The 42,457-nt window shown below is 64.3% G+C and carries 39 protein-coding genes and 3 pseudogenes; 18 read left to right on the top strand and 24 right to left on the bottom strand.

Annotated elements, in window-relative coordinates; genetic code table 11:
* Positions 1 to 348, top strand: a pseudogene (locus ACLQI9_RS15105) (DUF4407 domain-containing protein); the annotation flags it as partial.
* 312 nt (positions 349 to 660) lie between these two features.
* Positions 661 to 1,215 carry a peptidoglycan endopeptidase gene (locus ACLQI9_RS15100; protein ID WP_442391843.1) on the top strand — a complete coding sequence of 185 codons (555 nt, stop codon included), beginning with the start codon at positions 661 to 663 and terminating at the stop codon, positions 1,213 to 1,215.
* A gap of 25 nt (positions 1,216 to 1,240) precedes the next feature.
* Here the strand turns inward: ACLQI9_RS15100 and ACLQI9_RS15095 are convergent, their stop codons facing one another.
* On the bottom strand, positions 1,241 to 2,488 hold the full coding sequence (locus ACLQI9_RS15095) for a sulfotransferase family protein (RefSeq protein ID WP_442391842.1): 1,248 nt from the start codon (positions 2,486 to 2,488) through the stop codon (positions 1,241 to 1,243).
* Positions 2,489 to 2,516: 28 nt separating this feature from the next.
* Here ACLQI9_RS15095 and ACLQI9_RS15090 point away from each other — a divergent pair, with 28 nt between their 5' ends.
* From ACLQI9_RS15090 to ACLQI9_RS15065, 6 genes are all read left to right on the top strand, one after another.
* Positions 2,517 to 3,092, top strand: a complete 576-nt coding sequence (locus ACLQI9_RS15090) for a TetR/AcrR family transcriptional regulator (RefSeq protein WP_442383058.1) — start codon at positions 2,517 to 2,519, stop codon at positions 3,090 to 3,092.
* Positions 3,089 to 4,213, top strand: coding sequence for a DUF1214 domain-containing protein (locus ACLQI9_RS15085; RefSeq protein ID WP_442383060.1), 1,125 nt, complete (start codon positions 3,089 to 3,091; stop codon positions 4,211 to 4,213). Before ACLQI9_RS15090 ends, ACLQI9_RS15085 begins: the two co-directional genes overlap by 4 nt.
* A 111-nt stretch (positions 4,214 to 4,324) precedes the next feature.
* Entirely contained in the window at positions 4,325 to 5,080 is a 756-nt protein-coding gene (locus ACLQI9_RS15080) for a cutinase family protein (RefSeq protein WP_442383062.1), read from the top strand.
* Positions 5,081 to 5,163: 83 nt separating this feature from the next.
* Positions 5,164 to 6,252 carry an NAD(P)H-dependent amine dehydrogenase family protein gene (locus ACLQI9_RS15075; RefSeq protein ID WP_442383064.1) on the top strand — a complete coding sequence of 363 codons (1,089 nt, stop codon included), beginning with the start codon at positions 5,164 to 5,166 and terminating at the stop codon, positions 6,250 to 6,252.
* A gap of 40 nt (positions 6,253 to 6,292) precedes the next feature.
* On the top strand, positions 6,293 to 6,991 hold the full coding sequence (locus tag ACLQI9_RS15070; protein WP_442391841.1) for an alpha/beta fold hydrolase: 699 nt from the start codon (positions 6,293 to 6,295) through the stop codon (positions 6,989 to 6,991).
* Between the two features lie 206 nt (positions 6,992 to 7,197).
* On the top strand, positions 7,198 to 7,788 hold the full coding sequence (locus ACLQI9_RS15065) for a hypothetical protein (RefSeq protein WP_442383066.1): 591 nt from the start codon (positions 7,198 to 7,200) through the stop codon (positions 7,786 to 7,788).
* A gap of 15 nt (positions 7,789 to 7,803) precedes the next feature.
* Here ACLQI9_RS15065 and ACLQI9_RS15060 read toward each other — a convergent pair whose 3' ends face one another.
* The gene (locus ACLQI9_RS15060; RefSeq protein WP_442383068.1) at positions 7,804 to 9,030 is read right to left on the bottom strand and encodes a cytochrome P450; all 1,227 of its coding nucleotides are present in this window, start codon (positions 9,028 to 9,030) and stop codon (positions 7,804 to 7,806) included.
* Positions 9,031 to 9,260: 230 nt separating this feature from the next.
* Between ACLQI9_RS15060 and ACLQI9_RS15055 the strand changes: the two genes are divergently transcribed.
* A complete protein-coding gene (locus ACLQI9_RS15055) occupies positions 9,261 to 12,515 on the top strand; it encodes a helix-turn-helix transcriptional regulator (RefSeq protein ID WP_442391845.1) in 3,255 nt (1,084 codons plus the stop codon).
* 1 nt (position 12,516) lies between these two features.
* Here ACLQI9_RS15055 and ACLQI9_RS15050 read toward each other — a convergent pair whose 3' ends face one another.
* Entirely contained in the window at positions 12,517 to 13,344 is an 828-nt protein-coding gene (locus ACLQI9_RS15050; RefSeq protein WP_442383070.1) for a sugar phosphate isomerase/epimerase family protein, read from the bottom strand.
* Positions 13,345 to 13,358: 14 nt separating this feature from the next.
* On the bottom strand, positions 13,359 to 14,123 hold the full coding sequence (locus ACLQI9_RS15045) for an SDR family NAD(P)-dependent oxidoreductase (RefSeq protein ID WP_442383072.1): 765 nt from the start codon (positions 14,121 to 14,123) through the stop codon (positions 13,359 to 13,361).
* A 49-nt stretch (positions 14,124 to 14,172) separates the two neighbouring features.
* Between ACLQI9_RS15045 and ACLQI9_RS15040 the strand changes: the two genes are divergently transcribed.
* Positions 14,173 to 15,159, top strand: coding sequence for an LLM class flavin-dependent oxidoreductase (locus ACLQI9_RS15040; RefSeq protein WP_442383074.1), 987 nt, complete (start codon positions 14,173 to 14,175; stop codon positions 15,157 to 15,159).
* Between the two features lie 2 nt (positions 15,160 to 15,161).
* On the opposite strand, the gene ACLQI9_RS15035 is transcribed toward ACLQI9_RS15040, so the two are convergent.
* Genes ACLQI9_RS15035 through ACLQI9_RS15020 form a run of 4 tightly spaced genes read right to left on the bottom strand, consistent with a single transcriptional unit; the run spans position 15,162 to position 19,180 of the window.
* Complete coding sequence (locus ACLQI9_RS15035) at positions 15,162 to 15,500, bottom strand: hypothetical protein (RefSeq protein WP_442383076.1); 339 nt, start codon at positions 15,498 to 15,500, stop codon at positions 15,162 to 15,164.
* Between the two features lies 1 nt (position 15,501).
* Positions 15,502 to 16,770 (bottom strand): amidohydrolase family protein, encoded by a 1,269-nt coding sequence (locus ACLQI9_RS15030; protein ID WP_442391840.1) that lies wholly within the window; start codon positions 16,768 to 16,770, stop codon positions 15,502 to 15,504.
* A 15-nt stretch (positions 16,771 to 16,785) separates the two neighbouring features.
* Positions 16,786 to 17,559 (bottom strand): class II aldolase/adducin family protein, encoded by a 774-nt coding sequence (locus tag ACLQI9_RS15025; RefSeq protein WP_442383080.1) that lies wholly within the window; start codon positions 17,557 to 17,559, stop codon positions 16,786 to 16,788.
* Positions 17,546 to 19,180, bottom strand: coding sequence for a class I adenylate-forming enzyme family protein (locus ACLQI9_RS15020; protein WP_442383082.1), 1,635 nt, complete (start codon positions 19,178 to 19,180; stop codon positions 17,546 to 17,548). Before ACLQI9_RS15020 ends, ACLQI9_RS15025 begins: the two co-directional genes overlap by 14 nt.
* A 183-nt stretch (positions 19,181 to 19,363) precedes the next feature.
* Here ACLQI9_RS15020 and ACLQI9_RS15015 point away from each other — a divergent pair, with 183 nt between their 5' ends.
* Complete coding sequence (locus tag ACLQI9_RS15015) at positions 19,364 to 19,675, top strand: hypothetical protein (RefSeq protein WP_442383084.1); 312 nt, start codon at positions 19,364 to 19,366, stop codon at positions 19,673 to 19,675.
* Positions 19,676 to 19,963: 288 nt separating this feature from the next.
* Positions 19,964 to 20,497, top strand: coding sequence for a PASTA domain-containing protein (locus ACLQI9_RS15010; protein WP_442383086.1), 534 nt, complete (start codon positions 19,964 to 19,966; stop codon positions 20,495 to 20,497).
* A gap of 19 nt (positions 20,498 to 20,516) precedes the next feature.
* On the opposite strand, the gene ACLQI9_RS15005 is transcribed toward ACLQI9_RS15010, so the two are convergent.
* Positions 20,517 to 21,332, bottom strand: a complete 816-nt coding sequence (locus ACLQI9_RS15005) for a GAP family protein (RefSeq protein WP_442383088.1) — start codon at positions 21,330 to 21,332, stop codon at positions 20,517 to 20,519.
* A gap of 151 nt (positions 21,333 to 21,483) precedes the next feature.
* Between ACLQI9_RS15005 and ACLQI9_RS15000 the strand changes: the two genes are divergently transcribed.
* The gene (locus ACLQI9_RS15000; RefSeq protein ID WP_442383090.1) at positions 21,484 to 22,335 is read left to right on the top strand and encodes an SDR family NAD(P)-dependent oxidoreductase; all 852 of its coding nucleotides are present in this window, start codon (positions 21,484 to 21,486) and stop codon (positions 22,333 to 22,335) included.
* Positions 22,336 to 22,357: 22 nt separating this feature from the next.
* Here ACLQI9_RS15000 and ACLQI9_RS14995 read toward each other — a convergent pair whose 3' ends face one another.
* Complete coding sequence (locus ACLQI9_RS14995) at positions 22,358 to 23,335, bottom strand: Gfo/Idh/MocA family protein (protein ID WP_442391839.1); 978 nt, start codon at positions 23,333 to 23,335, stop codon at positions 22,358 to 22,360.
* A 540-nt stretch (positions 23,336 to 23,875) separates the two neighbouring features.
* Here ACLQI9_RS14995 and ACLQI9_RS14990 point away from each other — a divergent pair.
* Positions 23,876 to 24,040 carry a hypothetical protein gene (locus ACLQI9_RS14990; RefSeq protein WP_442383094.1) on the top strand — a complete coding sequence of 55 codons (165 nt, stop codon included), beginning with the start codon at positions 23,876 to 23,878 and terminating at the stop codon, positions 24,038 to 24,040.
* A 26-nt stretch (positions 24,041 to 24,066) separates the two neighbouring features.
* Here ACLQI9_RS14990 and ACLQI9_RS14985 read toward each other — a convergent pair whose 3' ends face one another.
* The 4 genes from ACLQI9_RS14985 to ACLQI9_RS14970 form a co-directional block, all read right to left on the bottom strand.
* On the bottom strand, positions 24,067 to 24,423 hold the full coding sequence (locus ACLQI9_RS14985; RefSeq protein WP_442383096.1) for a DUF732 domain-containing protein: 357 nt from the start codon (positions 24,421 to 24,423) through the stop codon (positions 24,067 to 24,069).
* Positions 24,424 to 24,495: 72 nt separating this feature from the next.
* Positions 24,496 to 25,968: an MFS transporter gene (locus ACLQI9_RS14980; protein WP_442383098.1), complete on the bottom strand. Its 1,473-nt coding sequence runs from the start codon at positions 25,966 to 25,968 to the stop codon at positions 24,496 to 24,498.
* A 344-nt stretch (positions 25,969 to 26,312) separates the two neighbouring features.
* A complete protein-coding gene (locus tag ACLQI9_RS14975) occupies positions 26,313 to 28,340 on the bottom strand; it encodes a glycoside hydrolase family 172 protein (protein WP_442383101.1) in 2,028 nt (675 codons plus the stop codon).
* Positions 28,341 to 28,973: 633 nt separating this feature from the next.
* Complete coding sequence (locus tag ACLQI9_RS14970; protein ID WP_442391838.1) at positions 28,974 to 31,151, bottom strand: glutamine synthetase III family protein; 2,178 nt, start codon at positions 31,149 to 31,151, stop codon at positions 28,974 to 28,976.
* Positions 31,152 to 31,417: 266 nt separating this feature from the next.
* On the opposite strand from ACLQI9_RS14970, the gene ACLQI9_RS14965 reads away from it, so the two are divergent.
* The gene (locus tag ACLQI9_RS14965; RefSeq protein ID WP_442383105.1) at positions 31,418 to 31,708 is read left to right on the top strand and encodes a hypothetical protein; all 291 of its coding nucleotides are present in this window, start codon (positions 31,418 to 31,420) and stop codon (positions 31,706 to 31,708) included.
* 37 nt (positions 31,709 to 31,745) lie between these two features.
* On the opposite strand, the gene ACLQI9_RS14960 is transcribed toward ACLQI9_RS14965, so the two are convergent.
* The 5 genes from ACLQI9_RS14960 to ACLQI9_RS14940 all read right to left on the bottom strand — a co-directional run bounded on the left by ACLQI9_RS14960 (position 31,746) and on the right by ACLQI9_RS14940 (position 36,241).
* Positions 31,746 to 32,612, bottom strand: coding sequence for a hypothetical protein (locus ACLQI9_RS14960; protein ID WP_442383107.1), 867 nt, complete (start codon positions 32,610 to 32,612; stop codon positions 31,746 to 31,748).
* A gap of 10 nt (positions 32,613 to 32,622) precedes the next feature.
* Entirely contained in the window at positions 32,623 to 33,009 is a 387-nt protein-coding gene (locus ACLQI9_RS14955) for a hypothetical protein (protein ID WP_442383109.1), read from the bottom strand.
* A gap of 121 nt (positions 33,010 to 33,130) precedes the next feature.
* Positions 33,131 to 33,913: a 3-hydroxybutyrate dehydrogenase gene (locus ACLQI9_RS14950; RefSeq protein ID WP_442383111.1), complete on the bottom strand. Its 783-nt coding sequence runs from the start codon at positions 33,911 to 33,913 to the stop codon at positions 33,131 to 33,133.
* 6 nt (positions 33,914 to 33,919) lie between these two features.
* A complete protein-coding gene (locus tag ACLQI9_RS14945; RefSeq protein ID WP_442383113.1) occupies positions 33,920 to 35,302 on the bottom strand; it encodes an NAD(P)/FAD-dependent oxidoreductase in 1,383 nt (460 codons plus the stop codon).
* Between the two features lie 78 nt (positions 35,303 to 35,380).
* Positions 35,381 to 36,241 (bottom strand): SDR family oxidoreductase, encoded by an 861-nt coding sequence (locus ACLQI9_RS14940; RefSeq protein WP_442383115.1) that lies wholly within the window; start codon positions 36,239 to 36,241, stop codon positions 35,381 to 35,383.
* A gap of 268 nt (positions 36,242 to 36,509) precedes the next feature.
* Here ACLQI9_RS14940 and ACLQI9_RS14935 point away from each other — a divergent pair, with 268 nt between their 5' ends.
* Positions 36,510 to 36,905, top strand: coding sequence for a hypothetical protein (locus tag ACLQI9_RS14935; RefSeq protein ID WP_442383117.1), 396 nt, complete (start codon positions 36,510 to 36,512; stop codon positions 36,903 to 36,905).
* A gap of 121 nt (positions 36,906 to 37,026) precedes the next feature.
* Here ACLQI9_RS14935 and ACLQI9_RS14930 read toward each other — a convergent pair whose 3' ends face one another.
* On the bottom strand, positions 37,027 to 37,314 hold the full coding sequence (locus ACLQI9_RS14930; protein WP_442391837.1) for a HigA family addiction module antitoxin: 288 nt from the start codon (positions 37,312 to 37,314) through the stop codon (positions 37,027 to 37,029).
* A gap of 369 nt (positions 37,315 to 37,683) precedes the next feature.
* Here ACLQI9_RS14930 and ACLQI9_RS14925 point away from each other — a divergent pair, with 369 nt between their 5' ends.
* The gene (locus ACLQI9_RS14925; protein WP_442391844.1) at positions 37,684 to 38,910 is read left to right on the top strand and encodes an IS110 family transposase; all 1,227 of its coding nucleotides are present in this window, start codon (positions 37,684 to 37,686) and stop codon (positions 38,908 to 38,910) included.
* Positions 38,911 to 38,934: 24 nt separating this feature from the next.
* Here the strand turns inward: ACLQI9_RS14925 and ACLQI9_RS14920 are convergent, their stop codons facing one another.
* Positions 38,935 to 39,216 carry a type II toxin-antitoxin system RelE/ParE family toxin gene (locus tag ACLQI9_RS14920; RefSeq protein ID WP_442382596.1) on the bottom strand — a complete coding sequence of 94 codons (282 nt, stop codon included), beginning with the start codon at positions 39,214 to 39,216 and terminating at the stop codon, positions 38,935 to 38,937.
* 174 nt (positions 39,217 to 39,390) lie between these two features.
* Between ACLQI9_RS14920 and ACLQI9_RS14915 the strand changes: the two genes are divergently transcribed.
* Positions 39,391 to 40,185, top strand: a complete 795-nt coding sequence (locus ACLQI9_RS14915; protein WP_442391836.1) for an alpha/beta hydrolase — start codon at positions 39,391 to 39,393, stop codon at positions 40,183 to 40,185.
* On the opposite strand, the gene ACLQI9_RS14910 is transcribed toward ACLQI9_RS14915, so the two are convergent.
* The 3 genes and pseudogenes from ACLQI9_RS14910 to ACLQI9_RS14900 all read right to left on the bottom strand — a co-directional run.
* Positions 40,182 to 40,325, bottom strand: coding sequence for a hypothetical protein (locus ACLQI9_RS14910; protein ID WP_442382594.1), 144 nt, complete (start codon positions 40,323 to 40,325; stop codon positions 40,182 to 40,184). The two genes, ACLQI9_RS14915 and ACLQI9_RS14910, sit on opposite strands and share 4 nt — an antisense overlap.
* Positions 40,317 to 40,484 (bottom strand): annotated as a pseudogene (locus ACLQI9_RS14905) (type II toxin-antitoxin system PemK/MazF family toxin); the annotation flags it as partial. The gene ACLQI9_RS14910 and the pseudogene ACLQI9_RS14905, both read right to left, overlap by 9 nt.
* Positions 40,485 to 40,705: 221 nt before the next feature.
* Positions 40,706 to 42,457 (bottom strand): annotated as a pseudogene (locus ACLQI9_RS14900) (cyclase); the annotation flags it as partial.

Raw genomic sequence — 42,457 nt, 5'->3', positions numbered from 1 at the left:
GACACCTCGACTCACCCGTTGCGAACCGCGCGTCAGGTATTCGAGGAGGTCGAGGAGATCACCTTCGCGCTCAAGCGCACTCGCAAGATCGTCGTCACTACCGAGGAAAGTGTCGGCCAGGGGTCCGCACCCGCATCGGCTGCTATCGACTCCGCGGACGACCGCGACCTCGCGGCGCACCGTGGTGCGGCACAGCCGCTGTCGTCACATCGGCTATCCGCTGAGCGGGCGGACGACCTCCCGTTAGGGCCGAGTTTGCGTGAGCCACAGCACAGTCTGGCCGAACGCGACGGACCACGTGAGGTCCGTGCGGCTGACGGCCCACGGCAATTGCCCCCTGCGGAGTAGTCGTCGGGTGACACTCTATTGTGATCTTTGGCCCTAATGCGTTGCACAAAGGCATTGCGACGCAATATCGCTCACCACTGAAAATAACTCTTTCGCCGAAACCGCTTCTGTCGTAAAGTTGCAGACCTGAGACGAAACTCGGCGAAAAGTAAAGAACTGCTTAATTTTCCACACGTGTTGAATTGTGGTTCAGAAGCCTTATCTACCAGCACTTTTAGCACTGATTTGTAACGCAAGTCATTCTCAGCATGAAAAGTGATGGCACCCGCAAATTTTGGTGCGTTTCTGATCTTGTTGTTAACGTCCCGGCCCATGTTTGTTTTAGCAACGCTGATGGGCCTGCTTCAGGAGATGTCAGGCACGCCGTATATCCGCGGCGGTGATTCCCCCGCTGGGGTCGACTGTTCGGGTCTGGCTTCCTTGGTATCGAATGTCGCTACCGACAGGCCGGCTTTCGGCAACAGGTTCAACACCGGGAATGAAGAATCGGCCTTGTTGGCACGCGGCTTCCAGTACGGAACCGTCCCGGGCGCTTTGGTGATCGGCTGGAATGGCGGTCACACCGCGGTGACGCTGCCCGATGGAACACCGGTGGCCAGCGGTGAAGGCGGCGGCGTGCGCATTGGTGGCGGCGGGGCATACCAGCCCCAGTTCACCCATCACATGTATCTCCCAGTGGATCCCGGTGCATCAGAAGATGCCCCACCGCCGCCATTCGGCCCGATTCTGGTGAACGCGGTGGCTCCGGCTCCCGAGCCACCTTCGCCACCCGCGCCCGGCCCTGATCCCGTCGAGCCCGTGCAGAACGAACTGCCGCCGCCGCCGGATCCCGCGCCGGCCCCTGATCAGCCGGCCGAGGCTACCTAGGTCACACACCTAGGCCAGCCGTCCGTCACGCCAGAAAGCGATCCGTATAGCGGGTGAATCGGGCGTGCACGTCGTGCTCGTCGAGTCCGAACATCTCGGCCGACGTCGCGATCTGGCCCAACCGGCCACGCTGGTGGCCCTGCAGGTAGTCGGCCATCGCCGTGCGTGCCGCGTTTGTCAGCGGCTCGCCGGCGAGGTCGTACACCCGTTCGGCGATGCCGAGCTCGTCGGCCATGAAGTCATCGAAGCGGACGTCGGTCGAGCTCTCCGGCGGGATGACATCGCGATCGTGGACGAGGGCGTCCAGCATCGTCTGCAAGCGGTCGATCCACGACGCCGCGATCTCCTGCACCGGCACCGGAGCGCAATGCATCCGCGCGGTGTAGGTGAGCATCGCAATCATCGACAGTGCTACCGGCACAGGATCACGGTGGGTGCACACCACGATGGCGCCGGGGAAGGCGGCGTCCAGCACCCGTAACTGTTCGAGGTGCTGAGGCGACTTCAGCAGCCAGCGGCGGCCGCCGCGCAGAAACTGCAGCGCTTTCAACTGGACGGCCAGGTGCTGGTACGACGATGTCTGGTCGTGTCCCAGGTAGTAGTCGCGCCACCGGGGGACATACGCGAGAGTCTCGAACAGCATCGTGGAGAAGTCGTTGGCCAGCAGCTGGATCTCCTCGTGCACGTGCTCGGTGGTCATCTCATGCATGAGCGGAAAGAGCGGCATCGCAGCGTTCATGAACTCGACCGCAGCGTCCATCCGTGCTTTACGCGGATCAGGCTCGACACCCATCTCGGCGGGCAGCGGAAAGGGCTCGACGCTCTCCCAATAAGGGATGGTGCGGAATGTCGTGGCAGCCGCCAGCAGATTGTGCAGATGGGTGGTCCCGGTGCGCGGCAGGCCCGCGATGACGACCGGCGGTAGCAACTCGATGTCGTAGATCTCAGGGTGTCGCGCCAGCAGATCATTGAGCAGTAGCCGGTTCTTGAGCCACTGCACCAGCTGCGCGTGGAAGTTGACGATTCCCGGCCCGTGCAGGCCGCCGATTTCTCGCAGCGCCGTGAGGTAGACGTCGAGGCGCTCTCGATAGTCGTCAGGTCCGAAGTCGGTGAGCCCGGTATCGGCGGCGGCTTTGGCATGCAGCGCGTCGGCCTCCAGCGGGCAGTCTGGCGCCATCGCCGCCATGAGCTCGCGGATCTGCTCGACTTGGGGGCTGAAGTGCGGTTCAGCCAGGTCATCAAGGTGCACGAGGGCTGGAGCGGCGTCGGTCACGGCCACTTATGTTACTCTGAGTTTCGTAATGACGACAGAGCTTGGCCGGCCCCGCGATAAGCGCATCGACAGCGCGGTGCTGCGCACGACGGTCGAGTTGCTCGCCGAGACGGGTTACGCCGACCTCTCGGTCGATGCCATCGCCCGGCGGGCGGGCACCAGCAAACCGGCGATCTACCGGCGGTGGCCCAGCAAGGCGCACCTCGTCCACGAGGCGGTGTTCCCGATCAGCGACGCGACCGCATTGCCCGACACCGGGTCGCTGGCCGGCGACGTGCGCGAGATGGTTCGCCGCACCGCGGAGGTGCTCACCACCCCGGCCGCGCGGGCCGCGCTGCCCGGCCTAGTCGGTGAGATGTCCGCCGATCTGACGCTGCACTCCGCGCTGCTGGAGCGCTTCGGCGACATCCTTTCGCGCGGCCTGTCGGATCGCTTGGCCGACGCCGTCGCGCGCGGCGAGGTACGGCCGGACGTCACCGCGGCCGAAGTCGTCGAAGTCGTCGCCGGCACCACGTTCCTGGCGCTGCTCACCCGCGGTGACGCACTCGACGATTCTTGGGTAGACCGCACAGCCGCATTCATAACGAGAGGAATCAGCAGATGAGTGACAGGGCTTACGAGTCCACCGCCGCATGGCACGAGTTGGTGCAGACCCTGGGTAGCCTCGACCGCTCCTTCCTCGACGGCGACCGCGCCGTCACCGACGACCGGCACATCGCCGACGGCTACCGCATGATGGCGACCACACTGGGCGTAGCCTTCGACACCTATCTGTTCACCGAGCCCAGTCGACCCCAGTTCGTCGACGTCAATACGCCGTTCCGGCGGGATCGACGATGGGGAGGCGACAACACGGACGCTTACTATTCCATCTGCCCGGTCGATCCCAAGCGCCGCTATCGCATCAGCGGCAACCGAGGCGACAGCGTCTACTTCTCGCTGACCGCCTACAACGAACCATCGCCGGGCACCTGGTCGGACCGCATCGTGGCACTCGTGCGCGACGACGACCTTCAGATCGACGCGGCCAACAACTTCTCCTTCGAACTCGGGCCCACACCCGACGCGGCGGTTCTGATGACCCGCGACTATCAGGCCGACCCGCTGACCGGTCGCCCGGTCAGCTGGCGTATCGAGGCGCTCGACGAACCGGAACCGATCCGACACGGGGATGCCGAGACCGCTACCCGGCTGCGGGCCAGCGCCGCCTGGCTGCGCACGATGTTCGCGATCCTCCCGCTCGCCGTCGGGGCGCGGGTCGTCGAGGCGCACGCGCTGGGCCATGAGATCGCGCACGCGGCCAACCAATTCGCCGACCCCTACCAAGTCCCGGACGCCAACTTCGGCTGGTCGGCGCGTGACGCCTGTTACTCCTACGGCAGTTACGTGCTCGACGAGGACGAAGCGCTCGTCATCACCCACCGGCCGCCGCGGTGCAGGTTCTGGAACCTGGTCGTGTGGAACCAATTCATGGCCACCCACGGCGTCACCGATGCGCGCAGCTCGGTCAACGGACACAGCGCGGTGCTCAACGCGGACGGCTCGGTGACGATCGTCATCTCCCGCGGCATGACGGCGCACCCGAATTCCCTGACCACACTTGACTATCCCCGTGGCAACCTCGCCTTCCGGTGGTTTCTTGCCGACGAGGTCCCGGCGCGGCCGGAGGTGCGGCTGGTGAAGCTGCCGGAGGCACCGACGAGCGTTGACGCAACACCACGCTGAATCACTCTGCTTAACCCGGCGTTAACAGGTGCTCGGGAGTGCTTCGGCGACAGGTATGTAAGGTGGAAATTCTTAGTTTATGTAGCCAATCTCGAGGGAACCTTCTGCGTCATGATTGCGCGTCACATCACTTACCTGCTTGGTACCGCGGTAGCCACAACATCGGGACTGGTTGCTGCCGTCCTTCCGGCCGCTGCCGTCCCCTCCGCGTCCGCCCAGCCCTGCCCCGACACCGAGGTGGTCTTCGCCCGCGGTACCGGTGAAGCTCCCGGTGTTGGCCCGACCGGAGAGGCGTTCGTCGACACCTTGCGCGGCCGCCTGGGCGGAAGATCAATGGACGTATATCCGGTCAACTACCCCGCCAGCGACCAGTGGTCGACCGGACTCGACGGAATCAGAGATGCCGTCGCCCACGTTGTTTCCGAGGCCGCAGCCTGCCCCAATACCAAGATGGTGCTCGGCGGTTACTCACAAGGCGCAGCCGTGATGGGCCTCGTCACCTCGCCTGCCGTCCCGGATTCGATACCAACTGACGTTGACCCGGCGACCATCCCTAAACCCCTGCCGCCTGACGTAGCGGACCACGTCGCGGCGGTCGTGTTGTTCGGATCGCCCAATGCGCGGGCTATGGACTTCCTGGGCCAGCCGCAGGTTGTCATCGGCCCGCTGTATCAGGCCAAGACCATCAAGGTGTGTGCCACCGAGGACCCGATTTGCTCGGACGGGATGAACTTCGCCGCGCACGATACATACGCAGATGATGGGGACGTGATTAGCCAGGGGGTCGACTTCGCAGCGAGCCGCCTGCAGGCAACTCCCGGCACTCCAGTGCCGGCTACGTCTCCACGGCACGGCTTCGGAGACTGAAGCCCGCCACCGTGGTCGGATTTCGTGCCCTGGACTAGCGTCTAGAACGTCTGTGCGCTGGCATCCAGGGACGGAGGACACCCATGGCGATCCGCGTCGCCCACGTCGGCACCGGGAATGTCGGCCGTTTGGCGTTGACCGAGCTGGTCAGCAATCCTCAGTTCGAGCTGACCGGGCTGTGCGTCTCGTCGCCGGAGAAGGTCGGCAAGGACGCCGGAACACTCGCCGGGCTGGACGTGTCCACGGGCATCAGGGCAGTCGACGACCTCGACGCGGTGCTCGCCACCGCGCCTGAGTGCGTCGTCTACTGCGCGATGGGTGACACCCGACTGCCTGAGGCGATGGCCGACGTCATGCGCATCCTGGCCGCCGGTATCAACGTCGTCGGGTCGTCGCCGGGGCTGCTGCAATATCCGTGGGGTGTGATGCCCGACAAGTACATTGTCCGCGTCGAAGATGCTGCGCGGCAAGGCAACTCGAGTATCTTTATCAACGGCGTCGACCCGGGATTTATCAACGACCTCATCCCGTTCGCGCTCGCCAGCACCTGCCAGCGCGTCGAGCAGGTGCGATGCATGGAGATCGCCGATTACGCAACGTACGACGGCGCAGAGGTGATGCACTACATGGGGTTCGGCCGGCCCCTGGATGACATACCGATGCTGCTGCAACCGGGCATCCTCAGCATCGCCTGGGGCACGGCGATCCGTCAGTTGGCCGCCGGGCTCGGCATCGAGGTCGACGAGATCACCGAGTCATACCAGCGCGAGCCGGCGCCGGAAGACTTCGACATCGCGGTGGGACGGGTGGCCAAGGGAACCCTGGCCGCGTTGCAGTTCGAGATCCGCGGCATGGTCGACGGCCACCCCGCGATCGCCATCGAGCACATCACCCGGCTGCGCCCGGATCTGCGGCCGGACTGGCCCCAGCCCGCATCCGGCGGCGGATCGTATCGCGTCGAGATCGTCGGGGAGCCTTCCTACGCCGTGGACATCGTCCCGACCAGCCTTAAGGGCGACCACAATCACGCCGCGATCGCCGGCGCCGCAGGCCGGATCGTCAACGCCATCCCGGCGGTGGTCGCGGCGCCGCCGGGAATCAGGACGACGCTCGATTTGCCGCTGATCACCGGGAAGGGGCTCTACGCACGGGAGGAAATCGCAGCGATCTAAATGATCGTCCAGCACACCGTCAACCGAAAGGCTGTCCGGCATGAGCCCTGAGACGTCCTCGCCCACAGTGGTACTCGTCCACGGAGCCTGGGCCGACGGATCCAGCTGGAGTCGAGTCATCACCGGGCTGTATCAGGCCGGGATCGCGGTCATAGCCGCCCCTATCCCGCTCACCTCTCTCGCCGACGACGTCGACGCTCTGGACCGCACCATCGACAGGACCGAGGGTCCGGTCGTCGTGGCCGGACACGCCTACGCCGGCGGTGTCATCGGGGCCACCAAGCATCCACGCGTGCGTGCGCTGGTCTACGTGGCCGCGTTGGCGCCCGACGAGGGCGAAACCGTGGCCGATGTCTTCTACCGCGATCACCCGCACCCCGACGCGCCAGAGCTCAAGCCCGACGATCACGGTTGGATCTGGCTGCCTGTCAACGCCTTTGGGATCGCATTCGCCCAGCAGGGAAATCCCGAAGACCACGCGGTGCTGGCGGCGGTGCAGCGACCCATCGCCGTGCAGTGTATCCAGCAACCTGTGCCGAAACCCGGGTGGAAAGACCGCCCGTCCTGGTACCTCATCGCCGAGCAAGACCGGATGATCAACCCGATCACCCAGAAGTTCATGGCCGAACGCATGCACGCCAATGTTCGTACTCACGATGCCGACCATGCTCCGCTCATCACCCGACCGCACACTGTGGTCGACATCATTTCCGAAGCCGTACGCAATGCAAATGCTTAGCTGAAACTCATTCGTAGGCAGGGTATTTCGAAGATTTGACGATTTGCGCCAAGTGCACGGCGTTACGTGCTGCGGCGGCGGTCAAGCATGCGAACCCGAAACTGCTTTGCGTGTGCTGACATCGCCGAGAAAGGCAACCTCCGAGCAGATAAATCCGCCCTGGGTTAACGTTTTCCGATTAGCTCGGTGAAAGGGAGTACGGCCCGATGAGGATTTCGCACACGATGATCGCCGGAGTAATCGCGGCGTCGATGCTGGCCGGGGTGACGCTGGTCGGCTGTAGTAGCCATTCGACGTCATCGACGCCGACGTCGGGATCAGTCACCACCACCACCACGCACGCCCAGCTGAGCGACTACACCACGCTTTTGATCAAGGCCAGCGATATCAATGCCCCGGAACCTTTCACGGCCGGCCCAGCGGTCAAGAACCCGAACGGCCAACAGGGCGCAACAACCACGTTCAGCGACCAAGACCATTCCCACGCGATAATCGATACTATCCAGGTCCTGCCGGACCCTGCCGCTGCTGCGAACGCGCTGGATTCGGCGAGGGCAATGCAGCATGAAACGCTCCAGGCAAAACCCATTTCGGTTGACGTCGGGGTCGACGGCACGACGATCACCGGAACGTCGCCGGACCGGTCCAAGGGCGTGACGGTGTTGCTGTTCACTCAGGGCAAGGCGTTCGTCAGCCTGGAGTTCGACGGCCCCTCCTACGCGCTGGCACCGCCGGAATTCATCCACGACGTCGGCGACAAGCAAGACGCCGCCATCAAAAAGGGACTTGGTGGTTAGTGCTGTCCGGCGTCTTTAGTGTCCGGCGTCGAATTCGAGGGGCAGCGTGGTCGGGCCGGTGATACCGGTGAGTTGGCTCCAGTGGGCAAGTCCGCCGGAGCGCGGATTGGGCATGCGGCTGGTGATGATGCGCAGAGCTTCGACGAGTTCGAGTTGGGCCAGGTGCGAGCCCAGGCAGTAGTGCGCGCCGCTGCCGAACGACAGGATCGGCGCCGACAGCTCGCGGCTGATGTCTAGGCGGTCAGGGTCGTCGTAGACGGCTGGGTCGCGGTGGGCCGCAGCGATGTTGGCGACCACGAGGGACCCGGCCGGAATGGTCACACCACCTAAGTCGATGTCTTCGGCCGCCACTCGTACGAGAGCGAAAACGATTGGGACGTAGCGCATCAGCTCGTTGACGGCGTTACCGGCCAGCTCCGGGTGCTCGCCCAACAGTGCCCACTGGTCGGGGTGTTTGCACAAGAAGTAAACCGCTGCCGCCAGTTGGTTGCGAGTGGTGTCGGTACCGGCAATAAGGAGAGTGGAGGCGAGCATCAGAAGTTCGCGGTGGCTGAGTCGGTCACCGTCCTCCTCGGCGCGGATCAGGTCCGAGATCAGGTCGTCGGTGAGGTTGTCCCGGCGTTGCGCGAGCATCCCTTCGAGATAGGCGTCGAGCTCTTCCCACGCCGCAGCGATGACGGGCTCGTCGTTAGCGACATTCCAGTCGAATATTTTCTTAATGTCATCAGCCCAAGCGGAGAACAGCTGCCAGTCTTGACGCGGTACACCGAGCAGCGCGCAGATGATCGGGGTGGGGTATCGACGGGCGATCTCCGCGACCACGTCGCAGCGCCCCGCGGCCGCGAGCGGGTCGACGAGTTCAGTCATGACGTCGACGATGAGCGTCCGTAGCCGCTCGGCGCCGCGTGGGGTAAAGGCCTTCGACACAAGTCGGCGCAGCCGGTGGTGCGTCTCGCCTTCGAGCCCCAGGATGCTCTGGTTCACTCTGTCCCACACCGGGCCTGACGTGATGCCCTGTGCGGCCATCACCGGCTTCACCGCAGGGACGAAGCGGGAGTCGCGCAGCACGGCGCGGACCAGTTCGTGGCTCAAGATCTCCGGCCCGTGTGGTCCGATCGCGATCGCCCCCTGCCGGCGTGCCTGCCGGATGACGCGGTGCGCCTCGTCGGGATCGTTCAGGTGGTCGTAGGCAATCGACGGCAGGCCCGCTTCCCAAACGGTCGGGCAGATGCTGGTTGTCATGATGGATCTCCTCGGATCGCGGTTGAGTCGACCGTCGCCCATCGTGAGTCTCGAACCATCCGCCGTAACTCGTAGATTTCGGCGAGCAGGGTCGTAGATTGCGCCGCCGCGGGCCGCGATCTACGCGTTTGTGCTGATGTTTTGCGGTTCGCGGGGGCCGCATGCTGGCTAGCATGAGCGAGATCGATCCACGCGTGGATGCGCCGTTGGTGGACTGGAGCGAGCTGGGCGTGAGCGGGCTATTACCGACGGGCACCGTGACGTTGCTGTTGGCCGACGTCGAGGGCTCCACACGGCTCTGGGAAACCCAGCCCGACGAGATGACGGCCGCGATCGCGCGGCTCAATCAGACGGTGGCGGAGGTCATCGCCGCCCGCGACGGGGTGCGCCCAGTCGAGCAGGGTGAGGGTGACAGCTTCGTGGCGGCGTTCGCCCGCGCTTCGGATGCGGTGGCGGCGGCGCTGGAGTTGCAGCGCGCGCCGCTGGCGCCGATCCGGTTGCGCATCGGGGTGCATACCGGCGAAATCCAGCTGCGCGATGAAGGCAATTACGCCGGCCCGACTATCAACCGCACCGCGCGGCTGCGCGATCTCGGCCACGGCGGCCAAACCCTGCTGTCGGGCACCACTGAGGACTTGGTGGCCGAGCGACTCCCGGCCGACGCGTGGTTGACCGATTTGGGCACTCATCCGCTGCGTGATCTGCCTCGTCCCGAGCGGGTGGTGCAGCTGTGCCATCCCGACCTGGTGAACGAGTTCCCGCCGCTGCGGGTATCGAAAGCCGTTGTTTCCCAGCACTTGCCGGTGCAACTCACCAGCTTCGTGGGTCGTGACGCCGAACTGGCCCAGGTGCGCGGGCTGCTGAGCGAGAATCGGTTGCTGACCCTGACCGGTGCCGGTGGAGCGGGTAAGACCCGCCTGGCAATACAGCTTGCGGCACAGCTGACCGACGAATTCGGCGACGGGGTTTGGTATGTGGATCTGGCACCGATCACCGACCCCGACCTGGTGCCGGTCGCCGCGGCCCGCGCGCTGGGGCTGCCCGACCAGCCCGGCCGCTCCACCATGAACACACTCATCCGGTTTGTCGCCGACCGGCGGATGCTGGTCGTGCTGGATAATTGTGAACATCTGCTCGATGCGTGCGCCGATCTGGTCGTGGCTCTGCTCGGCGCCGCGGCTGGGTTGACGCTGTTGGCGACGAGCCGGGAACCGATCGGGGTGGCCGGTGAGGTGAGCTGGCGGGTGCCGTCGCTGTCGCTGGCCGACGAAGCGATTGAACTGTTTACCGACCGGGCCAGGCGCGTCCGGCCCGATTTCGCCATCAGCGACGACAACGCCGCGACGGTGAGCGAGATTTGCGCGCGCCTGGATGGGTTGCCGCTGGCGATCGAGCTGGCCGCGGCGCGGGTGCGCGCCTTGTCGCTGGTGGAGATCTTGGACAGCCTGCATGACCGGTTCCGGCTGTTGACCGGCGGTGCGCGCACCGCGGTGCGCCGCCAACAGACGCTGCGCGCCTCAGTCGATTGGTCACACGCGTTATTGACCGAACCCGAACGAGTGCTCTTTCGCCGGCTGGCCGCCTTCCTGGGCAGCTTCGACCTCGACGCCGCCCAAACAGTCGCAGGCGGCGGCGACGTACAGCGCTACCAAGTGCTCGATCAGCTCACCCTGCTGGTGGATAAGTCGCTGGTGGTCGCCGACAACAGCGGGGGTCGAACCCGCTACCGGCTGCTGGAAACGGTGCGTCAATACGCGCTGGAAAAGCTCGGCGAGTCCGGCGAGGCCGATGCCGTCCGGTCGCGTCACCGCGATTACTACACCTCGCTAGCGGCTGCGGTCGACGCACCGGCAGGCAGTGATTATGAGCAGCGTCTCGATCAGGCCGAAACCGAGATCGACAACCTGCGCGCCGCATTTTCGTGGAGTCGCGAAAACTCCGACACCGCGCTTGCTTTGACGCTGGCGTCGTCGCTGCAACCGCTGTGGCAAGCGCGGGGACGCGTCCGCGAAGGGCTGACCTGGTTCGACAGCGTCCTTACCCACGAGGTCGCACAGGACGTCGAGGTGGCGGCCGCGATACGCGCCCGGGCGCTGGCCGACAAAGCGGTGATTGACTTAGTGTTGGGCGCTTCCGACAGCGTGGATCGGGCGCAGCAAGCCTTGGCGCTCGCGCGCGACATCGATGACCCGGCCGTGCTGGCCAGGACGCTGACCGCCTGCGGCTTGACCGCCGCCTACAACGCCGAACTGGCAGGAACTTACTTCGCCGAGGCGATCGAACTCGCCCGGGCCTTGGACGATCGGTGGCGGCTCAGCCAGATCCTGGCCTGGCAGGCCGACGCAGCAGTTGCCGCCGGTGACCCGATCGCGGCGCGCAGGGTCGCCGAAGAAGGACGCGACCTCGCCGACACGATCGGTGACGGGTTCAACTCGCGGCACTGCCGCGTATGCGCGGGTGTGGCGCGGTTGTGGCAGGGCGAAACGGCAGGAGCCGCCGCAGAATTCCGCGCGGTGGCCGCCGAGGCCAAGACCGCTCACGATGCGATCTCTGAGGCGATTAGCCTCGCGCACCAGGGCACCGCGCTGGCGTGGCACGGCGACACGGCTGCGGCCCGCGCCGCAGCCGACGCCAGCCTCGAATTCGCATCCGAATTCAGCGGGCTCGCCGCAAGCGTCGGTTACTTCGCGTTGGGAAACGCGGCCTTGGCCGCCGGCGATGTCACGACCGCCCTGGCCGCGACCACGGCGGCCTGGGAGCACGGGAGTTTCGCGCCGGGGTTTGCGGCGCACCTGCGCCCCGTCATCGCGCATGCCACACTGGCGGGCGGGGATCTGATCGCGGCCCGGCGCTGGGCCGACGACGCGGTCGCGACGGCGCCGGGCTGGGCCGTGCTGAGGTGGGCGCTGACCACACGCGCCCGCGTGGCGATCGCGCAGGGTGAGCCAGAGCAGGCTGAGCGGGACGCCCATGACGCGCTGGCGAGCATTCCCGAAGGTTTCTATTTGGGCGTTTCCGACACCCTGGAGTGCCTCGCCACGCTAGCCGGGAACGCTGGCAGTCACCGCGAAGCCGCCCGGCTTTTCGGCGCGGCAGCGGCCATCCGGCAGCGGATGGGCGCGGTGCGGTTCAAGGTCTGGGACGCCGACTACGAAGCCTCGGTGGCAGCGCTGAGAAATGCAGTGGGCCAGGCGGACTTTGAATCGGCAAGGGCCGAGGGCACCGCCCTCTCCACCGAGGAGGCGATCGCCTACGCCCAGCGCGGCCGCGGCGAACGCAAACGGCCAGCCAGCGGCTGGGCCTCACTCACCCCGACTGAGCTCGACGTCGTGCGGCTCGTCAGCGAAGGACTCGCCAACAACGACATCGCCGCAAGGCTTTTCGTCTCACCGCGCACGGTGCAGACCCACCTCACCCACGTCTACACCAAACTGGGCCTGAGCTCGCGCGTCCAACTCGTCCAAGAAGCGGCCCGCCACAACTGATTCAACGGATTTCGTCGGCGCGAGCCAGCACCGCCCGGGCGCTCTTGACGCACGGCAGTAATCGGTCGTAGGCACTGACGCCGGCCTCGGCGCGGGAGAGCATCGGCACCTCCAACCCGACGACGCGATCACCTGGCAGGGCTGCCAACATCTCGGCCAGCGGCAACTCGCCTTCACCTGGTGCCATTCGGTGATACATGGCCTCCTCGGCATAGTTGTATTCCCGAGTGGACCGCAGTGGGACATCACAGAGCTGTACGTGACCGATCCGTTCTGCGGGCAGCGATCGAAGATCGTCCGGGCCGGCGCCGGAGCGGGCCACATGCATGGTGTCGATCAGCAGGGTGATCTCCTCCCGGCCTACGTGCTCGACGGCGGCCATGGCGGTCGGCAGGTCCGCGATGGCCAGGCCTGGAACGGGTTCGACGCTCGTCACAATGCCTCGATCGGCGGCCAAGTCGGTGAGCACGGCAAGTTCATCGAACGTGCGCGCCCGGTCCGCCTCCAAGCTGACCGTGTTGATCCGCGGGATCCGCAGTTCGGCCATGATGTCCAGATCGCCGGCATAGGAACGAACGTCGACACCCGGTGCGATAAGCAGGCCCTCCCCCAATGAGATCGATATGCCGCGGTCGTCCATGGCCGCCATCAGCTCGCGGCGCAATCCGGGATCGTCGCGCAGCGAAAATGGTTGGTAACCCAGCTGTTTGAGCACAAAGCCGTCTAATCCGGTGGTGATGTAGCGGCATCCCAGATCGGCGACAAGCTGGACGTAGTCGATTGGCGGCATGCCGAAGACGCAGAGCATCTCGATGCCGAGGCGATTCATCGCAGCCTTTCCGGTCAGCCGCCGACCATGGCGAGGCCGCCATCAACCGGGATCAACTGTCCGGTGATGAACCCGGCCCCGTCACCGGCAAGGAATACCAACACCGGCCCCAGGTCACTGGCCGGGTCACCGAGCTTGCCGCCGAGCGGAATTGACAACCTCATCTGCTGATCGATGAATGCCGCGGCATCCGGACCCAGGAATTCCCGCAGCCGATCGGCGCCCGGGGTTTGCACTGCCGGCGCCAGCGCATTGACGGTGACCCGGTCGGCGCCCCAAGCTTTGGCCGCCGACCGGGTCCAGGCTTGAACGGCACCCTTGGTGGCGGCGTACACCGCGGAGATCGGGCTGCCCATAACCGCCTCGGACGACCCGAAATTGATGATCCGACCGCCGCTCCCCCGCATCACAGCGTGCGCCGCTTGATTGGTGAGAATCGTTCCTTTGATGTTGGTTGCCAGTAGGAAGTCGATCTCGTCGCCGGTGATCTGCCCGGGCACTCCGGCCTGCCATAAGCCGGCGGCGTTCACCAGGACATCGAGGCCGCCAAGGTCCTGCACCGCGCCACGAAACGCCGCGTCAACCGAGTTGGCTTCGCGGACATCGCACTGCAGCCAGGTCACCGGGGCGACGTCCGCGGCAGGAGCGGTTCGATGGTATGTCGCGACCACGCGCGCCCCTGCGTCGTGCAGCACCCGCACCGCGGCGGCGCCGATACCGGTGGCGCCGCCGGTGATCAGAATGCGCCGACCCGCCAGCGATGAATGAGGTACGGTCATGGCCGCGGAGTCTATCTGTCTGTAAAGAGCCAATGTCAGGTAACGGCCCATGTATTCGATGCGGTTCGACATGCGCGCCCCCGATTTCGGGGCGGCGCCGACCGAGCTCTACGAGGCCGCCGTCGACATGTGCGCATGGGCCGAAACACGAGGCTGCCTCGCCGCAGTCATCTGCGAACACCACGGTTCGCCGGACGGCTATCTGCCAACACCAATGATCCTCGGCAGTGCCATCGCTGCGCGCACGAAGCAGTTGATGATGACGCTCATCGTCATCCTCCCGTTCTACGATCCCGTTCGGCTTGCCGAGGAGATCGCCGTCCTGGACATCCTGAGCAAGGGGCGCGCAAGCTACGTGTTCGGGTTGGGTTATCGGCCTGAGGAGTACCAGCATTTCGGGCTCGATCTGCGGGCCCGCGGACGAATGGCCGACGAAAAGCTTGACCTGCTGCGTCGTCTGCTTGCCGGCGATGTGGTGCAGCACGAGGGCCGCCGAATCAAGGTGACGCCCTCGCCGTCCTCGCCGCAGGGGCCGCTAATGATGTGGGGCGGAGGAAGTTTGGCTGCGGCACGACGCGCCGGACGCTACGGCCTCGGTTATCTCGCGCAGGGTGACGTCCCCGGCTCGCAGGAGGCGTACGAAGCCGCCTCTCGTGCGCACGGACATCAGCCCGGTATGACGCTGCTGCCTGATCGCGATACGCCGAGCGTGTGTTTCGTCGCCCCCGACGTCGACCTGGCCTGGCGGGAGATCGGACCGCACCTGCTGCACGACGCGCGCGCGTATGCCGAATGGAACCCGGGCAACCAGACATCGGCGGGTATCGCGGAGGCCAGCGATGTCGATGAGCTGCGGGCGATGTCGCGGACGCACCGCATCTTCACCGCTGACGAAGCGATCGCGCATATTCGCGGTGGCGGCATGCTCACCCTTTCGCCGTTGTGCGGTGGCATCCCGCCCGACATCGCCTGGAAGTACCTGCGCTACGTCGACGAGGCGGTGATACCCGCGCTGCGCAGCGCGGTCGGCGGATAGCTCTACACGTCTGTTCCGCCGGAATGCCTGCTGACCAGGACAATCATGCCCACTGCGGGCAAGGCGCCGACGGCAAAGATGGCGAACTGCCATGCCCAGCCCGTCGCTTTGCGTCCGAGGTCTTCGCTGTGCAGGATCTCGTCACGGCCGGGCGTTCGGGCTGCGCAGCCGCGGGACTTGGCCCACCAGTCGTTTTGCACGAGCTGATAGCCGTGGCTATTGACCCAGGCCTGACAATCCTGGCTGACGCCCCAGAACCCGCGAAAGAGCGCTCCGCAGACGCCGATCAAGAAGGCTACGACTGCAATCCCCCACAGCAACGTGCGCCATCGGATTGCCACCTCAAAAAGCCTCTGGATCCCGCTGTATCTCGGGCGGCACCGGATGGCGATACAGGCGCGAAGCGTTCTCCCAGGTGATCTTGCGGATCAGATCCTGCGGGAGATCACCGATCTGTTCGTGGATCGTGTCTTGGGTGTGCGGCCAGGTGGAGTCACAGTGCGGGTAGTCGGCTTCCAACATGATGTTGTCCACGCCAATGCGCTCGTGCTGTACGAATGACGACTTGTCTTCCACTGCGCAGAACCAGAAGTTGCGCGTGAAAACCTCTGCAGGAGTCGAACTCTCGCCTAACGAGGCCCAGGTTCCATACATCGCGTGGTAGCTGAGCATGTGGTCGAGGCGATCCAGCAACCCCGCGACCCAGCCGATTCCGCCTTCGGACAAACAGATCTTCAGATCGGGGAACCTGCTGGGCAGCCCGGAGTACAACCAGTCGACCGCAGCCGAAATGGCATAGGCGAAGAACAGCACGCCCTGTACATCAGGCGGTGCGTCTTCGGTGGTGGACGGCGACGAGCCCGATGATCCGATGTGAAGGTTCACGACGGTGTCGGTGTCGGCGCATGCAGCCATCATCGGATCCCAGTGTCCGGAGTGAATACTCGGCAATCCGAGCATCGCCGGGTTCTCGCTGAACGTGACGGCGTGAAAGCCGCGTTCGGCGTTCTCGTGGATCATCTTTGCGCCGAGCTCCGGGTCCAGCAGCCAGGGCAACTGACAGGGAATGATCCGGCCGGGATATGAGCCCGCCCAAACCTCGTGGTGCCAGTCGTTCCAAGCGCGCACCGAGGCCAACGCCAGATCGCGATCGTTGGTCACCTGCTGCAGCCGCTGGCCGGCGAACCCCGTTAGAAACGACGGAAAGTTGAGCGAGGCATAGATGCCATTCAGGTCCATGTCCTTGACCCGGTCGTGGATATCCCATGCGCCGCGGCGCATTTCATCGAATCGAACCGGCTCGAAGCCGTACTCCGACACCGGCCGTCCAACCACCGCATTGAACCCGACATTGGGCAGTTCCTGGCAGTCGTAGACCCACGTCTGTCCCCCGCTGTCGGTCTCGACGACTTTGGGTGCGCGGTCGGCGAATCTCCGCGGCAGACGTCCAGTGAACGTGTCCGGGGGTTCGACGATGTGATCGTCGACCGAGATCACGGTGTAGCGGCGTTGCGCCCTTGGCGGGTCCGGCAGAAACGTGACGGAGCGATCTTGCCCGGTCGTGGCGGTGGTGAAGTTCAGGTTGGCGGCCAGCTCGTCGATCGATTTCATTTCTCGGCAGTCCGCTCAGCTCAGCACGGCGGGATCGGCTTTGATCGTCATGCGTGCGGCGCCGGCCCAGTAAACGCCAGCGGCGCGTTCGATGAGCGACCGCTGCATGCCGGCCATGTCCGACCAGTTCATCGTCACCGGCTCTTTCCCGGTGAGCATGACGTCGTAGGCCAGCTTGCATACCCGCTCGATCGATGCCGCGCGGTAGACGGCGTCGGGCAGGTTGCGACCGGTTGCGATCACCCCGTGGTTGGCCAGAATCGTCAGGTTGGCGCCTCTAATGCGGGCCGCGAGATCGGCTGCGCGGGAAGGGCTGTCGATTTCGCCATCGTAGCTTTCGACCAGGCACAGGTCGTCCAGGAACAACGAACCGGTCTGGTGAACCAGCTCGGGCAGCCTGCCCAGTGCGGCAAGCACGCATACGTAATAGGGATGATTGTGAATGACCACCCGCGCGTCTTCGCGCACGCGATGCAGTTCGGTGTGGATGTAGATCGCTGGCGTGACATCCCAACGGCCGCGGACCACCCGCGCGTCGGTATCCACCACGCAGATATCGGATGCGGTCAGTTCTTGCCACCACAATCCCCACGGGTTAACGAACATGTCGGTATGTCCGTCCGGCTGCCAGGTGATGTGTCCGGCCATGTTTTCGGCGAAACGGATGTTGGCAAGGTGCCGAAAGGCCACGGCGAGGGCCTGCTCGTCGGATAGTTCGACTCCGATCGGTGGCACTACCGAGGGCGCCCACACCTCCAGGCCGCCTCGTCGTGCATCACGAGCATTCATGGTTGGCCTCCATCCTGGCTCGAATATCTTCTCGAAGCTGGCCTTTGGCGATCTTTGCGCCGGATGACCGGGGTAGTTCATCGACCACAATGAGGCGTTCGGGCAGAAGCTCCTTGGAAATACCGAGACCCAACAGGTATTCGACGAGTTCGGGCAGATCGATGGTCTGCGAGTCAGTGAGTTCGGCATAGAGGCAAACCTTTTCACCGAACACCGGGTCGGGCATGGCGACCGCTGCCGCCAGCGCGATCGCAGGGTGTGTCATGGCAGCATCCTCGACCTGCGCCGCGCTGATGTTCTTGCCGCCTCGCACGATGAAATCCGAGATTCGGCCGGTGACGCTCAGATAGCCTTCCGCGTCGATCTCGCAGATGTCGCCCATGCGCATCCATCCGTCACGGGTGAACAACTGGTCGTGGTCGGCCCCGTCGAGATAGCCGAGGCTGGTCGCCGGTCCTCGGCACGCGGGCTGGCCGCGGCCGGTCGCGGTGACATCCTGATCGCCGTCGAAGAGCCGGACGGACATCTCCGGCACGATTCGGCCGCCCGTGCGAAGTCTGCGTCGCCGCGAGTCGTGCAGGCTGGTCCCGCTGAGCAGGCCGGTTTCATTGGAACCGTAGAACTGCAGAATCTTTGCGCCGGTGAACTCCTCGAACTCGGCAGCCGGTCGGTACGGCACTGCCTCCCCGCCGGTGAAAACGACACGCAACGAGCTCAGGTCGTAATCGCGGCGAGCCCGGTCGGCCATCAGCATCGTCAATTGTGTACTGACGCAGCACAGTACGCTGATCCTGTGTCGCGCGATCGCCTCACACGTTGCCTGCGGCGTGAAACGCTCCAGGATCACCGCGGTGGCACCCAGGTAGATCGGGGTGCTGTGGCTGGTCCATAGTCCGAAGCCGAATGGTGTGGGAATGACGGGCAAGAAGATGTCATCCGACGTCAGTTGCCCATTGGCAACCGCCTTCTGGTGAAAGTAGTACCAACGGTTCTGGGTGTGCACGACGCACTTGGGCAGGCCCGTGGTCCCGGACGTGGAGTTGATCAAAAAGACGTCATCGGGACCGAGTTGAGATTCGACGCTGACCGCCTTGGGCTTGGCGTCGATGTTGAGACGCGCCAAGTCGGCATCGCGTACCAAGACCAGCGACTGGACCGGAAAATCGGCCGCCACGCCCGTTGCGGCCTGCGTGGCGGCGTCGCCGCGCTGCTCATCGCTGATCAGCAGCTTCGGTCGCGAACTGCGCAGTATCGCGGCGACCTCACGGGTGCCGGCGCGTGCGCCGATGCCGACGACGACGGCGCCGCACCGTTCGATGGCGACAAACAACACGTGGATGCCGGCGGAGTCGCCGTGCCACACCCCGACCAGGTCGCCCCGTTCCACGCCGATACCGGCGAGCTGCTCAGCCAGAGCGTCTGCCGAATCGTCGAATTCACGCCAAGTGAGGGCTGTGCCGTGATCGTCGGCGTATGCGCAACGGTCCGGTGCGTCTTCGGCGGTGCGACGCACCGTGTCGGTCAACGTCGAGTCGGACCACCAGCCGGCGGCGCGATACCGGGCTGAGTCCTCGTCGGTGAATGCCGGCGAGCCCGTGGTATCCAGCCCACCGGCGCTCATCACCCGATGATATGGCGCAGGACTCTACTTGCCAGCAGCATTACCGACTCGCACCCAGTTCGCGGCGTGAGGTGCAGAAACAAGTAGTGCACTACTCGTGTTCGCGGGTGCCTCCCAGCCATAAGTTGCTGTGCAGCGAAGCCGGTTGAACCGGTCAAGGACACCGCAAGGGAGACGAACGAAATGTCATCTTCGAGAACGGCATCCGCCGACACGGCAGATGCCCCATACGAGCCCATCCTTCGAGCACCCTCGGTTGCGCCCGCCGATGAGGCGGCATCGGCCGAGGTTCTGATCACCGAACAAGAGGTGCTCTTCGGCACCGCGGCCGCTTTGCCGGCCCGCCGCGAGAGCATCGCCCGCCGATTCGTCGCACTGATGCGGCGGATGTTCGCGGCTTCGGCGCGCGCATCGCGTCCACCTCGACGGGACGTCCCGAAGCGTTACGAGTTCCTCGAAAGAGCCCTCATGGGACGCGAAATGGACAGGCTGTGAACGCTATGACCTTCGTCGGCACCGCTGTGTTTCTGGTGATGACCGCGGCGGGAATCTACGACCTGCAGCCCCGGCTCGAGCGTTGGGACTATCAGCGCCATTTCGACGACTGACCGGGATTATGCTCTGTCCGTCGCTGACTGTCAGGCTATCCTGACAGCTATTAGCGTTGCAGACGCGTGGGAGCAGGCCCGACAGGCATGGCGCCGGCTTGCCGCGAACAGCGAACGCCCACGTGGCGATGACGATGGGCTGGCTTCCCTGTCCGACATCGGTGTTGTCCGCCGCATGTTGGACCAAGCGGAATTAGCGGCCGTTCGAACTGCCCGGCGCAGCGGCAAGTCCTGGGCTGAGATCGCCACTCATTTAGGCGTCACGCGGCAATCCGCCTGGGAACGATGGCGTGATCTCGATGACTCCCCCCGTGGTGGCGAGTCCGGCCGCAGTGCTGAATCGACAGTTCTGGATGACGCGGCCTCGGACCTGATCCAGATCCGCGCCCGAGAGCAGCGTCGGGCCGCGAAAACGCTAGTGCCCAACGTGGTCGGGCTCGAGTGGATCGAAGCGCGCGACCTGCTGGCCGGCAAGGGTCTTGTGGCGATCAATGCCCAACCAGACAACCCTTCCGACCCTGGAAGCCGCGGCTGGGTTGTGACCGACCAAAGCCCCGAGTCCGGCGCACGGGTCAGCGCCGGATCGGTAGTCCGACTGTGGCTGCGAGGTGACGGTGATGCGGGAGTCCGGGAACCGCGGCGTCCGCGACCCACGCCTCGATCGGCTCGCGATACGTTGCCCGAACCCCACGACCAGGCGATCGGCTAACACGAAGCTAGAGAGCCGCTCAGATAATGCCCATGCCCTGGGCCACCAGTGCGAGCCCAACGAATGTCAACATGACGACCAGAATCTGCCGGCGATAGGAGCGCGCCCAGTCGTGTAGCCGTCGCAGTAACGCTTCGGTATTGGTTGGCGCGAACAGATTGCTGAGCAGAACGATCTCGACAATCGCAAGCGTCTCGATGACGAACACGATGGCTGCGCCGATCTGCGTGCCGATCGCCGCTCCCGACGTCGGGATGGTGGCGAGTCCGAATACAACCAAAGCTGGGTTAGGCGCCGCCCACAAACCGATCGCCAACGCGATCCACAAGGATTCGCTTTCCCACGCGTCGTTGGCGCGCCCCAGCAGCCGCCGGATGGCAGCTCGGGATCCGCCCTCGGCCGCCGCACCCTGGTCATCCTTCCCGCGGCTCAGGGGCCGCTCGATCGGGTGCGGTGCATCGGAGTCCGCTACCAGGGTTGATGTGTTGGCGTCCCGTGCCGGTGCCTGCGCCCGCTGACGCGCCAGAAAGCGCACCGCCAACAGGGTGGCGACCAATACGACGAGCACGCCCGCCGCGATTTCAACATGCCGGACGGTGGAGCTGGCGGAGGTGGCCGGGTTGGCCAAGTCGTGCACAAAAGACGAGAGCATCGGTGTGAAATGCAACGCCAAAATCGGGACCAGCAGTAAGACAACGCCGGCCAGCGCGCAACCGATCCAGTAGACGAGCAGGTTTCGCGCGGGCCGCGGCCTGGAAATGAGGAGAACATTGAAGCCCAGACGCACCGGGTCGAATGCTATTGGAAGCGCCAGCAGCACCAGCGAGCTCCACATAGCCCAAAACTTACCCGGCCCCCTTGGGTATCGATCAGCTAAGGGTTGGCCGTGAAATTAGCCATCGGGCTTGCGCTTTCAACAATCGATGATAGATACCACCGAGGAATTGAGTGGACTCGCCAGGCGTGTGTTCGAAGGGGCCGAAGATATGAGGATCGACGACGCAACGGTTGCCGCCCCATTGCTAGCCGACCGGATTGCGGTGATAACCGGCGGCGCTGGCGGTATCGGCGCGGCGACCGCGCGGCTGTTCGCACACCATGGCGCCCACGTGGTCATCGCTGATGTCGACACTGAACGCGCTGAGCAGACTGCCGACGCAATCAGCAAGTCCGGCGGGTCAGCTTTCGCTTTCATCACCGATGTCCGCGACGCCGACCAGGTTGCCGACTTGGCGCGATCAGTACTCGAGCGCTACGGCCGGGTGGATGTCCTGGTAAACAACGTGGGCCACTGGCTGCGCCACCCGGGCGACTTCGTCGACACCGACCGGCAACTGTGGGACGACCTTTATCGAATCAACCTGCACCACGTCTTCCTCGTCACACACGCCTTTCTGCCGGCGATGATCGACCAACACGCCGGCGCGATCGTCAACGTCTCGTCCGTCGAAGGGTTGCGCGGCTACCCGGAGGACCCGGTCTACGCCGCCTTCAAAGCCGCCGTCATCCACTTCACCCGGAGCCTGGCGGTGCAGGTAGGCCGCGACGGCGTACGGGTGAACGCGATCGGCCCCGACGTCACCGAATCACTTCAGGTGCCCTACTCGCAGTGGCTGTCCGCCGAAGAGCACCTGCAGTGGCCGCAATGGGTTCCGGTCGGACGGATGGGGCTGCCCGAGGACCAGGCCCGGGTGATTCTGTTCTTGGCCTCCGACCTGTCGGCGTTCGTCACCGGCCACACCATCCCGACCGACGGCGGCACCGGCGCGGCGGGCGGATGGTTTCGCTCGTCACGCCGAACCGACCGGGAATGGACGAACCGCCCCATCGAGCCGTGACTGGGGCAGCGCCGCCGCAGGCTCAGCTGGGCTCGCGGAGCGGCAAGCCGGCAGTCCGATAAATCGCATCGACGACGGTCATGTTCTCGATCGCGTCTTCAGGTGTCGTCTTCACCGGTTCGCCGCGCAGCACTGCCGCGGCGAAGGCGTCGAGCTGATACGCGTAGGAGGCGCGGCGTGGAAAACGCTCCACACGTTTGCCGGTCGATGACCGGACCGAGAGCCGGTGGTAAAGCTGCGGCAGCACCGGATTGAGCGCATGCAGCTCGCCCTGGTCACCAACCACGTGGGCGCTGATTTCCAGCAGACGCGGCGACCACATCGAGCAACGGATCCGGCCGGTGTGCCCTTCGGCAAACCGCACCTCGGCCGTCATGGCCCGGTCGACTCGTGGATCGCGCAATTTCGGTTGCGCTGAAACAACTTCCGGCGTTGAACCCCCAAACGTGCGGACCATGTGGACGGCATAGCACCCAGCGTCCATGGTCGCGCCTCCGGCAAGCGAGTAGTTGTACCGGATGTCGGAGAAGTTCGGCAACGGGAAGCACAGGGCCGCCTCTACCCGCTGCAGCTTGCCCAGTTCGCCGGAGGCGATGATCTCCTCGATTCGCAAAGCCAGCGGATGGTAACGGTAGTGGAATGCCTCCATCACAACTCGATCCGACTTTGCGGCCAGCTCGGCGATCTCACGGGCTTCGGCGGCGTTGGCGGTGAACGGCTTTTCGCACAGCACGTGCTTACCGGCGGCCAGTGCTGCCCGGGTCCACCTGCCGTGCAAGCCATTCGGCAGCGGGTTGTAGACGGCGTCGAGGTCCGGGTCGGCGATAAGCGCCTCATAGCTGTCGTGCACCCGGGCGATGCCGTGTTTGACGGCAAATGCCCGCGCACGCGAAACATCGCGCGCAGCCACGGCGGCGACTACGACGTCGGCATTTGTCTTGGCTGGTTTGATGAGCGCCGTCGGCGCGATACGCGCTGCACCCAGTACGCTGATTTGCACGGGATCAGGCTAGGCCCCGTTCGAACGTCAAGCCTGGCGAATACGGAATTACGCCGAATTGAACAAACCCCATAATCCGCGTGGGCGGCAGGCCACAATCGTTCTTTCTCAGCAAGCTCACCCGAATTCTTAATGTCGCACGCAGGGAAGACGCCTACCGTCGGCCCATGGTCGCGGTCGGCGAGCTGGTCCGGTTCCCGTCGAATCGATCGGTGCTTCGGCCCCCTATTCGCTGCCCCCGTGGTCATCTGATGCGGCCGGAGCGGATGCTGGTCGGCAGCACCGCTTGCTCATGCGGACGCCACCTGACGTGGCGATGTCATTGCGGTGCCGTGACATACGGGCCCGAGTTGGGTGACACATGCCGTCCGCTTCGACCGGCCCAGTCGTCAAGTGGAGCGGGACGCCCGGGTGCGTAAACGGCATGTCAAAGTCGCGTAAAAACCCGCCGAGGTCTCTCGCCGACAAGCGATTGGACTGGGTACATTTTTTAAGTCGGATTGTCGGGCTTTTGGTCCGACCTACCTGAGGAAGAAGGTCATGCTCACCGTTGAGACGCGGCTCCTTGAAGAATTGCGCAACTGCGCTGTCGAGTTACGGCAACTTGCGTACACGCTGCACAACGGGATTGGCGAGCACGACCTGCTTCGATTGTCGGAGCGAATGCGCGCAGCCGCCGACGACGTGGGCCGCCGCAGGGCGTGACCCGCTCGGCGTGACCGCTTAGTTACCTACGCACCTGGCGGTTTCGTGGTCCAACCCTGACCGCTCAGGTATTTCGGTAGGTATTTCGGGCAGTACTCGGCGGCCGCCAGTGCCATGAATTCGTCGGCACCGTGCGCCGTCAAGCCCGGATTGCGCGACACAAGGTTGCTCTCGATTTCCGTGTCCGGCGTGCCGTTGTCGGCCAACGAGCACAGGTTCTTAGCAGCCGCGATCGCGGCGGCCGGGTCCTGATGCGTAAGGCCGGCGGCTTTGAGTTGGGCAATGAAGTCAGCGTCGCCGCCGGACGGGGGGTCGTCGGCGTATGCGGGCGCGGCCATCCCGATCATGGCGGCGACACTGGTCAGCATCAGCAAACGTTTCATGTTTTCGAGCGTTCCCAAATCATGTCCAGGGCACACCCCGCAATCGTCGCCAAGGCCACACGCGACAAATGTTCAGCCGGCGTTAACGTCGCGCTCGGCGTCGGCCACCGTCAACGGCAAGGCCAGTTCTTCCAGCGGGCGTCGCTCGGCCGCAACGCCCAGCCACAGTTCGACGAGGCCCGAAACCGCCATCACCGCAGCTCCGATCAGGAACGACCAGACCACCAGGCCGCGCTCTCCCGAATTGATCAATTGACCGAACAGCAGCGGCCCGCTGATACCGCCAATCGCTGTGCCGACGGCGTAGAAGAACGCGATCGCCAGCGCCCGGGTCTCCATTGGGAAGATCTCGCTGACCGTCAAATAGGCGGCACTGGCACCAGCGGAGGCCAAGAAGAACGTCACCGAAAGCACGATGATGAAGGCCCAGACGCCGCCAGTCTCGGTCACGAACAGCACCGCGAGGACGACGGCCACGACTGCCGAACCGACATAGGACAAGGTGATCATCGGTTTGCGGCCGACGGTGTCGAACAACGGCCCGAGTACCAGGGGCCCGACAAAATTACTCAGCGCCCACAGGATGTAGAACAGGGGCACCTTTCCGGACGCGACTCCATAGAACCCGCTCAACAGCGTGCCGAGATTGAAGGTCACGCCGTTGTAGAGGAACGCCTGCCCGATGAACAGCGCCAATCCAAGGACGGCGCGCCGCGGATAAAGCTTGAATGCCACCCGGGCGATCTCCCGAAACGAAATCGTCTCGCGTTGACGAACTTTGAGCGCGCGCCCTTGCGGCTCGGGCAGTGGCTGGCCGGTCTGCTGACGAATCTCGTCTTCTATCGAGGTGACCACCCGCTCGGCTTCCTGGTCGCGCCCGTGAATGAACAACCAGCGTGGACTCTCGGGAACGTTGCGTCGGACGAGAAGGACGAAAATGCCGAAGATGGCTCCGATGCCGAAGGCGAGCCGCCACCCGATGTTGGCCGGGAAATTCGACGTGTTCAGGACGACCAGTGCGCCGGCCGCACCCGCGGCCGAACCCAGCCAGTACGTCCCGTTGATCACTAGGTCGACGCGACCACGCACCCGCGCAGGGATCAACTCGTCAATCGCCGAGTTGATGGCGGCGTATTCGCCCCCGATCCCGGAGCCGGTGAAGAAGCGCGTGATGAAGAAATACCAAGGCGCGAACGCGAATGCCGTCGCGACGGTGGCGATCAAATACACCGCCAAGGTCAGAATGAACAGATTGCGCCGTCCGAAGCGGTCGGTCAGGTGACCGAAGAACAATGCCCCTAAGCAGGCCCCCGCGATGTAGATCGCCGCGGCCACGCCGATCTGTGCGGGGTTGAGTTCGATGCCGCTGCCCTTCTCGGTGAGTCGCGACGACACGTTGCCGACCATGGTGACCTCGAGCCCGTCGAGGATCCACACACCGCCAAGACCGACAACGACGCGCCAGTGAAACCGCGACCACGGCAGTCGGTCCAGCCGTGCCGGCACATGCGTCGTGATCGTTCCGGTCTGCACGCTTGCACTCATGCTGCTCCGTTCTGGGTCGACCGAGGGTTACCCACTGCCGCGGATCGCAAGCCTTAACGAAACCACTTCCCCGATTAGCGCGGGCCAGGCCACCAGAAGCTGATGCCAATCCTTCGGCCACATCGATGCGCTGTGTTAACCGGCGGGTGTATGGCCAGCGCCTGTCGAGGACGCATCATAGGAGGATTAATACGACAGGCCGAATCGAGGTAACGGGCGGCGCAGCCAGACGACGTGCGCGCCGGTAATCGCGACGGACGAGACATCTGGGCTGATCGGCCGGCAGGAGGAGCTTGCCAGTCTGCTGCGCCTTACCGACCCATCGCACCCCAAACACCCCTGGCTCAATCCCCCGGTAATGCAACACCCCCTTCGGTAACGGCGTCGACGTGGTAGCGGCTGGCAGTCCAGGCCACGGTGTCGGGGGTGGGTGTGAGCGTGACCGTGACGAGGTTTTTGCCTGCGGTGAGACGGTCGGGCACGAGGAAGGTGTCGTCCAGCCAACGATGCGAGTTGTTGCTGCGTGGCTCTAGCCAGGTCCCGGCCGGTATGCCGTCGATGGCAACGTCAGCCGATTGAAAGCCGGCCGCTTGGTCCGACGTGCGGCGCAATAGGATGCCGTGGTTGTCCGGGCTGACGAGCACTTGGAAGGTGATCGCGGCGTTGGTGGCGTGCACCAACCCCGCGATGCGGCGGGTGTCGTCGGTGCCCTCGTATTCGCTGACCAGCAGCTGATCACTGGCGGCCCCGTCGCTGTAGCCGTGCAGGAGTCGGCCGACGGGAGCGGTGGGGCTGAGTTCGTCGCTGGGTGTGCTGGTGTCGTTCGGTTGTGTGTAGAGGAATGCGGTTGAGCTGTAGTCGGGTTGGACCATGTTGCGTTTGCCGTGCTCGATGCCGAATCGGATTGCGGAGTGGTAGTCGATGGCGTCGGCGAGCATGAGTCGATAGACGGCGACGCAGTAGTCTGCACATCCGCCGGTGGCGGTGCGTTGATCGGGCTGGCCGGTTAGCGGGTCGCTATAGGTCGTGCCGTTGTGGAAGTACCAGCCGCCCTCGTAGAAGTCCTCGGTGCCGGTGCCGTACCACTGCGGCGACGCGGAACCGTCTGTGTAGACCCGTTCGGCCCCTTCGAGAAAGTACGGGGAGTCGTCACCAAAGGACGTTTTGATCCGAGACCCTCGGATGGTGTGGCTGACGCCGACGAATTTGCCGTGGCCTTGTTCGTCGGCGAACACCCAGTCCTGACCGAGCGCCGTTGGTCCGGCGTGCGAGCGTGCGGTGAAGTACCCCGCGCGGCCGCTAGCTAGCGCGGACGCCCACTGGGGGTCGGGCGTGGTCACCACATCGCTGTCGATCCCGAATACTGGATTGCCGGTGATGTTGACGAGGGTGATGCGGGCGGTGCGGGCGAAAGGCATTGGCCACCATGCCGACAGCGACAACGACCCATCCGGTTGCGGGGCGCTGGCGAACATCAGCGATTGCACATTGTCGGTGCCCAGCCCGGCGCCAAAGAACTCCCCCAGCGGCGAGTCGACCAAGATTCGGCCGTCGAACTCGATCTGCAGCCGCAACCCGGCCAGGAGTTGATCCGCGGGCCGCGGCAGCTGCAGGCGTAGACCCGAGATGCTGCCCGAGCCAGTCGATTCCGCGATGGTCACGCCAATGTTGGCGGGAAGGTCGACGACGCGGTGGTGATGTGTTGCTGTCCGTGCCGACGGTTTGGGGTCGACGGTCCCGGCGGCGCGGAGGGTGGCGAGCACGTCGAGTGCAGGGTCGGAGGGTGAGAAGGTGGTCACGCCATCGGCAGTCGAAAACTGGCGATAGTCGACGTGGTAATACTGCAAATTCGATGCGACGCTGATCCGCATCGACTGCCGATACGGCATGGGTACTTTGATGTAATCGCCCCCCGGCGACTGCTCAGCGTTGGCCACCAGCGGCCACACGAATGGCGCGCCCAGGCCGCCATCGACCAACGATTGCAACGGCGTGTCGATCACCCTGTGTCCATCAAGCTCGATACGGATCGTTCCCATCGCGGTCAGCTTGCCGCCATCGCGGGTGAACCAGATCGAATCAATCTCGCCGGCACCGCGCGCCTCCGCGACGACACAGCCCGCAGCACCCGACGCCAGGCAGCCGCCGCTGCCGTTTTTATTACCGGTGGAGATGTCGAAATCGCCGCCGCTTCGATCGAAGCTGGACAACTCCAGACTCTGAGTGTCGGCGCGCAGATACGGCAACCGATCCAATCGGCGATAGGTGTCCCAACCCACCGTCCTTTCGCCGAGCCCCGCGCCGACCGGTCCAGCCGGCGCTGCGGTCGCGGGGGCAACACCGGCAACGCCCAGCAGCAGAAATGTCAACATCGCAGACAGCGCCGGAACAAACACCCGGATGGCGACAAAGGACGGCCTCGAAACTAGACCGTGTGTACCGCAGTCCATCACCGCCACTCCTTACGGTTCAGCCACCGAGACGAGAATTATGTCGCTTGTCGCGGTGATCCGTGGCAATCCCCGGAAACCGTGAACACTTTTGTCCCGCTTTGATCTGGGTAATCACGGTTCAGTGCAGCGAGGTGAGCGGCTCGATCCGACACGCCGATTGGGCAACTGCTGCAAGGGTTGCGAGGCTGTCAGAATTGCTCAGGGCGCGAAAACCCCGCCAGTAGGAACAGCTTCGACGTGTTCGCCCGGACGACAACTACTCGTAACCAGTCGGAGGAAAACCTTATATGCGGTACTCGAGCATTAGTACCGGTTGGAGGGCCTACATGAAAGTCGTTCTTTCGCGTAGCGTTCTCACAACAATGGCTATGTGGATCCATCGGGTGATGTTAGCGACGATGCAGGCTGAGCTGGTGCCATGGCAAAACATACAGGGGTACAACGGAACTCGTTCCGAAGTCGGGCGAGTCCTATAAAAACCATAACGTGACGCTGCTGGTGATGGGCGTCAACGCGTTCGCCAGCAGCTAACCGCAAACCGGCGTTCGCGCGTCAGAGGACGTAGAGCATCTCCTGGTACGTCGGCAGCGGCCACAGGTCGTCGGCGACGATGGCTTCCAGCTTGTCGGCAGCGGTGCGCACCGCCTCCATCGCCGGCAGCAGCGCCTTCTGGGCGTGGGAGGCCTCGTCGAGCGCCGACTCCGCCGAGTGATCGGACAGCGCCTCCTTCAGGGTTGCCAGCGCCGCCTCGAGATCCGCTGTAGGGGCCGAAACCGCTTCCAGCGCAGTCAGGCTCGGTTCCACACCGGCGGCCTTCAACGCCGCGACGTTTTGCGCAAGCTCGGTCTGGTAGCGGATCGCGGCGGGCAGAACGACCGTCGAGCCGATCTCCAAGGTCAGTTTCGCCTCGACCGCGACGGTCAGCGCGTACTGTTCCAGGCGCACCTCGTAACGGCTATGCAGCTCGCGCTCGCTGAACACCCCGTACTTCTCGAAGACTTCGACCGCTTCCGGCTTGATCAGCTCCGGAACGGCGTCCAACGTGGTCTTGAGGTTCAGCAAGCCTCGCTCGGCCGCCTCGATCTGCCACTTCTCCGAATAATTGTTGCCGTTGTACACTACGTCACCGTGTTCGGTGATGACCTCGGTGAGCAGCTTCTGCACTGCCACATCGAAGTCCTCGCCGTCGTCGACAGCCTTCTCCAGCACCGTTGCCAGGTAGTCCAACGAGTCCGCCATGATCGTGTTGAGCACGATCAACGGCACGGCAACCGTCTGCCCAGAGCCCGGCGCCCGGAATTCAAACCGGTTGCCGGTGAACGCGAACGGGCTGGTGCGGTTGCGGTCACCCGGATCGGTCGGCAGCGTGGGCAGCGTGTCGACACCAATGATCATGGTGCCCTTACCCTTTGACGACGTGGCTGCGCCTTTGGCGATCTGCTCGAACACGTCGGCGAGCTGTTCCCCGAGGAAGATCGAGATGATCGCCGGCGGTGCCTCGTTGGCGCCCAGGCGGTGGTCGTTGGTAGCGGACGCCACCGAAACACGAAGCAGCCCGGAGAACTTGTGCACGGCGCGGATCACCGCGGCGCAGAACACCAGGAACTGAGCGTTCTCGTGCGGGGTATCGCCCGGAACCAGCAGCGAGCCCAGCTCCGAATTACCCAAGGAGAAGTTGACGTGCTTGCCGGAGCCGTTGACGCCGGCGAAGGGCTTCTCGTGGAACAGGCATTCCATGCCGTGCTTTTTGGCCAGCGTCTTGAAGATCGTCATCGTCAGCTGCTGGTGGTCGGAGGCGATGTTGGCCCGTTCGAACATCGGCGCCAGCTCGAACTGGCCGGGGGCCACCTCATTGTGCCGGGTCTTGGCGGGAATACCGAGTTTGAACAGCTCGCGCTCGGTATCCATCATGAAGCCGAGGACACGCTCCGGCACACTACCGAAGTAGTGGTCGTCGAACTCCTGGCCTTTCGGCGGCTTGGCGCCGAACAATGTTCGACCGGCATTGATCAGGTCCGGTCGCGCCAGGAAGAAGTGCCGATCGACCAGGAAATACTCCTGCTCCGGGCCGCAGAACGACACGACGTGATTGAGATCCTTGTGACCGAACAGCTTCAGGACGCGCTCGGCATGCTTGCCCATGGCCTGCTGGCTGCGCAGTAGCGGCGTCTTGTAGTCCAGTGCCTCACCGGTCATCGAGACGAATACCGTGGGGATGCACAGCGTCTTGCCGTTCGGGTTGTCCAGGATGTAGGCCGGGCTGGTGACATCCCAACCGGTGTAGCCACGCGCCTCGAAAGTGCTCCGCAGACCGCCGGACGGGAAGCTGGAGGCATCGGGCTCACCCTGGATCAGGGTCTTGCCGGCGAACTCGGCGAGGGTCTGCCCGTCGGAGACGGGCTCCAGGAAACTGTCGTGCTTTTCCGCGGTCAGGCCGGTCATCGGGTAGAAGACGTGGGCGTAGTGAGTGGCGCCCTTCTCCAGCGCCCAGTCCTTCATGGCCGCCGCGACCGCGTCGGCGACGGCAGGGTCGAGCTTGGCACCTTTGTCGATCGTCGCCACCACGGACTTGTACGCCGACTTGGGCATCCGTGCCTGCATATCGGACTTGGTGAAGACGTTGGAGCCGAAGACCTCGCCCGGCGCCTCGCCGGGGTCGAAGCTGATGGCAGGAGGCACATACGCCTCGACGTTGTTCATTGCCTGAAGGCGTGCTGTGTTGCCGCTCAATAGAGTCCCTATCACTACAGATGCATCGCATCCGACCGTCGAATGATCGGGACTTTATGGTTCATCGATGGCAATTTTGTTACGTGGTCGTCAACGTCTGATGGCGCGCCCCCGGTCTTGGCGGTGAGCACGCGGAGGCGACGAGACCACGCGGCGGAATAGCCGACCAAGGGACAACCCAGCCAAAGCGAGATGTGACAACCTGTAAACCGCCAGTTGAGTTTCGTTCATCTTGCTGAGGACTCCGCCGCGTAAGGTCCCGCGGCATGACTAATCCTTCGCCCGCGCCTGCTGGATGGCTCGCATCAGACGGCAAATGGCATCCGCAGCGGTGGGAGAGCACCTTCATCTACCACACGAACGAATCGCTGCAAACTGTGATAGACGAAATCAGCCGTCAGACGAAGGCCTTGGGAGAAGAGGGCTGGGAGGTGATGAGCTCCTCGGCGGAGCGAACTCAGATCTCCCACCACTTCAGGGACTACGACAAAGGCGGGGAGCTACTTTTTGAATGGACCATCGTCTGCGCGCTGAAGCGCCCTCTTCCGCCCGGATAGTGCCGCCAGGGCATCCATCGGGCACCTGCTGCTCGACCTAATCGACGATCTCGAAGATCGCCGCGGCGGATGTCACGGCCTTGTTGCCATTGCCCTCGTCATGGAGCAACATGCGTACGCCGACCTTGCCGGATCCGCCCGTATGCGCGGTGCCGTCGACCCGGAACGGCCCGACCTTGCCTCGCGACATGAACATCACATGCCAGCTCACCACCTGAAGCTTCCTGGTGCCGACCGTGTCGGCGGCCAGGTCGATCGCGGCGGTTTCGAGCACGACGTGCTGCGGCCCGATATGCAGCGCCGCGTCGGGTGAGGCGAGCTCAGCGCTCAGCGCGGGCAGCACCCAATGCCCGTCACGGCGTTTGGATGCGCCGAACGCTTTCCACAGGGGTGGCAGCTCGGGTGAGTCCTCGATCACTAGTTCGGTGCCCGAAACATCCATCCTGTCAAGGCCTTCCGGTGGAACACCGATGATCGCGCCCTGCCCCTCGTTGAAGGCGATGACCCGGTCCGGGTTGTCGGCGTCGACGATCTTGCAGCGGCCGTAGCCCATCATCCGGCCCTGATGCACGTTGCCGGACTCGACGACTTCGACCTTCTTCACGTCGTAGCCGGGATCGACGATCTGGACCGAGGCGATTACCGGGTTGGGTACCGCGACCAGGTCAGCCTGACAGCCCTCGGGCGAGGCTATGGCCAACGGCGCCACCATGATTCCGCCCGCCTCGTTGCGCATATCGCGGCGGATAGTGACGGTATCGTCGGTCTTGCCAACGTTCATCGACGAATGGTTGCGACCGATATACCGGTAGCTGAGCAGCCCCGTCCAGCGTCGGAAAAGCTCGTCGCGGTACGCGTCCGCGTCGCCGCTGAAGTCTCTAATATCCCGCAACGGCTCGGTCATCGTGTCTCCCTTAGATTGAAGTCCATATTCCGTTGTTCCAGAATCCCCAACCATTGGCAGTCTGGTTCCACATCAGCTGGGCCCCAGGCGCCCACGGCGGTGGAGGTGGCTGCGGCGGCGCCCACGGCGGCGGGACTCCCCAGGGCCCCCAGCTCGTCGGACCAATTTGGCCTGCCGGACCTTGCCAGTCATGGCAGTGATTCCAGTCCCAGTCGTAAGCCTTGCCCCAGCCCGGGTCCCATTGATCACCCGGGCACCAGTGATAGTCGGGCGCAGGAGCCGGCGCCGCCTGGGCGATGCCGCCGGCCAATCCGAAAGCGAACACCGCCAGTCCACCACCCGCCAGCACGCTTGTGCACAGCCGAAGCCACGGTCTCGCTCGCATCGCTGTACCCATACGTCCATAGTTTCCCTTGAGGGTCGGATTCCGAAGACGTTTAGCGATTCCAATTCGCCTCAGTCTGCGCAAGGTAAACCTCACCCATCCCCCGACGCCTGCTTGCGAAGGCGAAGTCGCCTCATTGAGCGGTCCAGCCGCCGTCGATCGAGTAACAGGCACCGGTGATGGTGGCGGCCGCATCGCCGGCCAGGAACACCGCGAGTGCGCCGATGTCCTCCGGGCGGGTGTAGCGGGCCATCGGCTGCTTTCCGGCCACGAATTCCTGCTTGGCCTCTTCAACGGACTGTCCCGTTGCATTGGCGTGCGCTTCGATTTGCTGCGCTATCAGAGGCGTCATCACCCAACCGGGGCAGATCGCGTTGCACGTGATGCCATGGTCCGCGGTTTCGATTGCCACCACCTTGGTCAGGCCAACAACGCCGTGTTTGGCGGCGACGTATGCCGCCTTCTCGGCGCTTGCAACGAGGCCGTGCGCAGAGGCGATGTTGATTATTCGGCCCCAGCCTCGGCGTTTCATCCCGGGCAGTGCACATCTACACGTGTGGAAAGCGGCCGACAAATTCGTGGCGATCACCGCGTCCCACTTCTCGACCGGGAAATCCTCCAACTTCGCCACGAACTGGATGCCCGCATTGTTAACAAGGACATCGACGACGCCGAAGGTCTTTTCGGCGTTACTGATCATCGCGGCGATCTCGACCGGCTGGGTCACATCGGCGTCCGAATAAGCCACCGTTACCCCGAACATCTCCTCGATGTCGCGACGCTGTTGCTCAACAACGTCCGGGTCACCAAAACCGTTGAGGGTCACGTTTGCGCCCTCGGCGGCGAAGGCGCGAGCGACGGCAAGACCAATACCGGAGGTGGAACCCGTTACGACGACGGACTTTCCGCGGATCATCAGAAGCTAACCTGCGGCTTGTCGCTCGGCCGCTTCCGCGCGTTCGGCTGCCGCCAGCGCCCCTTCTTCCGCATGTGCCTGCATCATGTTCGTCACCACCCTGGCGTAGACCATCTGGCTGGTGATGGCCATCTGACCGCGACTGCGCCCCAAAAACGAGATCCCCCAGGCGAACAGAGCCGCGATGCGGTTCTTGTGCCCGACAAGGTAATACAGGTGCAGCAGCAGCCACGCCAGCCAGGCGATGAAGCCGCCGAACTCCAACTTGCCGACCTGCGCTACAGCGTTGAATCGGGATATCGTCGCCATGCTGCCTTTGTCGAAGTACTTGAACGGCTTATGGTTGGTCGGGTCGTCGTGACCCTTGAGTGCCTGCTTGATTGCCTTGGTGGCGTAGCTCGCGCCCTGGATCGCACCCTGCGCCATACCGGGCACGCCGGGCACCGACATCAGGTCACCGATGACAAAAACGCTCGGATGCCCCTTGACGGTCAGGTCGGGCTCCACAACCACCCGTCCGGCGCGGTCGACTTCGGTTCCGTCGGACTGCTCGGCGATCATCTTGCCCAGGGCGCTGGCCTGCACGCCTGCCGCCCACACCTTGCATGCGCATGCGATGCGCCGTTCGTCACCGGCTTTGTCCTTGATAGTGATGCCCTGATAGTTGACGGCGGTGACCATGGCGTTGAGCTGGATCTTGACGTCCATCTTCTCCAGCCGGCGCTGGGCGATGAGACCCAGCTTCTCACCCATCGGGGGCAGCACCGCGGGCGCGGCGTCAAGCAGGATCACCCGGCAGTCGCTGGGCTTGATGGTGCGATAGGCCCCGGCCAGGGTGCGCTCGGCGAGTTCCACGATCGGTCCAGCCACCTCGACGCCGGTCGGTCCGGCGCCGACCACTACGAAGGTCAGGCGGCGTTCCCGCTCGGCCTGGTCGGTGGTGACCTCGGCCGCCTCGAACGCGCCAAGGATGCGGCCGCGTAGCTCAAGGGCATCGTCGATGGTCTTCATCCCTGGCGCGAAGGTGGCGAACTGGTCGTTGCCGAAGTAGGACTGCTGGGCGCCAGCAGCGACGATGAGGCTGTCGTATGGCGTCACGGTCTGCATGTCGATCAGCTTCGAGGTGACCGTCTTCGCCTGCAGGTCGATCCCGTTGACCTCTCCCAGCAACACCCGGACGTTCTTTTGCTTGCGCAGGATCAGCCTAGTGGTCGGGGCAATCTCACCTTCGGACAAGATCCCGGTGACCACCTGATACAGCAGTGGCTGGAAAAGGTGGGTCGTTGTTTTCGAGATATGGGTGATATCGACATCGGCCCGTTTGAGTGCCTTGGCAGCGGTCAGGCCGCCGAATCCGCTTCCGATGATGACGACGCGATGGCGCGACATACTTATCCATTCTGGTTCTTGTGGCTCTGTGGTTCTTCGGTTTTCACGGTCTCCGCGGCACGATTACTTCCGTGATTTTCAAGCGGCAGATCTAGTTCGAGACGGGGGTCTCCGGTTCCATGTCGAATGACGCCTGCAGGTTGTCCGGCCGCTTACCAAGGTCATCCTTCGTCTTCCGGTTCCAGGGAGCCTCGATGAGCCGTTTCGCTCCTCGAGCATTGATTTGGGCTCCAGATTGCGATAGGAGTCGACCTCGCCCGCGGCGACCGCTGTCATCGTGGCGTACACCGGCTCGGGGTCGAATTGTGCTCTGGGGAAAGCGAGTTTCGAGTAGTCGAAGAGTCGATCCGACCCATCGTCCTCCCAGCTCTGCCAGGTCTGGAACATCCGGTCATTGAAACCGGTCAGGAACGGGCCCGGGTTCACGGTCGCCACCTCGATGTTGAATTCCTGCAGCTCGTTGGCCATGGTCTCGGCGATAGCTTCGACAGCGTGCTTGGAAGCGGCGTAGATCCCGGTGAAAGGATTGACGTTCAGTCCCTCCCGGGATGACACCCACACGATGCGACCCTCACCCCGCTTGACCATCTGCTTGGCGATCTGTTGGGTCAATAGCAGTGGGCCGATGACGTTCACCTCGAACTGTCGCCGGATATTGGCTGCTGGAATGTCGAGGGTCGAGCCACCCTCGCCCACGCCGGCGTTGTTCACTAGGATTTCGACGTCCCACGTCAGCGCTTTCTTGCGGTCTCCGGGGTCAGTGACGTCCAGCTTCTCGACTTGGAGGCTGACCCCCCGCTCAGTCGCCTGGCGCTTCAAGGTTTGGACCTGGGCCCAAATCTCAACTGCGGCAATCACGTCGAATCCTTTCTCGGCGAGACGCATTGCCACTTCGTGTCCGAATCCGGTACCCGATCCGGTGACGAGAACCTTCTTCACCGCGTTGTCCTTTCCCGCAGTTTCTTATTAGAGCGGCCTGCATCAACGCTACGATCCAGTCGGCTAGCGCACAATCGATAAGCCTGGGTAGTTCGACCATCGCCCGGACGAAGTCGCTGAACGCGTAGAGCGGGTCAGCGACCGGCTTCCCTTGTGTCAGCGCCTGACACACGCTGGCGGCTAGGAACTATCGACGCTCAGATTCCAGTGCTCCAGCCATGGGCCGATCAGTTCGGCAACGGTGCCACCGTCTTCGTCTGCTGCGCGGATGGTGATGCCGACCGGGGTGCAGCCAGACGGCGCCGCCGCGGCGGCGATGGCACGCGGCCTCGTCGACTGCGTGCTCGTCGGCGCCGATCGGATCGCGGCCAACGGCGACGTCGCCAACAAGATCGGCACCTACGGCCTGGCCATCGCGGCACATCATCACAACGTGCCGCTCGTCGTGGTCGCGCCTTCGTCCACGGTCGACAGGTCGCTCGCCACCGGCGCCGAGATCGTAATCGAGGAACGCGCGCCCGAACTCAGAACGTTCAGCGGCACCATGATCACGCCCCCGGACGCGGACGTTTTCAACCCGGCCTTCGACGTGACCCCGGCCGAGCTGATCACCGCCGTCGTCACCGAGCACGGCCGCTACCCGCCGCGCGGCGGCCAGCACTAAGGCATCCCGCCGTCCGCCCGCGGGATCGAGCCCGTCGGTCCGAATTAGAGTGACATCTGGTCGCTCACGTGACAGTCATCCCAGCCCTGAGACGCCTAGAACGACGCCGGATGACTCGTCGTCAGGCGATGCGGTCGATACGTGCCAATTCGACGGCCAGCTGCTCGCGGACGACTTCGGCGTCGTAGTGGGCCTGCATATTGATCCAGAACATGTCACTCAGTCCAAGCGCGCGGGAGAGCCGCAGTGCAGTGTCAGCGCTTACGCCGCGCTTGCCGTGCACGATCTCGTTGATACGGCGGGGCGAGACGTCGATCGTTTTGGCGATCCGGTACTGCGAGATGCCCAGCGGGTCAAGGAATTCGGTCTTGAGGATCTCGCCAGGGTGGGTGGGCGCAAAGTCCGCCATCGTGTATCTCCTAATCAGTTCGTAGGGATGCGTTGGCGGTCATAAGACCGGGGATCTGTTCCCGGGGGGTCTGTCGCCGGGTGATGCCTGGTTTCTCCCGTCGTTCGACGACTTGCGAAAGAGCGGCGCGCCTGGCGGCAGATCAGGTGCTGCGGTGATGAGATGCCCGTTGCCCGAGCACGGCGCAGGCTTGACTTCCCGATGGTTGTTCCCGAGCCTTGAGCTCTTCGACAGAACGAGGTCCTGCGGTGTGTTGGAGTCACGGACGGCTAGTGAGATGACGGACCGTCGAGTCCTGTGATTAGGGCGCCGCACGACTTCACCGGGAACAACAAAATCACCGACCGAAGGAGTGCGGATATCTTGGGCTTGTATTGCGGAATCGATTGGGCCAGCGACCATCACGACGTTGCCGTGGTCGATGGCAACGGGCGTGTGCTGGCACGGGGACGGGTCGGCAACGACGCGGCGGGCTTTGGGCGATTGTTGACGCTGTTGGCCGAGGTCGGCGACAGCGCGAGGGATCCGATCCCGGTGGGGATTGAAACCGATCGCGGGCTGTGGGTGGCCGCGCTGCGCGAGACCGGCCGGGTGATCTATCCGATCAACCCGCTGGCGGCCTCGCGGTATCGGGCACGGTATGCGGTGTCGGGTGCCAAATCTGACGCCACCGACGCGGTGCTGTTGGCCAACATCATCCGCACTGACCCTGATGCGCACCGACCCCTGCCCGCTGATACCGAGCTGGCCCAGGCCATCCGGGTGCTCGCGCGCGCCCAACAAGACGCGGTGTGGGCACGCCAGCAGATCGGCAACCAGATCCGCGACCTGCTCAAAGACTTCTACCCAGCGGCCCTGGCCGCGTTCGCCAAGCTGCCCAGCGGGGGACTGGCCCGCGCCGATGCCCGCGCCATCCTGGCCGCCGCGCCCACCCCCGCCCAAGCGGCGACGCTGACCCCGGCGCGGCTGCGCCGGCTGCTGGTCAAAGCCGGGCGTCGCCGTGACCTTGATCGCGACGTCTCCCGGCTGCGCGCGGTATTCACCGACACCTACCTGCACCAACCGCCGGTGGTGGAAAACGCCATGGGCATCCAGCTGACCGCTCTGCTGCGCCAGTTCGAAGCCGCCTGTGCGGCCGTCGACGACCTGGCCCAGGCGGCGACCGCCCATTTTGAGCAACACCCGTGCGCCAAGATCATCACCAGCTTCCCCGGCCTGGGGAATCTGGCCGGCGCCCGGGTGCTCGCCGAGATCGGCGACGACCGTACTCGTTTCGCCGACGCGCGCGGGTTGAAAGCCTTCGCCGGCTCCGCGCCGATCACCCGCGCCAGCGGCAAGAAAACCGTTGTGACACACCGGCATATCAAAAATCGTCGCCTCGCCGCCGTGGGCTCCATCTGGGCGCTGACCGCCCTGCGCGCCTCGCCCGGCGCCCGACGACACTTCGATGCCCGCCGCGCCGCCGGAGACTGGAACCGCCAAGCCCAACGACACCTGTTCAACAAATTCCTCGGCCAACTTCACCACTGCCTGCAAACCGGCCAGCTCTACGACGAACACCGGGCGTTTCCACCTCCTCTCCCGCTCGCGGCTTGACTTTTAACTACGTGAGATGTCTTTCTACTGGTAGTCGACGAGTTCGACGTTGCCGGCGCCCCTCGCACTCCAGGTGAAGCAGATGCGCCGCTGGTCGTTGATGCGGATGCTGTATTGGCCGGCGCGGCTGCCGGTCAGCTTCTCCAGTCGGTTTCCCGGGGGCACCCGTAGGTCGTTGATGCTCTCGGCGGCGTTGACAAGAACGAGCTTGTTGTATGCGAGCCTGCTGAGTTCCGGACTGAGTTTCTTGACGTAACGGCGCTGCCAGATCGCCTCGGTGTCCTTGTCCCGGAACGAGCGGATCACTCATCCAATAATAACGGCAGTCGCTATTAACGCAAAGCGTTATCAGCTAGCGATGTCCGGAAGATTGCGCAGGAAAGTAACGTTGTGCCGCCAAGGGCGCCCGGGCACTCGCCTACAAAACAACTTGACGCGTATGGGGCACTGTCTGGCGCCTTGGCTGTCATCCTTAGTTTCGTGGCCGAAGCCAAACACGTCGTCTTGATTCACGGCTCCTGGAGCCGTGGGGAGCAGTTGGCTCTGGCCCGCGCCGCATTCGAAGAGCGGGGCTACACGGCGCACACCCCGATGCTGCGCCATCACGAACTTCCCTCGCACGAGGGTGCGATGAAAGTCGCCTCACTGAGCCTTCGGGACTACACCGACGACTTGGTGGCGTTTGTGAATTCGCTGGATTCCCCACCGCTTCTGGTGGGTCACTCGATGGGCGGGCTGGTGGCGCAGTTGGTCGCCGCGCGCACACGCCAAGCTGGCTTGGTGGCAGCATGCCCCGGCCCGGCGGCGGGCATCCTCGGTGGGACCCGCACAAGCTTGCGCATGTCCCTGCCGCACTTGTTACGGCCACGTTCCTGGAACAAGCCGTGGCGCCCCCCGACGTTCGAGCAATTTCGACGCTGGATCGCTAACACGCAGACCGAGGACATCGCCCGGGAGATGTATGACGGTTTGGTCTGCGAATCCGGGCGCTATCTCTGGGAACTGCTCCTTGCGGTGCCAAGGCTTTCGAAGGCCACCGTTGTCGATTTCGCGGCGGTCACTGTCCCCGTGCTGGTGATCGGGGCCGAGTGTGACCGCATCGTGCCAGCCGGAGTTGTGCGCCGAACCGCAGCCCGGTACCACCGCGGCACCTCCGTTGAGATTCCCCGCTCTGACCACATGGTGTTTTCAGGGGCGGCTCTACCGGTCACTATGAGCGTCATCGACGATTGGATGGCTAGAAATCACGTCCTCGCCGCTGACGCAGCGAACTAGGCCGGTTCGTCGGCCACGACGGCTAGCTTGGGCTTGGTTGCCAGCGCCGACAACGCGGCGGCAATCTCAGCGTCACGACCGTTGACCATGTGCTGATAGCGCAAGCTAGCGCCGACCGTGGAGTGTCCAAGAAGTCGCAACAGCGGAGCTTCGATCGGACTTGTGCTGAACGGGACAACGGTAACCGAGGCGGTTGCGTCGAACCGGTCGTCTTGGATGATGACGACTGGCCGAGGTTTGCCGCTGTGGGCACCTCGGGCCGCGCCGGTGTAGAGGCCGTGCTGGTCGCGCTCGGCGATGCCTCGGCGTTATCGCGGTCCCCGGCACCGGTCGAAAAGCCCCCGTTGGGGCCGGCTCCGCCTAGTAATCGGGCGAAAACGACTGCGGCGGAGGTGAAATCGTATGGCTGACGACGATATCAATTTGGCTGCGTTGTGGCTCGCGCCGCCCAGAGCCTAAAACTGGACCTTGGCCCGCTCGCCAGGGTGCCTGTACCGATAGGGCTAGATGAACCGCGCCGTCACGGCATCGCCTCGGCCAACGCGATGTGCCCCTCGAAGCCAAGCGTTTTCGCCATGTCACGATAGCGATCCCGGAACTGCGCATAGGTCGCGGCATCGCCGCGAGCCCGCGCCAGAAGAGCCCGCAGCCGCAGCAGCGGAACCTCGAACAGGACGAATCCCGGGTCAGTCGGCACTGCTGCCAGCCGGTCGATCGCGGCCTGCGCCTCCTTGAGGTCGGCGCTCGTGCCGCGCTGCAGCAGTGATTCCACCAAGACCCTGGTGGCCTCGCCAAGGGAGAGCGCATCGCCCGCGTCGAACGTGTAGTCGACGACCGCGCGTGCCAACTGGATGGCGCCGTCGATATCGCCGGTTCTGGCTTTCTCCTTCGCGATCTCGGTGTCGACAGTCCGCACTACGTTTTTCGCGTACCCATGCCGCAAGTGAGCTTCGCGATACTGGGCGAGCAGCGCGAAACCGGCCGCGCGTTGCGAACCGCCCTGATTGATGAGGACAAGGCCGCGACTCACCCGGGCGGCATCCACCGCGAAGTCATCGCCGGAATGCTCGGCCATCTCCATCGCTTCGGCGGTGTCCCGGTCAGCCGCCGTGTCGGGGAGCAACGCCCCGGCATGGGCGGCGAAGCGGTACTTATACAGCACGGGGGCGATTAATGATGTCGGGTCGATGCTGCGGGTCATCGCGATCGCCTGGTCGAGGTCTTCCCTCCAGCCTGGAACACCGAGGCAATATCGACAGCTGCCACGCATGAGGATCGCCATCGCCAACGGTGACCCGATGGGGCCCAGACTGCCCTTGGTGGGATCGCCTTCGGCCAGGTCGATGACGCGCTGCGCCAAGCGCAGACCTTCGGCTGCCTGGCCTGCCTGGCACATGGATTGGGCCACGAGCAACATCAACGTCAACGCCGGATCGGCGATCGACTCGAGCAGCTGGGTGCAGTCCGACGCAAGCCGCGCCGCTTCCCGGTAACGGTTATGGAATACCAGCGTCGTCATCAGGCCGGCCATGCCGATCGCCAGCGACACTGTGTCGCCGGCGGCGCTGCAGAGGTCACGCAGTTCGTCGAAGCCGGTGTCGGCGATGGTGCCGGCGACCCGGACGGTGTTCAAGCACAGCAGAGTCCGCGGGGCGATGCGCATCGACGCCCGGCCCGGGTCATCGGTGGGCAACCGGTCGGCGACCGTTCGGGCCCGTTCCCAGCTGTTGCGCGCGGCCCTGATATCGCGGGATTGCGCCCATGCCCCGGCGCGCATATGCCAGCCGAAAGCGGCGCGCAGGTCACCGGCGGCCTCGAAATGCTCGGCGATCAGCGCCGCGTTCTCATCCAGCGAATCCGGGTGGCGTTGTGCGATCGCGGTTGCCAGACGTCGATGCAGTTCGACGCGGTCGGACTTCAGCTGTGTTTCGTAGGCCACGGTCCGGATCAGCGGGTGGTGGAAGGCGTACTCGGCGTGCGGGGTGAACCGCACCTGGTCGACGAGTTCGGCAGCGATCAACTCGCCCATCTCGGCCTCACCATCGAGCAACGCCAACTGCTCTGGACCAAACCGCAACCCGATCGCCGCGGCGGCATTCAGAGTCTGCTTGGCGGCGTGGGCGAGCCGGTCGATACGGGCGGCGATGGTGGCCTGCAGGGTCGCCGGCACGGCGGCATCGGCATGATCGACCTGGCAGACATAATTACCACGGGCTCCGCTCAGCACACCCCGCTCGGCCAGATCGCGCACCATCTCCTCGACGAAAAACGG

This window comes from Mycobacterium sp., assembly GCF_052143115.1.
Taxonomy (GTDB): domain Bacteria; phylum Actinomycetota; class Actinomycetes; order Mycobacteriales; family Mycobacteriaceae; genus Mycobacterium.
Note: the sequence above shows the minus strand (reverse complement) of the source record. Positions and strands in the feature narration are given on the sequence as shown.

Coding starts and splice junctions, on each gene's coding strand:
- ACLQI9_RS15050 (WP_442383070.1), bottom strand. CDS start 13,344: ATGAATCGCCTCGGCATCGAGATGCTCTGCGTCTTCGGCATGCCGCCA.
- ACLQI9_RS15025 (WP_442383080.1), bottom strand. CDS start 17,559: ATGAATGCTCGTGATGCACGACGAGGCGGCCTGGAGGTGTGGGCGCCC.
- ACLQI9_RS15065 (WP_442383066.1), top strand. CDS start 7,198: ATGAGGATTTCGCACACGATGATCGCCGGAGTAATCGCGGCGTCGATG.
- ACLQI9_RS14975 (WP_442383101.1), bottom strand. CDS start 28,340: ATGTTGACATTTCTGCTGCTGGGCGTTGCCGGTGTTGCCCCCGCGACC.
- ACLQI9_RS15085 (WP_442383060.1), top strand. CDS start 3,089: ATGAGTGACAGGGCTTACGAGTCCACCGCCGCATGGCACGAGTTGGTG.
- ACLQI9_RS14945 (WP_442383113.1), bottom strand. CDS start 35,302: ATGTCGCGCCATCGCGTCGTCATCATCGGAAGCGGATTCGGCGGCCTG.
- ACLQI9_RS15020 (WP_442383082.1), bottom strand. CDS start 19,180: ATGAGCGCCGGTGGGCTGGATACCACGGGCTCGCCGGCATTCACCGAC.
- ACLQI9_RS15075 (WP_442383064.1), top strand. CDS start 5,164: ATGGCGATCCGCGTCGCCCACGTCGGCACCGGGAATGTCGGCCGTTTG.
- ACLQI9_RS15070 (WP_442391841.1), top strand. CDS start 6,293: ATGAGCCCTGAGACGTCCTCGCCCACAGTGGTACTCGTCCACGGAGCC.
- ACLQI9_RS14980 (WP_442383098.1), bottom strand. CDS start 25,968: ATGAGTGCAAGCGTGCAGACCGGAACGATCACGACGCATGTGCCGGCA.
- ACLQI9_RS15100 (WP_442391843.1), top strand. CDS start 661: ATGTTTGTTTTAGCAACGCTGATGGGCCTGCTTCAGGAGATGTCAGGC.
- ACLQI9_RS14965 (WP_442383105.1), top strand. CDS start 31,418: ATGACTAATCCTTCGCCCGCGCCTGCTGGATGGCTCGCATCAGACGGC.
- ACLQI9_RS15045 (WP_442383072.1), bottom strand. CDS start 14,123: ATGACCGTACCTCATTCATCGCTGGCGGGTCGGCGCATTCTGATCACC.
- ACLQI9_RS15000 (WP_442383090.1), top strand. CDS start 21,484: ATGAGGATCGACGACGCAACGGTTGCCGCCCCATTGCTAGCCGACCGG.
- ACLQI9_RS14935 (WP_442383117.1), top strand. CDS start 36,510: ATGGTGATGCCGACCGGGGTGCAGCCAGACGGCGCCGCCGCGGCGGCG.
- ACLQI9_RS14985 (WP_442383096.1), bottom strand. CDS start 24,423: ATGAAACGTTTGCTGATGCTGACCAGTGTCGCCGCCATGATCGGGATG.
- ACLQI9_RS14955 (WP_442383109.1), bottom strand. CDS start 33,009: ATGGGTACAGCGATGCGAGCGAGACCGTGGCTTCGGCTGTGCACAAGC.
- ACLQI9_RS15005 (WP_442383088.1), bottom strand. CDS start 21,332: ATGTGGAGCTCGCTGGTGCTGCTGGCGCTTCCAATAGCATTCGACCCG.
- ACLQI9_RS15060 (WP_442383068.1), bottom strand. CDS start 9,030: ATGACAACCAGCATCTGCCCGACCGTTTGGGAAGCGGGCCTGCCGTCG.
- ACLQI9_RS15040 (WP_442383074.1), top strand. CDS start 14,173: ATGTATTCGATGCGGTTCGACATGCGCGCCCCCGATTTCGGGGCGGCG.
- ACLQI9_RS15080 (WP_442383062.1), top strand. CDS start 4,325: ATGATTGCGCGTCACATCACTTACCTGCTTGGTACCGCGGTAGCCACA.
- ACLQI9_RS15010 (WP_442383086.1), top strand. CDS start 19,964: ATGTTGGACCAAGCGGAATTAGCGGCCGTTCGAACTGCCCGGCGCAGC.
- ACLQI9_RS15090 (WP_442383058.1), top strand. CDS start 2,517: ATGACGACAGAGCTTGGCCGGCCCCGCGATAAGCGCATCGACAGCGCG.
- ACLQI9_RS15015 (WP_442383084.1), top strand. CDS start 19,364: ATGTCATCTTCGAGAACGGCATCCGCCGACACGGCAGATGCCCCATAC.
- ACLQI9_RS14990 (WP_442383094.1), top strand. CDS start 23,876: ATGCTCACCGTTGAGACGCGGCTCCTTGAAGAATTGCGCAACTGCGCT.
- ACLQI9_RS15030 (WP_442391840.1), bottom strand. CDS start 16,770: ATGAAATCGATCGACGAGCTGGCCGCCAACCTGAACTTCACCACCGCC.
- ACLQI9_RS14930 (WP_442391837.1), bottom strand. CDS start 37,314: ATGGCGGACTTTGCGCCCACCCACCCTGGCGAGATCCTCAAGACCGAA.
- ACLQI9_RS14950 (WP_442383111.1), bottom strand. CDS start 33,913: ATGATCCGCGGAAAGTCCGTCGTCGTAACGGGTTCCACCTCCGGTATT.
- ACLQI9_RS14960 (WP_442383107.1), bottom strand. CDS start 32,612: ATGACCGAGCCGTTGCGGGATATTAGAGACTTCAGCGGCGACGCGGAC.